General features: G+C 75.0%; 53 protein-coding genes and 2 pseudogenes (1 of these 55 only partly in view). 30 read left to right on the forward strand and 25 right to left on the reverse strand.

Annotated elements, in window-relative coordinates; genetic code table 11:
* Positions 1 to 37 precede the first annotated feature (37 nt).
* Complete coding sequence (locus F1C76_20570) at positions 38 to 712, reverse strand: response regulator (protein QNG38620.1); 675 nt, start codon at positions 710 to 712, stop codon at positions 38 to 40.
* Positions 709 to 3225: a sensor histidine kinase KdpD gene (locus tag F1C76_20575; protein ID QNG38621.1), complete on the reverse strand. Its 2517-nt coding sequence runs from the start codon at positions 3223 to 3225 to the stop codon at positions 709 to 711. Before F1C76_20575 ends, F1C76_20570 begins: the two co-directional genes overlap by 4 nt.
* Positions 3226 to 3829: 604 nt before the next feature.
* On the opposite strand from F1C76_20575, the gene kdpF reads away from it, so the two are divergent.
* The 4 genes from kdpF to kdpC are packed head-to-tail and all read left to right on the forward strand — an operon-like array spanning position 3830 to position 8233.
* Positions 3830 to 3916 carry a K(+)-transporting ATPase subunit F gene (gene kdpF / locus F1C76_20580; protein ID QNG39431.1) on the forward strand — a complete coding sequence of 29 codons (87 nt, stop codon included), beginning with the start codon at positions 3830 to 3832 and terminating at the stop codon, positions 3914 to 3916.
* Positions 3916 to 5577 (forward strand): potassium-transporting ATPase subunit KdpA, encoded by a 1662-nt coding sequence (gene kdpA / locus F1C76_20585; GenBank protein ID QNG38622.1) that lies wholly within the window; start codon positions 3916 to 3918, stop codon positions 5575 to 5577. The genes kdpF and kdpA overlap by 1 nt, the downstream gene beginning before the upstream one ends.
* Positions 5574 to 7631 carry a potassium-transporting ATPase subunit KdpB gene (gene kdpB / locus F1C76_20590; GenBank protein QNG38623.1) on the forward strand — a complete coding sequence of 686 codons (2058 nt, stop codon included), beginning with the start codon at positions 5574 to 5576 and terminating at the stop codon, positions 7629 to 7631. Before kdpA ends, kdpB begins: the two co-directional genes overlap by 4 nt.
* On the forward strand, positions 7631 to 8233 hold the full coding sequence (gene kdpC / locus F1C76_20595) for a potassium-transporting ATPase subunit KdpC (protein QNG38624.1): 603 nt from the start codon (positions 7631 to 7633) through the stop codon (positions 8231 to 8233). The genes kdpB and kdpC overlap by 1 nt, the downstream gene beginning before the upstream one ends.
* Before the next feature lie 87 nt (positions 8234 to 8320).
* Here the strand turns inward: kdpC and F1C76_20600 are convergent, their stop codons facing one another.
* The 6 genes from F1C76_20600 to arsB form a co-directional block, all read right to left on the reverse strand.
* On the reverse strand, positions 8321 to 9208 hold the full coding sequence (locus tag F1C76_20600; protein ID QNG38625.1) for a peptidase: 888 nt from the start codon (positions 9206 to 9208) through the stop codon (positions 8321 to 8323).
* 62 nt (positions 9209 to 9270) lie between these two features.
* Positions 9271 to 9729, reverse strand: coding sequence for a hypothetical protein (locus F1C76_20605; GenBank protein QNG38626.1), 459 nt, complete (start codon positions 9727 to 9729; stop codon positions 9271 to 9273).
* Positions 9730 to 9817: 88 nt separating this feature from the next.
* A complete protein-coding gene (locus tag F1C76_20610) occupies positions 9818 to 10861 on the reverse strand; it encodes a cation transporter (protein ID QNG38627.1) in 1044 nt (347 codons plus the stop codon).
* Positions 10858 to 11253, reverse strand: a complete 396-nt coding sequence (locus tag F1C76_20615; GenBank protein QNG38628.1) for a helix-turn-helix transcriptional regulator — start codon at positions 11251 to 11253, stop codon at positions 10858 to 10860. The genes F1C76_20610 and F1C76_20615 overlap by 4 nt, the downstream gene beginning before the upstream one ends.
* 14 nt (positions 11254 to 11267) lie before the next feature.
* A complete protein-coding gene (locus tag F1C76_20620; protein QNG39432.1) occupies positions 11268 to 11645 on the reverse strand; it encodes a low molecular weight phosphatase family protein in 378 nt (125 codons plus the stop codon).
* Between the two features lie 47 nt (positions 11646 to 11692).
* A complete protein-coding gene (arsB, locus tag F1C76_20625) occupies positions 11693 to 12826 on the reverse strand; it encodes an ACR3 family arsenite efflux transporter (GenBank protein ID QNG38629.1) in 1134 nt (377 codons plus the stop codon).
* Positions 12827 to 13002: 176 nt separating this feature from the next.
* Between arsB and F1C76_20630 the strand changes: the two genes are divergently transcribed.
* Positions 13003 to 13302, forward strand: a complete 300-nt coding sequence (locus F1C76_20630) for a helix-turn-helix transcriptional regulator (GenBank protein ID QNG39433.1) — start codon at positions 13003 to 13005, stop codon at positions 13300 to 13302.
* A 10-nt stretch (positions 13303 to 13312) separates the two neighbouring features.
* Here F1C76_20630 and F1C76_20635 read toward each other — a convergent pair whose 3' ends face one another.
* Together F1C76_20635 and F1C76_20640 are read right to left on the reverse strand one after the other, a co-directional pair.
* On the reverse strand, positions 13313 to 14032 hold the full coding sequence (locus tag F1C76_20635; GenBank protein ID QNG38630.1) for a GAF and ANTAR domain-containing protein: 720 nt from the start codon (positions 14030 to 14032) through the stop codon (positions 13313 to 13315).
* Between the two features lie 49 nt (positions 14033 to 14081).
* Positions 14082 to 15306 (reverse strand): annotated as a pseudogene (locus tag F1C76_20640) (DUF222 domain-containing protein).
* Between the two features lie 241 nt (positions 15307 to 15547).
* On the opposite strand from F1C76_20640, the gene F1C76_20645 reads away from it, so the two are divergent.
* Complete coding sequence (locus F1C76_20645; protein QNG38631.1) at positions 15548 to 15949, forward strand: VOC family protein; 402 nt, start codon at positions 15548 to 15550, stop codon at positions 15947 to 15949.
* A gap of 13 nt (positions 15950 to 15962) precedes the next feature.
* Here F1C76_20645 and F1C76_20650 read toward each other — a convergent pair whose 3' ends face one another.
* On the reverse strand, positions 15963 to 16343 hold the full coding sequence (locus tag F1C76_20650) for a VOC family protein (GenBank protein QNG38632.1): 381 nt from the start codon (positions 16341 to 16343) through the stop codon (positions 15963 to 15965).
* 60 nt (positions 16344 to 16403) lie between these two features.
* Here F1C76_20650 and F1C76_20655 point away from each other — a divergent pair, with 60 nt between their 5' ends.
* Positions 16404 to 16853 (forward strand): MarR family transcriptional regulator, encoded by a 450-nt coding sequence (locus tag F1C76_20655; protein QNG38633.1) that lies wholly within the window; start codon positions 16404 to 16406, stop codon positions 16851 to 16853.
* A 47-nt stretch (positions 16854 to 16900) separates the two neighbouring features.
* Here F1C76_20655 and F1C76_20660 read toward each other — a convergent pair whose 3' ends face one another.
* A complete protein-coding gene (locus tag F1C76_20660; GenBank protein ID QNG38634.1) occupies positions 16901 to 17599 on the reverse strand; it encodes an alpha/beta hydrolase in 699 nt (232 codons plus the stop codon).
* 73 nt (positions 17600 to 17672) lie between these two features.
* Here F1C76_20660 and F1C76_20665 point away from each other — a divergent pair.
* Positions 17673 to 18233 (forward strand): annotated as a pseudogene (locus F1C76_20665) (TetR/AcrR family transcriptional regulator).
* 176 nt (positions 18234 to 18409) lie between these two features.
* Complete coding sequence (locus tag F1C76_20670; protein ID QNG38635.1) at positions 18410 to 20293, forward strand: SpoIIE family protein phosphatase; 1884 nt, start codon at positions 18410 to 18412, stop codon at positions 20291 to 20293.
* Positions 20294 to 20342: 49 nt separating this feature from the next.
* On the opposite strand, the gene F1C76_20675 is transcribed toward F1C76_20670, so the two are convergent.
* The 3 genes from F1C76_20675 to F1C76_20685 form a co-directional block, all read right to left on the reverse strand.
* Entirely contained in the window at positions 20343 to 20732 is a 390-nt protein-coding gene (locus tag F1C76_20675) for a hypothetical protein (protein ID QNG38636.1), read from the reverse strand.
* 73 nt (positions 20733 to 20805) lie between these two features.
* Positions 20806 to 21687 carry a hypothetical protein gene (locus tag F1C76_20680; protein QNG38637.1) on the reverse strand — a complete coding sequence of 294 codons (882 nt, stop codon included), beginning with the start codon at positions 21685 to 21687 and terminating at the stop codon, positions 20806 to 20808.
* 196 nt (positions 21688 to 21883) lie between these two features.
* Positions 21884 to 24289, reverse strand: a complete 2406-nt coding sequence (locus tag F1C76_20685; protein ID QNG38638.1) for a phosphoketolase family protein — start codon at positions 24287 to 24289, stop codon at positions 21884 to 21886.
* Positions 24290 to 24431: 142 nt separating this feature from the next.
* On the opposite strand from F1C76_20685, the gene mgtA reads away from it, so the two are divergent.
* Genes mgtA through F1C76_20700 form a run of 3 tightly spaced genes read left to right on the forward strand, consistent with a single transcriptional unit; the run spans position 24432 to position 30027 of the window.
* Complete coding sequence (mgtA, locus tag F1C76_20690) at positions 24432 to 27044, forward strand: magnesium-translocating P-type ATPase (protein ID QNG38639.1); 2613 nt, start codon at positions 24432 to 24434, stop codon at positions 27042 to 27044.
* The gene (locus tag F1C76_20695) at positions 27041 to 27565 is read left to right on the forward strand and encodes a flavodoxin (GenBank protein QNG38640.1); all 525 of its coding nucleotides are present in this window, start codon (positions 27041 to 27043) and stop codon (positions 27563 to 27565) included. The genes mgtA and F1C76_20695 overlap by 4 nt, the downstream gene beginning before the upstream one ends.
* Complete coding sequence (locus F1C76_20700; GenBank protein ID QNG38641.1) at positions 27238 to 30027, forward strand: HAD-IC family P-type ATPase; 2790 nt, start codon at positions 27238 to 27240, stop codon at positions 30025 to 30027. The genes F1C76_20695 and F1C76_20700 overlap by 328 nt, the downstream gene beginning before the upstream one ends.
* Before the next feature lie 34 nt (positions 30028 to 30061).
* Here the strand turns inward: F1C76_20700 and F1C76_20705 are convergent, their stop codons facing one another.
* Genes F1C76_20705 through F1C76_20720 form a run of 4 tightly spaced genes read right to left on the reverse strand, consistent with a single transcriptional unit; the run spans position 30062 to position 34444 of the window.
* On the reverse strand, positions 30062 to 31750 hold the full coding sequence (locus F1C76_20705) for a SulP family inorganic anion transporter (protein QNG39434.1): 1689 nt from the start codon (positions 31748 to 31750) through the stop codon (positions 30062 to 30064).
* On the reverse strand, positions 31747 to 32673 hold the full coding sequence (locus tag F1C76_20710) for a universal stress protein (GenBank protein QNG38642.1): 927 nt from the start codon (positions 32671 to 32673) through the stop codon (positions 31747 to 31749). The genes F1C76_20705 and F1C76_20710 overlap by 4 nt, the downstream gene beginning before the upstream one ends.
* On the reverse strand, positions 32670 to 33413 hold the full coding sequence (locus F1C76_20715) for a hypothetical protein (GenBank protein ID QNG38643.1): 744 nt from the start codon (positions 33411 to 33413) through the stop codon (positions 32670 to 32672). The genes F1C76_20710 and F1C76_20715 overlap by 4 nt, the downstream gene beginning before the upstream one ends.
* The gene (locus F1C76_20720) at positions 33410 to 34444 is read right to left on the reverse strand and encodes a hypothetical protein (GenBank protein ID QNG38644.1); all 1035 of its coding nucleotides are present in this window, start codon (positions 34442 to 34444) and stop codon (positions 33410 to 33412) included. The genes F1C76_20715 and F1C76_20720 overlap by 4 nt, the downstream gene beginning before the upstream one ends.
* Positions 34445 to 35008: 564 nt before the next feature.
* Between F1C76_20720 and F1C76_20725 the strand changes: the two genes are divergently transcribed.
* The 6 genes from F1C76_20725 to F1C76_20750 all read left to right on the forward strand — a co-directional run bounded on the left by F1C76_20725 (position 35009) and on the right by F1C76_20750 (position 39766).
* Positions 35009 to 35641: a universal stress protein gene (locus tag F1C76_20725; GenBank protein ID QNG39435.1), complete on the forward strand. Its 633-nt coding sequence runs from the start codon at positions 35009 to 35011 to the stop codon at positions 35639 to 35641.
* Between the two features lie 38 nt (positions 35642 to 35679).
* Positions 35680 to 35895 carry a hypothetical protein gene (locus tag F1C76_20730; GenBank protein QNG38645.1) on the forward strand — a complete coding sequence of 72 codons (216 nt, stop codon included), beginning with the start codon at positions 35680 to 35682 and terminating at the stop codon, positions 35893 to 35895.
* A gap of 182 nt (positions 35896 to 36077) precedes the next feature.
* The gene (locus F1C76_20735; protein ID QNG38646.1) at positions 36078 to 36371 is read left to right on the forward strand and encodes a DUF4342 domain-containing protein; all 294 of its coding nucleotides are present in this window, start codon (positions 36078 to 36080) and stop codon (positions 36369 to 36371) included.
* 359 nt (positions 36372 to 36730) lie between these two features.
* Positions 36731 to 37363: a hypothetical protein gene (locus F1C76_20740; protein QNG39436.1), complete on the forward strand. Its 633-nt coding sequence runs from the start codon at positions 36731 to 36733 to the stop codon at positions 37361 to 37363.
* Positions 37364 to 37564: 201 nt separating this feature from the next.
* Positions 37565 to 38002, forward strand: coding sequence for a universal stress protein (locus F1C76_20745; protein ID QNG39437.1), 438 nt, complete (start codon positions 37565 to 37567; stop codon positions 38000 to 38002).
* 72 nt (positions 38003 to 38074) lie between these two features.
* Entirely contained in the window at positions 38075 to 39766 is a 1692-nt protein-coding gene (locus F1C76_20750; protein QNG38647.1) for a GAF domain-containing protein, read from the forward strand.
* Here F1C76_20750 and F1C76_20755 read toward each other — a convergent pair.
* On the reverse strand, positions 39752 to 40426 hold the full coding sequence (locus F1C76_20755; protein QNG38648.1) for a response regulator transcription factor: 675 nt from the start codon (positions 40424 to 40426) through the stop codon (positions 39752 to 39754). The genes F1C76_20750 and F1C76_20755 overlap by 15 nt on opposite strands.
* 168 nt (positions 40427 to 40594) lie before the next feature.
* On the opposite strand from F1C76_20755, the gene F1C76_20760 reads away from it, so the two are divergent.
* Entirely contained in the window at positions 40595 to 41320 is a 726-nt protein-coding gene (locus tag F1C76_20760) for a universal stress protein (protein QNG38649.1), read from the forward strand.
* Between the two features lie 32 nt (positions 41321 to 41352).
* Here F1C76_20760 and F1C76_20765 read toward each other — a convergent pair whose 3' ends face one another.
* Together F1C76_20765 and cadA are read right to left on the reverse strand one after the other, a co-directional pair.
* Positions 41353 to 42504, reverse strand: a complete 1152-nt coding sequence (locus F1C76_20765; protein ID QNG39438.1) for an acyl-CoA dehydrogenase — start codon at positions 42502 to 42504, stop codon at positions 41353 to 41355.
* 51 nt (positions 42505 to 42555) lie between these two features.
* On the reverse strand, positions 42556 to 44499 hold the full coding sequence (gene cadA, locus F1C76_20770; protein QNG38650.1) for a cadmium-translocating P-type ATPase: 1944 nt from the start codon (positions 44497 to 44499) through the stop codon (positions 42556 to 42558).
* A gap of 58 nt (positions 44500 to 44557) precedes the next feature.
* Between cadA and F1C76_20775 the strand changes: the two genes are divergently transcribed.
* The 4 genes from F1C76_20775 to F1C76_20790 all read left to right on the forward strand — a co-directional run bounded on the left by F1C76_20775 (position 44558) and on the right by F1C76_20790 (position 48093).
* Complete coding sequence (locus F1C76_20775; GenBank protein ID QNG38651.1) at positions 44558 to 44896, forward strand: helix-turn-helix transcriptional regulator; 339 nt, start codon at positions 44558 to 44560, stop codon at positions 44894 to 44896.
* Positions 44897 to 45006: 110 nt separating this feature from the next.
* A complete protein-coding gene (locus F1C76_20780; GenBank protein ID QNG38652.1) occupies positions 45007 to 46221 on the forward strand; it encodes an iron-containing alcohol dehydrogenase in 1215 nt (404 codons plus the stop codon).
* On the forward strand, positions 46218 to 47456 hold the full coding sequence (locus tag F1C76_20785) for a sensor histidine kinase (GenBank protein QNG38653.1): 1239 nt from the start codon (positions 46218 to 46220) through the stop codon (positions 47454 to 47456). Before F1C76_20780 ends, F1C76_20785 begins: the two co-directional genes overlap by 4 nt.
* On the forward strand, positions 47449 to 48093 hold the full coding sequence (locus F1C76_20790) for a response regulator transcription factor (GenBank protein QNG38654.1): 645 nt from the start codon (positions 47449 to 47451) through the stop codon (positions 48091 to 48093). The genes F1C76_20785 and F1C76_20790 overlap by 8 nt, the downstream gene beginning before the upstream one ends.
* On the opposite strand, the gene F1C76_20795 is transcribed toward F1C76_20790, so the two are convergent.
* From F1C76_20795 to mdo, 3 genes are all read right to left on the reverse strand, one after another.
* Positions 48086 to 49588, reverse strand: a complete 1503-nt coding sequence (locus F1C76_20795) for a VWA domain-containing protein (GenBank protein ID QNG38655.1) — start codon at positions 49586 to 49588, stop codon at positions 48086 to 48088. The genes F1C76_20790 and F1C76_20795 overlap by 8 nt on opposite strands.
* Entirely contained in the window at positions 49588 to 50814 is a 1227-nt protein-coding gene (locus tag F1C76_20800; GenBank protein ID QNG38656.1) for a MoxR family ATPase, read from the reverse strand. Before F1C76_20800 ends, F1C76_20795 begins: the two co-directional genes overlap by 1 nt.
* A gap of 125 nt (positions 50815 to 50939) precedes the next feature.
* On the reverse strand, positions 50940 to 52232 hold the full coding sequence (mdo, locus tag F1C76_20805) for an NDMA-dependent methanol dehydrogenase (GenBank protein QNG38657.1): 1293 nt from the start codon (positions 52230 to 52232) through the stop codon (positions 50940 to 50942).
* A gap of 264 nt (positions 52233 to 52496) precedes the next feature.
* Between mdo and F1C76_20810 the strand changes: the two genes are divergently transcribed.
* From F1C76_20810 to F1C76_20840, 7 genes are all read left to right on the forward strand, one after another.
* Positions 52497 to 53084, forward strand: coding sequence for a hypothetical protein (locus tag F1C76_20810; protein QNG38658.1), 588 nt, complete (start codon positions 52497 to 52499; stop codon positions 53082 to 53084).
* Positions 53081 to 53998, forward strand: coding sequence for a class A beta-lactamase (gene bla, locus F1C76_20815; GenBank protein QNG38659.1), 918 nt, complete (start codon positions 53081 to 53083; stop codon positions 53996 to 53998). The genes F1C76_20810 and bla overlap by 4 nt, the downstream gene beginning before the upstream one ends.
* Before the next feature lie 24 nt (positions 53999 to 54022).
* Positions 54023 to 54448 (forward strand): hypothetical protein, encoded by a 426-nt coding sequence (locus F1C76_20820; GenBank protein QNG38660.1) that lies wholly within the window; start codon positions 54023 to 54025, stop codon positions 54446 to 54448.
* A 146-nt stretch (positions 54449 to 54594) separates the two neighbouring features.
* Complete coding sequence (locus tag F1C76_20825) at positions 54595 to 55155, forward strand: CDP-alcohol phosphatidyltransferase family protein (GenBank protein QNG39439.1); 561 nt, start codon at positions 54595 to 54597, stop codon at positions 55153 to 55155.
* Between the two features lie 26 nt (positions 55156 to 55181).
* Entirely contained in the window at positions 55182 to 56132 is a 951-nt protein-coding gene (locus F1C76_20830) for a DUF881 domain-containing protein (protein QNG39440.1), read from the forward strand.
* A gap of 5 nt (positions 56133 to 56137) precedes the next feature.
* Positions 56138 to 56470: a DUF1290 domain-containing protein gene (locus F1C76_20835; protein QNG38661.1), complete on the forward strand. Its 333-nt coding sequence runs from the start codon at positions 56138 to 56140 to the stop codon at positions 56468 to 56470.
* Positions 56471 to 56480: 10 nt separating this feature from the next.
* On the forward strand, positions 56481 to 57236 hold the 5' portion of the coding sequence (locus tag F1C76_20840) for a DUF881 domain-containing protein (protein QNG38662.1). It continues 30 nt past the right edge of the window; the window shows 756 of its 786 coding nt (coding positions 1-756); the start codon lies at positions 56481 to 56483; the stop codon falls past the right edge of the window.

A 57236-nucleotide genomic window follows, 5' to 3' on the forward strand; every position in this document is an offset into this window, starting at 1 on the left:
CGTCAAGATGCCGTCAAGATCGGCTGCGGCCCCGGGATCACGGGGTGAACCGGTAGCCGGCCCCCGGTTCGGTGTGTAGGTAGCGGGGGTGGGAGGGGTCGGGCTCCAGCTTGCGGCGCAGCTGGGCCAGGTAGACCCGCAGGTAGTTGGTCTCCCGCTCGTAGGCCGGGCCCCACACCGACTGCAGCAGCTGGCGCTGGGAGACCAGCCGGCCGGTGTTGTGCACGAGCTCGGCCAGCAGCGCCCACTCGGTCGGGGTCAGGCGCACCGGCACGCCGTCGGCGAGGACCTGCCGGGCCGCGAGGTCGACGGTGAAGTGCTCGGTGACCACCACCGGGTCCGACCCCTCGGACACCCGCCGGCGCAGGGCCGCGCGCAGCCGGGCGAGCAGCTCGGCCATGTCGAAGGGCTTGGTGACGTAGTCGTCGGCACCGGCGTCCAGGGCGCCGATCTTGTCGTTGCTGCCGGCCCGGGCCGACAGCACGATCACCGGCCCGGCGAACCAGGGCCGCAGCCCCGCCAGCACCTCGGTGCCGTCCATGTCGGGCAGGCCCAGGTCCAGCACGATCACGTCGGGGTGGGCCGAGGCGGCCTCGCGCAGGGCGGTGGTGCCGTCGGGTGCGGTGACGACCTCGTGGCCGGCTGCGGACAGCGTGATCCGCAGGGCGCGCAGCAGCTGGCGATCGTCGTCGACGACCAGCACCCGGCTCACCGGGCCACCGCCGTCGACACGCGGGGACCGTGCACCGGCGCCACCTGCAGCCCGAGCACCATCGTCAACCCGCCCCCGGGGGTGTCCTCGGCCTCCAACGTCCCGCCCATGGCCTCGGTGAGCCCGCGGGCCACGGCCAGCCCGAGGCCGACGCCCTGCCCGGCGGGGGCGTCCCCGAGTCGTTGGAAGGGGGCGAAGACCCGGGCCCGGTCGGCGGCGGCGACCCCGCGGCCGCGGTCCACGACGCGCAGCTCGACCCGGTCGGCGACCGCGCCGGCGGACACCGTGATCGGCCCGTCGGGGGCGTGCCGGGCGGCGTTGTCGGCCAGGTTGGCCACCACCCGCTCCAGCAGCCCGGGGTCGGCGAGGACGACGGGCAGGTCGTCGGGGGCGGTGACGGTGATGCGGCTGGGGTCGCTGACCCAGGTCAGGGCCCGGTGGACGACGCTCACCAGGTCGGCCGGGGCGGTGACCGGGGTGACCGCACCGGCCTGCAGCCGGCTCATGTCCAGCAGGTTGTCGACCAGTCCGGTGAGCCGGTCGGCGGACTCGTCGACGGTCTCGACCAGCTCGGCCCGGTCGGCCTCGGTGAGGTCCAGGTCGGTCGACCGCAGCGCCGAGGAGGCGATCTTGATGCCGGCGAGCGGGGTGCGCAGGTCGTGGCTCACCGCGGCGAGCAGTGCCGTGCGCATGCTGTTGCCGGCGGCGAGCTCGGCTGCCTCCGCCGCCTGGGCGGTCAACCGGCCCTGCTGCAGGGCCACGGCGGCCTGCTCGGCGAAGGCGACCAGCACCCGCCGGTCGCTGGGGGTCAGCGACCGTCCGCACAGCCGCAGCCGCAGCGTGTCGGTGACGACGACGTCCTCGGTCGGGCCGTGCTCGTGGCCGCAGGAGGCCACGACGGCGGCCGCACCGGTCTCGGAGCCGGCCTCGACCATGCTCACGGCCTGCAACCCGAACGCCTCTCGCACCTGCTCCAGCAGGCTGGGCAGACCGCGGTTGCCGGCCAGCACGGCCCGGGACAGCGACGCCAGCAGCGCGGTCTCGGCGCGGGACCGGGCGGCGGCCGTGGCCCGGCGGGCGGAGCGGTCGACCACGGTGGCCACGGCCACCGCGACCACGAGGTAGCCGACCAGGGCGATGACGTCGTCCAGCTCGGCGATGGTCAGCCGGCCGGTGGGCTGGGTGAAGAACCAGTTCTCGGCCAGTCCGCCGACGACCGCCGCGACCAGCGCCGGGTACAGGCCGCCGACCAGGGCGACGGCGACCACGAAGAGCAGGAAGACCAGCAGGATGCTGGCCAGCGAGATGGCCGACCCCGCCGCCAGGCAGAGCGCGGTGACAGCCGGCACCCCCAGGAGGGCGACGGCCAGGCCGATCCACCGCCGGCGGGCGGTCAGGGACCCGGTGAGCGGGGGCAGGGCGAGGCCCCGGGGGCCGGCGGCGTCGTGGGTGACGATGTGCACGTCGATCTCCCCGGACGCGGCGATCACGTCCCCGCCGATGCCCCCGCGCAGGGCGCGGGCCCAGCGGGACCGGCGGGAGGTGCCCAGCACCAGCTGGGTGGCGTCGACGCTGCGGGCGAACTCCAGCAGGGCTGCGGACGTGTCGTCCCCGACGACCTGGTGGTACGTGCCGCCGAGGGACTCCACCAGCGTCCGCTGGGCGCGCAGCGCGGTGGGGGAGGCCCCGGTCAGGCCGTCGGCCGACAGCACGTGCACGGCCAGCAGCACCCCGTCGCCCTGCCGGCGGGCGACCCGGGCGGCCCGCCGCACGAGCGTCTCGCCCTCGGGGCCGCCGGTGAGGGCGACGACGACCCGCTCGCGGGTCTCCCAGACGTGGTCGATGTCGTGTTCGGCGCGGTAGCGGCGCAGACCCTCGTCCACCCGGTCGGCCAGCCACAGCAGGGCCAGCTCGCGCAGCGCGGTCAGGTTGCCGACCCGGAACCAGTTGCCCATGGCGGCGTCGACCCGCTCGGCCGGGTAGACGTTGCCGTGCGCCAGTCGGCGGCGCAGCGCCTCGGGGCTCATGTCGACCAGCTCGACCTGGTCGGCCCGGCGGACCACCTCGTCGGGCACCGTCTCGCCCTGGGTGATGCCGGTGATCTGGGCGACGACGTCGGTGAGGCTGGCCAGGTGCTGCACGTTGACGGTGCTGATCACGCTGATGCCGGCCGCGACGAGCTCCTCGACGTCCTCCCAGCGGTGGGCGTTGCGGGACCCCGGGGCGTTGGTGTGCGCGAGCTCGTCGACGACCAGCCACTCCGGGTGGCGCTGCAGGGCCCCGTCGACGTCGAACTCCGACAGCGTCACCCCGCGGTGGGTGACCTCGGCACGGGGCAGGACCTCCAGGCCCTCCAGCTGCCCGCGGGTGCGGTCGCGACCGTGCGTCTCGACCAGCCCGACGACGACGTCGGCGCCCCGTTCGGCGCGGCGGTGGGCCTCGCCGAGCGCGGCGAAGGTCTTCCCGACCCCCGGTGCCGCGCCCAGGTAGATCCGCAGGGTCCCTCGTGCCATGCCCCCATGATCACCGCTCCCGTCGTCCTGCACCGGTCCGGCGGCGTCAAGGTCGCGTCAGGATCCCCGGTAGCAGCGGTCCACCAGCACGGACAACAGCCACGCGGTGGCCAGGAACGCCGCGAGCTGCAGCAGGCCGGCGATCACCGGGCCGGCTCGTTCTCGGCGTCGGCGGGGGAGTGGGCTCGGCACCAGCGGCCGATCCCGACGTTGAGGGCGATCGCGGTCAGACCCCACGCGATCACGACCAGGGAGGTGTCCATGCCGCCATCCAGCACCCGTGGGGGGCCCGCCCGCGAGGGTCTTGACGGGCGCTTGACGACCCGCGGGACGACCTTGACGCCGTCGTGACGCCGACCGGCACCACCGGACCGGGCGGCGTCAGCAGAGCGTCAAGGACCGGGGTGGTCGGTGTCAGGAAGACGTCAAGACGGCCCGAGGGAGGGTCCCGGGCTCCTACCGTCCCCGGCTGCAGGTGATCGGCATCGGGCCGGTCACGGCGCGAGAACGAGGATGCAACTGTCGTGACCGACGTGGTCTACGTGCTGCTGACGCTGGTGGTCTTCGGACTGCTGGCACTGGCCGTGCGCGGGGTGGAGAAGCTGTGATCGAGACCTGGATCGGGTTGGCGGTCGCGATCGGACTGGTCGGCTACCTGCTGGCGTCCCTGCTGTTCCCGGACCGGTTCTGATGTCCTCGACGGCAGCCGGGTGGCTGCAGCTGGCGCTGCTGGTCGTCGCCCTGGTGGCGGTGCACAAGCCGCTGGGTGACTGGATGGCGCGGGTCTACACCAGCCCGCGGCACTGGCGGGTGGAGAAGCTGGTCTACCGGGCGGTCGGGGTGGACGCCGAGTCCGACCAGCGCTGGCCCACCTACCTGCGGGCGGTGCTCGCCTTCTCCCTGGTCGGCGTGCTCGTGCTCTACCTGCTCCAGCGCATCCAGGGGCTGCTGCCGCTGGGCAACGGGATGGCTGCGGTCGAGCCGGGGTCGGCCTGGAACACCGCGATCAGCTTCGTGACCAACACGAACTGGCAGGGCTACGCCGGTGAGTCGACGATGGGCCACCTGGTCCAGATGGCCGGCCTCGCGGTGCAGAACTTCCTCTCCGCCGCGGTAGGGCTGGCCGTGCTGGCCGCCGTGGTCCGCGGGTTCGCCCGCCGGGACACCGACCGGCTGGGCAACGCCTGGGTCGACGTCACGCGGTCGATCACCCGCCTGCTCCTGCCGCTGGCGGTCGTGGCCACCGTGGTGATGGTGCTCGGCGGCGTCGTCCAGAACCTGTCCGCCGGCACGGACGTCTCCACGCTGGCCGGGGGGTCGCAGTTCGTCCCCGGCGGGCCGGTGGCCTCGCAGGAGGCGATCAAGGAGCTGGGCACCAACGGCGGCGGGTTCTTCAACGCCAACTCCGCACACCCCTTCGAGGGCCCGACGGCCTGGGTGTCGCTGTTCCAGGTGTTCCTGATCCTGCTGATCCCGTTCTCGCTGCCCCGCACCTTCGGGAAGATGGTCGGCGACCGCCGCCAGGGGCTGGCGATCCTCGGGGTCATGGCCACGCTGGCCACGGTCTCCCTGACCCTGATCACCGTCTTCCAGTCCCGCGCCGGCGGCGCCGCCACGCAGCTGGCCGGGGGAGCCCTCGAGGGTCAGGAGGTGCGCTTCGGCGGACCGCTGTCCTCGCTGTTCGCCGCGTCCACCACCCTCACCTCGACCGGCGCCATCAACGCCCAGCACGACAGCCTCACCCCGCTGGGCGGGATGGTGACGCTGTTCAACATGATGCTGGGCGAGGTCGCGCCCGGCGGTGTCGGCTCGGGCCTCTACGGGATGCTCGTGCTCGCCGTCGTCGCCGTCTTCGTCTCCGGCCTGATGGTCGGGCGGACGCCGGAGTACCTGGGCAAGAAGCTGGGCCGCCGGGAGATGACCCTGGCCAGCCTCTACATCCTCACCACCCCGGCCATCGTGCTCGTCGGTGCCGCCGTCGCGATCGCGGTGCCCGCCGGGCAGGCCGGGATGCTCAACGACGGTCCGCACGGGTTGAGCGAGGTGCTCTACGCCTTCACCTCCGCGGGCAACAACAACGGCTCCGCGTTCGCCGGGCTCAGCGCCAACACGCCGTTCTACAACACGGCCCTGGGGCTGGCGATGGTGTTCGGACGCTTCCTGCCCATCGTCCTGGTCCTCGCCCTGGCCGGCAGCCTCGCCCGGCAGGGCCGCGCCCCGGTCACCGAGGGCACCTTCCCCACCCACCGGCCGCTGTTCGCCGGGCTCCTGACCGCCGTCGTGCTCGTCGTCGTCGGCCTCACCTACTTCCCGGTGCTCGCACTCGGGCCTCTTGCAGAAGGACTGTCATGACCGCCTCACCCGTCACCGAACGGCCCGACGCGCCGACGGAGACACCCGCCGCGCGTCGGCCCACGATCCAGTGGGGCCCGGCCCTGGTCGGCGCCGTCCGCAAGCTGGACCCGCGCGGCCTTGTCCGCCAGCCCGTCGTCTTCACCGTCTGGGTGGGCTCGGTGTTCTCCACCGTGCTGGCCGTCACCGACCCCACGGTCTTCGGCTGGCTGATCGCGGTGTGGCTGTGGCTGACCGTGCTGTTCGCCAACGTCGCCGAGGCCGTCGCCGAGGGCCGCGGCAAGGCCCAGGCCGCGTCACTGCGCAAGGCCCGGACGACGACGGTCGCCCACCGCACCGACGGCACCGAGGTGGCCTCGGCCGACCTGCGCCCCGGCGACGAGGTCGTCGTGGTCGCCGGCCAGTCGATCCCCGGGGACGGCGACGTCGTCGAGGGCATCGCCAGCGTCGACGAGTCCGCGGTGACCGGGGAGTCCGCGCCGGTGATCCGGGAGTCCGGCGGCGACCGCTCGGCGGTCACCGGCGGCACCACGGTGCTGTCGGACCGGATCGTCGTGCGGATCACCAGCAAGCCCGGGGAGACCTTCGTCGACCGGATGATCGCCCTGGTCGAGGGCGCCTCCCGGCAGAAGACCCCCAACGAGACGGCGCTGAACATCCTGCTGTCCTCGCTGACGATCGTCTTCGTCCTCGCCGTGGTGACCCTGCAGCCCTTCGCGGTCTACTCCGGCGCCGAGCAGTCGATCACCGTGCTGATCGCGCTGATCGTCTGCCTGATCCCGACGACCATCGGGGCGCTGCTCTCGGCCATCGGGATCGCCGGGATGGACCGGCTCGTGCAGCGCAACGTGCTGGCGATGAGCGGGCGCGCCGTGGAGGCCGCCGGCGACGTCGGCACCCTGCTGCTGGACAAGACGGGCACGATCACGCTGGGCAACCGGCAGGCGGCGTCCTTCCAGCCGGTCGGCGGGTGCTCGGACGCCGAGGTCGCCGACGCCGCGCAGCTCGCCTCGCTGGCCGACGAGACCCCCGAGGGCCGCTCCATCGTCGTGCTGGCCAAGACCGGCTACGGCCTGCGCGAGCGCAGCGACCTGCCCGGTGCCGAGTTCGTGCCCTTCACCGCGCAGACCCGGATGAGCGGGGTCGACCTGCCCGACGGCCGGCAGCTGCGCAAGGGCGCGGCCGGGGCCGTGCAGGCCTGGGTCCGCTCCCTGGACGGGCCGATCCCCCCGGAGGTCGGGGACGTCGTCGACGGCATCTCCGCTGCCGGTGGCACCCCGTTGCTGCTGGCCGAGTCGGTCGGTGAGCGGGCCCGCGTCCTGGGCGTCATCGAGCTCAAGGACGTCGTCAAGGAGGGCATGCGGGAGCGCTTCGACGAGCTCCGCCGGATGGGCATCCGCACCGTGATGATCACCGGGGACAACGAGCGCACCGCCCGCGCCATCGCCGCCGAGGCCGGCGTCGACGACGTGCTCGCCGAGGCCACGCCGGAGGACAAGCTCGCCCTCATCGCCAAGGAGCAGGAGGGCGGCCGGCTGGTCGCCATGACCGGCGACGGCACCAACGACGCCCCGGCGCTGGCCCAGGCCGACGTCGGCGTGGCGATGAACACCGGCACGTCGGCCGCGAAGGAGGCCGGCAACATGGTCGACCTCGACTCGAACCCGACGAAGCTCATCGAGATCGTGGCCATCGGCAAGCAGCTGCTCATCACCCGCGGCTCGCTGACCACGTTCTCCATCGCCAACGACCTCGCGAAGTACTTCGCGATCCTGCCCGCGATGTTCGCCCCGGTCTTCCCCGGCCTGGACACCCTCAACGTGATGCGGCTGAGCTCGCCGGAGTCGGCGATCCTCTCCGCCGTCGTCTTCAACGCCCTGATCATCGTCGCGCTGGTGCCGCTGGCCCTGCGCGGCGTGAAGTACACCCCCGGCTCGGCCTCGGCGATGCTGCAGCGCAACCTGCTGGTCTACGGACTCGGCGGGGTCGTGCTGCCCTTCATCGGGATCAAGCTCATCGACCTGCTCGTCTCCCTCATCCCCGGGATCGCGTGATGCCTGCACCTCGTCAGGGCCGCCAGCTGCTGGCCGCCGTCCGCGCCGTCGTCCTCGCCACCGTGGCGCTCGGACTCGTCTACCCGCTGCTGATGACCGGGATCGCCCAGGTCATCGCGCCCTCGAAGGCCGACGGGTCGCTGGTCACCAGCGCCGACGGCACCGTCGTCGGGTCCTCCCTCCTCGGGCAGGGGTTCCTCGACGGGTCCGGTGACCCGCTGCCGGAGTACTTCCAGTCCCGGCCCTCGGCCGGCGACTGGGACGGCGCGGCGTCCGGGGGCTCCAACCTCGGGCCGAACTCCACCGAGCTCGCCGACACGATCGCCGAGCGCCGCACCGAGGTGGCCGCCTTCAACGGCGTCCCCGAGGCCGACGTTCCCGCCGACGCCGTGACCGCCTCGGCCTCGGGCCTGGACCCGGGCATCTCCCCGGAGTACGCCGCGATCCAGGTCCAGCGGGTCGCCACCGCGCGGGGTGTGTCCGCCGACGAGGTGGCCGCCCTGGTCGACACGGCGACCACGGGCCGGGACCTGGGCGTCATCGGGGCGCCCTCGGTGGACGTGCTGGAGCTGAACCTGGCCCTGGACGAGCAGCTGGGCTGACCAGCTGGAGCCTTGGCGCCGCCGGCCCCCACAGGGGTCGGCGGCGCTCCCACACCGGCGCCTGCGTCCAGGACCCGTCCCCGGTCGTCAGCCGAGGAGGGTCGAGGCTGCTCCGAGGACGACGCGGCTCGGGACGTGGAGCGCCTGCGCGGCGTCGGTCCCGGCGGCAGCCAGGTGGGCGTCGACGAGGCGGTTGCCCGCCGCGTACCCGGCCCCGGTGGGCAGTCCGACGGGATCCGCGCCGAACCGCCTCGCCGCCTCGTCACCGTGGACCCAGGAGACGAAGTGCTGCATCCCGGTGACCTCGAGCCCCTCGACCACCCGGGCCAGGACCGCGTCGTCCTCGAGGTGGGGCCGGCCGATCGGGGTGTGGCCGAGCCGGTCGCCGTAGAGCTGCCGGGCGAAGGCATCGGCGAGGCCCTCGGACACGACCTGCTCGCCGACGGTGACGGTGGCGGGGTCCCAGACCACCCCGCCCGGGGCGTAGCGCAGGTTGTGGTGCAGCTCGTGGACGGCGGCGGCCTCCAGACGATCGAGGTTCTCCTGCGTGGGCCACACGGTCAGCGACAGGAAGCCGGTCGCGCTGCCGTTCCCGCTGAACCCACGGGCCGGGCCGGTGAAGTAGGCGTCGGTGGGGTCGCCGAGCACCAGCAGGACGGTCAGGTCGGGGACGGTCAGCCCCGGTACCGCCTCCTGCAGGACGGTCACCCCGTGTGCGAGGGCGTCCTCGACGCGCGTCCAGGCGTCGGCGTCCCGCAGCGCGGTGAGCGCCGCTGCGCACTGCTCGTCGCTCCCGGTCAGGGGGAAGCCGAAGCCGGCCCGGTGCACCTGGACGAGGTCGACGGCCCCCGGGAAGTACCGGTACATGCCGGCCATCGGCTCCAGCAGCGAGCGCAGTCGGGCCTCCCGCTCCCGTGGTGGCGCGGCGAGGACCTGGCTGAGGCCCGTGTCGGTGTCCAGGACGGTCGTCGGCATGGACGGGAAGGTAGAGCCTGACGTCGGGTGAGGGTCCAGCCGCAGCGCCGGCACCGGCACCGTCACCGGCGGGGCAGCGCCCGGACCTCGTTGCCGCGGGAGTGGTGGCTCAGTTCCACCAGGCCGAGCGCCTCGAGCAGGGGTGGCAGGTAGGCACCGACGCGTCCGCGGTACCCCGTGCGCAGTCCGTACCAGCCGCCCACGGGGTTCGTCGTGGACCTGCCCCACGCCTCGACGGTCCCGGGGACGGGTGTCTTCCCCTCGTCGGCCGCCCCGAGCGGGACCCACCCCTGCTGATCCAGCAACCAGGCGTGGAGGTCCTCGACGATCCGGGCCCGGTACCGCAGCGTCGTGGAGCCCACCCGGCAGACGAGTTCGGCCGGGTCGGGCTCCACGTCCAGGAACGCCGTGTAGGACGACGTCCCCGCCGCGGTGGCGAGCACCCAGGGGCTCCCCGGTGTCCCGGACCCCTCCGCCGTCGCGCGGGGGAGGGTGTCCTCGGTGCGTGTCTCGTGCTCCATGCCCGGACCTTCCGGGGGGACCGGCCCCGTGCCCAGGGTCGGAGGTCCTGCCCGGTGGGACCGTGTCGAGGCGGGGGAGGCCCGGGTCTCAGCCGGGGTGCCCGGGCGCGTGGTGCGCCAGGCGGTGGTGCGGGTCCCTCTCGTGCCCGGCGGGGCCGACGTGGACCGTCGCGTCGACGAGCTGGGGGACGTCGTGGAGCAGCCGGTGGTGGACCTCGACGGCGATGTCGTGGCCGGCGACGACGCTCAGGGCCGGGTCCACGGTGACGGCGGCCTCGGCGCGCAGGCGGTGCCCGGTCCAGCGCAGCCGCAGCCGTTCGACGTCCAGGACGCCGGGGGTCGCCCGGATGCCGGCCTCGGCGGCGTCGACGGCCTCGGGGTCGACCGCGTCCATCAGCCGACGCCAGACGTCGGTGGCGGCGCCCTTCAGGACGATCAGGATCGCGACGGTGATGGCCAGGCCCACGAGCGGGTCGGCCAGGGGGAACCCGGCGAGGACCCCGAGGGCACCGACGACGACGGCCAGCGAGGTGAGCCCGTCGGTACGGGCGTGCAGGCCGTCGGCGACGAGTGCGGCCGAGCCGATCCTGCGCCCGATCCGGATGCGGTAGACCGCGACCACCTCGTTGCCCACGGCCCCGATGAGGCCGGCGGCGATGACGAGGCCGACGTGGCTGAGCGGCTGGGGGTCCAGGAGCCGTCGGACGGACTCGTACCCGGCCAGCGCTGCGGACAGGGCGATCATCAGGACGATGAACACGCCCGCGAGGTCCTCGGCCCGGTCGTAGCCGTAGGTGTAGCGGCGGGAGGCGGCGCGGCGGCCGAGCAGGAACGCGATCCACAGCGGGACGGCGGTCAGCGCGTCGGAGACGTTGTGCACGGTGTCGGCCAACAACGCGGTCGACCCGCTGGTCCAGACGACCGCCGCCTGGGCGAGCGCGGTGGCCAGCAGCACGAGCAGGCTGACCTTGAGTGCGCGGATGCCTGCGGTGCTGGACTCCAGCGCTGCGTCGATCGAGTCGGCGGAGTCGTGGCTGTGCGGGCGGAGCAGCCCCAGCACGAGCCCCTTCAGGCCGGTCGGGTGGTCGTGCGGGTGCTCGTGGCCGTGGTGGTGCTCGCTCGGCCTGGTCACCGTCCGGTGCTCTCGTCGCGGGCGGTGAGGGGTGTGACGTCGGTGTCGGCGCGGTGGTGGTCGGGGACGGCGGCGGTGGCGTGGTCGGCGTTGTAGACGGCGTCGGTGACCAGCTGGGCGATGTGGTCGTTCTCCAGCCGGTAGAACACCGACGTCCCCTCCCGCCGGGTGTGCACGAGCCGGGTCATCCGCAGCTTGGCCAGGTGCTGGGAGACGGAGGCGGGGGTCTTGCCCACCTGCGCGGCGAGCTCGTTGACCGACAGCTCACGGCCGATGAGGGCCCACAGCAGCTGGATCCGGGTGGCGTCGGACAGCATCCGGAACACCTCGACCGCGAGGTCCACCTGCTCCTCGGGCAGCGGGCCCCGGTCTCTCTGGTTCTCCGCACGCATACGCAGACAGTAGCTCAGCCAGACGTGCGGACACCTAGACGTGCGGCGAGGTCGGCGACCCGGGCGGCGATGTCGTCGCGGACCAGGCGCATCCGGTCCATGCCCTCGATGCCCCGGGCGGACGGTTCGTCGGTCACCCACGTCTCGAACCTGGTGCCGGCCGCGCCCCGGACGAGCACCGGGTCGATCCGGGCCTCACTGCCCAGGGTGACGACGACGTCGGCAGCCGCGAGGAGCTCGGCGGTGACCGGCTTGGGCACGCCCCCGGAGACGTCCACCCCGACCTCGGCGAGCGAGGCGACCGACTGGGCGTTGAGCGTCGTGCCCGGGTCGGTGCCGGCGGACTCCACCGTCACCCCGGGAGCAGCAGCACGCATCAGCCCGGCGGCCATCTGGGACTTGCCGCCGTTGCGGGCGCAGACGAAGAGCACGCTCGGGGTCACGACCGGGTCTCCCCGGTCTGCGCCGACACCGGGGCCGTGGGGTCCCCGGGGAACCAGCGCCGGGCCGCCCACAGCGACACGTAGACCAGCGCGACGAGCACCGGCACCTCGATCAGCGGGCCCACGACCCCGGCCAGCGCCTGTCCGGAGGTGACTCCGAAGGTCCCGATCGCCACCGCGATGGCCAACTCGAAGTTGTTGCCGGCGGCGGTGAAGGCCAGCGTCGCTGTCTTGGCGTAGCCCAGCCGCAGGCGAATGCCCAGCAGGAACGACCCGCCGAACATGAGGGCGAAGTAGGCCAGCAGCGGCAGCGCGATCCGGACGACGTCCCACGGCTGGGAGGTGATCGCGTCACCCTGCAGCGCGAAGAGCATCACGATGGTGAACAGCAGCCCGTAGAGGGCGACCGGCCCGATCCTCGGGAGGAACCGGCCCTCGTACCAGTCGCGGCCCCTGGTGCGCTCCCCGATCGTGCGGGTCAGGAACCCGGCGACCAGGGGGATGCCGAGGAACACCAGCACCGACACGACGATCGCCCCGACGCTGAACTCCGCCGAGGTGGTCGACAGGCCCAGCCAGCTCGGCAGGAGCTGCAGGTAGAACCAGCCCAGCGCCGCGAAGGCGATGATCTGGAACACCGAGTTGATCGCGACCAACACCGCGGCGGCCTCCCGGTCACCGCACGACAGGTCGTTCCAGATGAGCACCATCGCGATGCACCGGGCCAGGCCGACGATGATCAGGCCGGTCCGGTACTCCGGCAGGTCGGGCAGCAGGACCCAGGCCAGGACGAACATCAGCGCCGGCCCGAGGACCCAGTTGAGACCGAGCGAGGCCAGGAGCAGCCTGCGGTCCCCGGTGACCCGGTCCAGCTGGTCGTAGCGCACCTTGGCGAGCACCGGGTACATCATCAGCAGCAGCCCGATGGCGATCGGCAGGCTCACGTCCCCGACCTCCACCGCCCCGAGTGCGGTGTCCAGTCCGGGGACGAACCGGCCCAGCAGCAGGCCCAGGGCCATCGCGGCGACGATCCACACCGGTAGGAACCGGTCCAGCGTGGACAGCCGGGCCAGCACCGGCGTCTCCAGGTCGGTGCCCGGACGGGCGGTCTCTCGGACGGGGTCGCTCATGCGGGGGCCTCTCGACAGGAGGGATCGACGCCTGTCGATCCGACGGCGACTGTGCCCGAGGCATCGACAGACGTCAATCCGTCCGTCACGATGGCGGCGTGGACAGCAACGGGACGAGGCCGGAGCTCCCCCTGCTGGTCGACGGCAGCTGCTCCGCCGGTCCGTTGAGCGGTGGCATGCCCGCCGAGGAGGCCGCCGAGCTGGCCCGGGTGCTCAAGGCCCTGGCCGATCCGGCCCGGTTGCGGCTCCTGTCGCTGGTCGCCGACAGCCCCACCGCGGCGGCCTGCGCCTGCGACCTCACCGAGCCCCTCGGGTTGTCCCAGCCCACCGTGTCCCACCACCTCAAGGTGCTGGTCGAGGCGGGCTTCCTGGACGGGGAGAAGCGCGGGGTGTGGACCTGGTACTCCCTGGTGCCCGACGCCGTCGAGCGTGCGGTGACCGCGCTGCCCGGCCTGGGGCGGCTGGCACGGGCCTAGACCGCCGCCCTCAGTGCCGGTCGGTGGGCAGGGTGCCGGTGGAGGCGAGGTCGTCGGCGATGTCGCGCAGCTTGCGGTTGGTGACCGAGGAGGAGCGCACCAGCAGCCCGAACGCCTCGTCGGCGGTCACCTTGTAGCGCTCCATCAGGATGCCCTTGGCCTGCCCGATCGCGTCGCGGTGGGTCACCCGGCCGTACAGCCCCTCCTCGCGCTGCGCGCCGGCCAGCGCGATCGCGGCGTGACTGGCGAGCATGCGTCCGAACTCCACGGACTCGTCGTCGAAGGCGTGCGACTCCCGGGCGTAGAGGTTCATCGCGCCCAGTTGGTCGCCCTGCACGAACAGCTGCAGGCAGAGCATGCTGCCGACCCCGGCGGCGGCCGCGGCCACGGTGAAGGCCGGCCACCGCGGGTCGCCGGCCACGTCGTCCACCCGGACGACCAGTTCGTCCCAGACCGCGTCCAGGCACGGACCCTGCTGGAGGCGGTTCTGCAGGGCGTCGACCTCTCGGGGGAGCTCGCTGCTCCAGGCGCGGGCCTCGACGGTCGTGCGGCCGATGACGAAGCTGATGCCGCAGTCCTGGACGTGCGGCACCACCGACACCGCCGCGGTGGTGATGGCCTGCAGGGTGGCGTCGGTGTCGCCGTGTTCCTCCTGCAGCTGGCGGGCCACCCGGCTCATCACCGAGCCGAGGTCGTCGTCGCTGGCCGCGCCCTGCTCGTCCGGCGTCATCTGTCGAACGTACGGCCACCCGGTGGACGACGGGTGGTCGTCCGGGGGCTCAGGGGTCGAGCATCGGCCGGTCGAGGACGATCTCGATGCCGTCGGGTCGGTACGTACGCCAGCGCTCACCGGGTGGCGCCCCGTCATCACGGTCGACGCGGAACCCGTGGTGGACCTTGGTGTGGTGGCGTTCGCACAGCAGCGCCGAGTTCTCCAGCGAGGTGTCGCCGTCGTCGCGGAGCCACTCGGCGAGATGGTGGACGTCGCACCAGTGGGGGGGCGTGGCAGCCGGCGAACACGCAGTGCCCGTCCCTGGCTTCGACGGCCTTGCGGATGTGCGGGGGGACGACCCGCTTGGTGCGCCCGACGTCGAGGGGGAGCCCGTCGGGGCCCATGACGATGCGGGTGACTGCGGAGTCGCAGGCGATCCAGCGGGCCCTCGCGGCGGAGATGGTGGCGCCGAAGCCGGTGGCGGCGGTGTCGTGGCCGGTGGCGGGGTCCATGAGGTCTTCGAGGTCGATGGTGACCATCACCTGCGGCTTGACCGTCCGCAGGAACGGCAGGTCACCCGCGGCGAGGGTGTTGTCGGCCCACTGCGCCAGCGCATCGGCCTGCTGCTGGGCCCGGTTCGGCCACCCCCAGGGGCCCGCGGCGAGCTTGCGAGTCGCGGGGAGGGGGTGGTCCTTCTACTTCTCGAACCCCACGGCGTCGAGCTCGAAGCGCCCGGACCCGGAGCCGTTGGCGTTCCGGGTCAGGGTGAACCGGCGCTCCTCGGTTGGGTCGGGCTCCGGGCCGTCAGGGTCCAGGGCGTTGCGGAACGCGTTCACCGCAGTCGCGAGCTTCGCGTGCGGCAGCGTGCGTGCGACCTCGGTCCAGGCCTCGTCAAAGGCACCGAGGTCGACGTCCTGCTCCGCGGCCGCCGCGATGTCACACGGCCGCAGCGCGTCGGCCACGACCCCGACCTGAGCCGCGGTCACCGCTCCCTCGGCGAACGCCGCCTCCAGCCGCGGCAGGTGCTCCAGCACCCGTCCGGCCCTCACCACCGCGGAGGCGGCACCGGCCGACCAGTGGTGGTGTCCGCGCAGCAGCGACTGCATCGTCCTCAGCCCGTCGTGCTCGGCGGCGTCGACCACGTCGGCGTGCCGCACGGTGCGGGTCAGCTCGGCGTTGAGCCGGTTGATCGACTGCACGAGCTCCGCGGTCCGGTCGACCAGCTGACCGTCGACCAGGGCATGCAGGTCGTCGCCGGCGAGGGCGTCCAGAGCAGACCGCAGTTCGCTCACGACACCTCCCGGGCTGTTCGATCAGGTGTTCGAAGTCCATCGCGGGTGAACGGTCCAGGCGAGGGAAATGGCCAGCTCAGAGGGGGTGTGGGTGGGTTGCTGTCGCGTCGTCACCCCTCGTGTCGCTGCGGCGGCACCGGGTCCTCGCTGTCACCGGGCCTGCCCGGTCGGGCAGTTGTGGCCGGGCCCAGGAGGGAGTCCAGTGGGGGCGTCCCGAACACCGTCGTCCGGAGGTCCTCCCGTGCCGTCCTTCCCCCCGATCGCCCACGTCGCGGTGACCGTCACCGACCTGGCCCGCTCCACCGACTGGTACTCCCGGCTCTTCGGCGCGGACGCGGTGCTGGACGAGGACGAGACCACCGGCGGTTTCCACCACACGGTCTTCGCCCTCGACGGCGGCTCGCTGTTCGGCCTGCACACCCACGGTGCCGAGCAGACCACCGACGCCTTCGACGCCCGGCGCACCGGCATGGACCACGTCGCGTTCGCCTGTGCGGACCGGGCCGCCCTCGAGCAGCAGGCCGCCCGGCTGGACGAGCTCGGCATCCCGCACGGCGGCATCGTCGACGCCCACTACGGCTCGGGCGTCTCCTTCACCGACCCCGACGGCATCGCCCTGGAGTTCTTCGCGCCCCCGGCCTGACCCCCGCGGCCGGTCAGGCCGGCGCTGCCTGGTGCACGGTGATCGCGTAGCCGTCGGGGTCGCTGAAGGTGAAGGTGCGGCCGAACGGCGAGTCGAACGGGGCGACCAGGACCGGGACCTGCTGGGCGGCGAGGTGGTCGTGCAGGCCCTGGGCGTCGTCGGCGGCCAGCCAGAGGGCGACCCCGGCCCCGGGTCGGGGGCTGACCGCGTCCAGGTCGAGGCCGGGGAGGGGCTCCCGGACGGCGAAGGCGATCGGGCTGGTGGTGAACACGACCGCCCCGGGAGGGCCGGCCGGGGCCCGTGTCAGGCCGAGGTGGGTCTCGTAGAACTCTGCGGCGCGCTGCACGTCGCGCACCTGGAGTGCGATGAAGTCGGGTCCGGTCACAGTGGGCACGTCGTCTCCTCGGTCGATGTCAGGTTCCTGACACGCATGAGGCTATGTCAGACTCCTGACATGGCGCAAGAGGTGGACCTGGAGAGCTCCGTCGGCTACGCCCTCAAGCAGGCCTCCTCGGCGCTGCGGGGTGCGATGGACACCGCCCTGGACCCCCTGGGGCTGACCGTCTCCCAGTACTCCTGCCTCGAGCTCCTCGGTCAACGACCCGGGTTGTCCGGGTCGGAGCTGGCCCGCGGGGTCTTCGTGACACGGCAGTCGATGCAGACCCTGCTGCAGGGCCTGCAGGACCGGGGCCTGGTGGAGCGCCCGGAGTCCGCACCCCACGGTCGGGCGCTGCCCGCCGGCCTCACCCGGCGGGGGGCGGCGGTGCTCGCCGAGGCCAGCCGGGCCGTCGCCGCCGTCGAGACCCGGATGGTCCAGGCGCTGCCGGACCGCGACCGGAGGCGGCTGCTAGCCGACCTGCGCACCTGCGTCACGGCACTCGCCGGCCCCGTCGAGGGCGACTGATCGACCGCCGGCGGTCGGTCCGCCCGACGTCGTCGCGCGGACGCGGGTCAGTCCCGGCGGTCCAGCAGCAGGTCGGCGACCGCCTGCGGGCGGGACAGGAAGGGGTGGTGCCCGGCGTCCAGCTCGACGACCTCGTCGGCGCGACGGGCGAACTCCCGCTGCGCCGAGGCCGGGGTGCCCCGGTCTCCCGTGCACACCAGGTACGTGGTGGGCACGTCGTGCCAGGCCGCGGCCCGGACCGGCGCGCCCACCACGCCTAGGCTCTGCCGGGCCAACCGCTCCAGGGCGGCGGGGACGACGTCGGGACAGTCCTGCAGGAAGGTGTCGGCCAGGGAGTCCGGTCGGACGCCCAGGGTGCCGGACCCGCCGTCGGGGTCGAGGAAGGGCGCGGGGTCGGGGCCGCCGAACGTCGCGAGGCTCTCCCCGACCTCGGGCAGGTAGCTGGACACCAGCAGCAGTCGGCGTACCGAGGTCACCCCGGCGGCGGCCTCGGCGATCACGATCCCGCCGTAGCTGTGCGCGACCACGACCGTGGGCTCGTCGCTGCTCTGCAGCACCGCCCGGACGGCCGCGACGTCCTCGGCCAGTCCGGGGCCGTCCGGTCCGGCCGCCCGGCCGGTCTCGCCACAGCTGGGCAGGGCGGGCGCGAGGCTGACCACCCCGTGGCGCTGCAGCAGCTCGTCGGTGCGGTGCCACCACCAGGCCCCGTCGCGCACACAGGCGCCGTGCACGAACACGATGCGCATCGGGTCTCCTCCACCGTCGGGCCGTCTCGTGGGGACGCTAGACGTACCGCTCGTTACGTGAAAACGTGCCGGCGTGGGACGACGTAAGCAGCCCGAGATCAGAGAGCGGTTGCTCGAGGCCCTCACCGACCACGTGCTCGACCACGGGGTGCCCGACCGGCTGCAGCCGCTGGCCGACGCCGCGGGCACGTCGCCCCGGATGCTGCTGTACCACTTCGGCACGCAGCAGGAGCTCCTGCGTGCGGTACTGCGGCAGGCGCGGCTGCGCCAGCGGGAGGACTGGGGGAACCTGCTCCGGGCCCGCGCGGGGGAGGACTACCGGACGACGCTGGCCCGCGCCTGAGCCGGGATCACCGGCAGCTCCGGTCAGCGCTACCTGGCCGTGTTCGACCGGCTCCGCGAGGACCCGGCGCAGCAGCTGTGGCCCGGCTTCCGCCGGGAGGCCACCACGGACTGGTTCGCCCCCCTGGAGGAGGGTCTGGCCGCTCTGGGTCGACCTGAGCTCGCCACGCTGGTCCTCGCCGTCATCCGTGGGCTGGTGATGGACCTGACCACCACCGGTGACCGCAGCCGGGTGGACGCCGCGTTCGAGGACTTCCTGGGCTCGCTGCCGACAGGATCGACCGGGGGCTGAGGGCCGGCCGGCCGCGTTCGGCGCCGTGGCCGCTGTCCCGGGTGTGTCGGGTCTGCTCTACTGATCGACAGCGGCTCCAAGAGCGAGGGTCGTGGTCGTGTCCGGACCCGTCGACACGACTGCGCGTGCCCTCGTGAGTCCGTGCACCTCTCGCCCCAGTCAGGCGCGCTGCCCCCTTGTCCGTCCGCACCCCGCCCGCCGCCGCCGCCGTCCCGTCCACGGGCACGCCCGCGGCGCGGTCCGCCGCGTCGGCACCGACCGACGCACCCCCCGATCCCCTCGGCGGGCCCCGTGACCCCGGGCCGACGGCGGAGCGCCACCAGCCCCCTGCGCTGGTGGCGTTCCCTGTCGCCGACCCGTCGGTCCGGGGACACCCCGACCCCATCCGACAGCTCCGCGAGGACGCGGTCGTGGCCACCGACGTCTGCTTCGTCATCACCGACCCGCGCCAGCCCGACAACCCGGTCGTCTGGGTGAACCCGGCGTTCACCCGGGTCACCGGCTGGACCGAGGAGGAGATCCTCGGCCGCAACTGCCGCGTCCTCCAGGCCCCGACCGCCGACCCCGCCGCGGTCGCCGAGCTGCGGGCCGCGGTGGCCGAGCGGCGGCCGACCACCGTCACCGTGCTGAACCGGCGCCGCGACGGCACCGAGTTCTGGAACGAGCTCACCGTGACCCCCGTCTTCGACGTCGACGGCGAGCTGGTCAGCCACGTGGGCGTGCAGGCCGACGTCTCCACCCGGGTCCGCGCGGAGGGCGAGCGGCTGCGGGCGCTGGAGGCCGAGCGGGTGGCCCGACGGCACATCGAGCAGGCGCAGAACCGGCTGCTGCTCATGGCCGAGGGCACCAGCCAGCTGGCGGCCACGCTGGACGGCGACGAGCTACTGCGACGCCTGGTCCGGTTGTGCGTGCCGGGCCTGGCGGACTGGGCCTGGGCCGTCGGGCTCACCGAGTCCGGCACGGTCGGTGGGGTGGCGGCTGCGCACGTCGCCGGACGGGAGGACGAGCTCGAGAGGCTGGGTGCCGGGCTGACGGGACGGCCGGTGGCCCCGGGGTCGGCGGCCGAGGCGGCCGTCGCGACCGGTCGGCCCCGGGTGGACCCCGACGTCACGGCGACCGGTCCGTCCGCGGTCTTCCGCACCGAGCAGGAGGTCGAACTGGCCACCGGGCTGGGGCTGCACTCGGTGTTGACCGTCCCGATGGTGGCCCGGGGGCGCACCCTCGGCGTGCTCACCCTGGTCTCCGCGGACGGCCCGCCCGACAGCGAGGACGTCGGCGTGGCCACCGACCTGGGACGACGGGCAGCGATGGCCATGGACAACGCCCGGCTGTACCAGCAGGAGTTCTCCGTCGCCGAGACGCTGCAGCGGTCGCTGCTGCCCGCACTGCCCGTCGTCCCCGGGGTGACCGCGCACGCCCACTACCAGGCGGCGTCGTCCACCGCGGCCGTCGGTGGGGACTTCTACGACCTCATCGACCTGCCCGACGGTTCCGTGGCCCTGGCCATCGGGGACGTCGCCGGGCACGACATCGACGCCGCAGCGCACATGGGCCAGCTCCGCGGGCTGCTGCGGGCCTGCGCCTTCGAGGCGCCCGACCCCGACCCCGCCGCAGTGCTCAACCGGCTGGACCGCCTGGTCCTCGGCCTCCGGCTGCAGACCCTGGCCACCCTCGCCTACGCCCGGGCGGTCCGGCTGCCCGACGGCGGCGGGTGGCGACTGCAGGTGGCGACGGCCGGTCACCCCCCGCTGGTGGTGTGTGCGCCCGACGGCGCCGTCCGGCAGCTCGACGAGGTCCGCGGGCTGATGCTCGGCGTCACCACCGAACGGACCCGGTCCTCCACCGTGGTCGACGTCCCCCGGGGGACCACGGTGCTGGCCTACACCGACGGGCTGGTCGAGCACCGCGGGGCCGACCTGGACGAGGGCACCGCCGACCTCCTCGCGCTGCTGGCCGCCCTGGGCCCGCGGCCGGACCCCTCGGCCGTCACCCGCGCGGCGATGACGCTGGCCGACAACCGGCTCGACGACGTGGCCTGCATCAGCCTCACGCTGCACTGAGCGGGCGCGCCGGCCCCCGTCCGGACAGCTCGGGTGGGGGAGGGGCGGCTCAAGCGACCAGGCCCTCCAGCAGACAGGTCGAGCCAGCGACGCGGGTGCTGGTCACTGACAGGTGGCTGCGCAGCTCGGCGATCAGGCCGGCGTCCTCGTGGGGGAGCGTGGCCAGCACGCGCTGCCGGGGCGCCAGCGACGCGTGGGTGAAGGCGGTGCGCACGAGCTCCCCGCGGGTGTCGGCGGTCAGGGCGTGGGCCGCGACCCAGAACCGGACGACGACCTGGGGCCCGGCGACCACGTCGGCCTGGGCGACGGTCACCCCGCCGCTGACCACGGACACCTGGTCGGGGCCGGTCATGGAGACGGTGGCGACGGGGAGCGCCCCGTCGGTGGCTCGCGTCCTCGGGTCGGTCCAGCGGTGTCGGTCGTCGTTCTCCGAGGTCATGCCGGTGACCCTGCCCGCAAGGCGCCCCGGTGACGAGGGTCCGACGTCCCGGACCGCCCGCCGTTCGACCCGGTCACCGGCCGACCAGCTCCCGGGCCTCCGCCGTGGATCGGGCCTGCTGCAGGGCGTCGTCCCCGGGCACCACCAGCACCGGGCAGGACGCGCGCAGCAGGAGGGTGGACCCGGTGCTCGAGGTGGGCCGGCCCGCGCCCCGCACGCGCCGGCCGACCACCAGCACCTGCGCCGCCGTGGCGGCCTCCAGCACGAGGGTCGTGGCGTTGGCCGCCCGGGCCTCCACGTGCACCCGCAGGAGAGGGAGGTGGTGCCGGACCCGGTCGACGAGCCGTTCGAGGAGCCGCTGTTCGGCAGTGAGCACCCCGGGGGTCGACAGCCGCGACATCCGGCCGTGCACGACGTGCAGCACGGCGCCGCGCAGGCACGCCTCGTCGGCGGCGACCCGCAGCAGCACCTCGGTGCCGGGCAGGCAGTCCAGGCCGACCACGACGGAGCCGGCCGGGCGGCCGGTCCCGCGGTGCAGCAGCAGCGGCGCGTGCGCGTGCCGGACGAGCTCATCTCCCACAGCGCCCAGGCCCGGGCCGCCGGTGTGCTCGCCCAGCACGACCCGCTCGGCCGTCGCCGACTCGACCGTCAGCTCCTCCGCCGTGCCGCCCCGTCGCACCGCGGCGGTGACCTGCTGGCCGGGGAGCAGGGTGGCCAGCTCGCCGCGCAGCCGGTCCAGCTCCACCCCGGCGTGCTGCAGGGCCACCCCGTTGCCGCGCTCGTCGACCGGGTCCTCGCTGGGCAGCGGCACCACCCGGACCAGCCGCAGCGGCGCACCGAGCTGCTGCGCGGTCCGGGCCGCGGCGTGCGCGGCAGCCAGCGAGGCGGGGGAACCGTCCACCGCGGCCACCACCGGTGCTGTCGTGGCGGCAGCGGGTGCCGCGGGCAGGGTCATGGCCCCAGCGTCCCGACTCCGGGCCGTCGTCCCCAGTGCCGTTGGCCCCCACCGGGTCGCTGTGACGACCCCACCCGCCACCCCCCCCCGGCGTTGATCAGGGTCGACGACCAGAGTGCGTCCTCCTCCACCGACGCCGGTGGAGGAGGACGCACGGTGCTCGTCGGAGCTGATCAACGCCGAGCGAGGGGGGCGGTCAGCCGGACCAGGTCCACTCGCGGATCTCGGGCAGGTCCTGGAAGTGCTCCCGGACGTACGCGTGGTGACGGGCGAGCTGGTCCCGGCAGGTCGCGGCCAGCTCGTCGGCGCCGGTCAGACCCGCCGGGGCGTGGGCGAGGGCGAGCAGCACCAGGTGGTAGCGGCTCATCCGGTTGAGCACGACCATGTCGAAGGGCGTCGTGGTGGTGCCCTGCTCCTCGAAGCCGCGCACGTGGAAGCGGTCGGTGTCCGGTCGCCCGTGCAGGAGCTGGTGCACCGCCCGCGGGTAGCCGTGGAAGGCCACGACCACGTCGACGGTGTCGGTGAACAGCGAGCGGAACACGTCGTCGTCGAAGCCGTGCGGGTGCACCGCACGGGGCAGCAGGGCCATCAGGTCGACCACGTTCACCACCCGCAGCGCCAGGTCGGGCACCCCGTGCCGCAACAGCTCGGCGGCGGCCAGCACCTCCAGCGTGGGGACGTCGCCGGCCGCGGCGAGGACGACGTCGGGGTCGCCGGTCGTGCGTTCGGTGCCGGCCCAGCGCCACACCGACGCCCCGGCCGCGCAGTGGGCCTCGGCCTCGGGCAGGGTCAGGAACTGCAGGTGCTCCTGCTTGTCGGCCACGACCAGGTTGACGTGGTCGGTGCTCTGCAGGCAGTGCCGGGCGATCGACAGCAGGCAGTTGGCGTCCGGCGGCAGCCAGACCCGCACGACCTGGGGGGACAGCGGCAGGACGGTGTCGATCAGCCCCGGGCCCTGGTGGCTGAACCCGTTGTGGTCGTTGCGCCAGCACGTGCTGGTCAGCAGCACGGTCAGGCTGGACACCGGCTCCCGCCAGGACACCGCGGCGGCGTGCTGCAGCCACTTGACGTGCTGCACCACCATCGACGCGCTGACCATCGCGAACGCCTCGTAGGTGGCGAACAGCCCATGCCGGCCCGAGAGCAGGTAGCCCTCCAGCCAGCCCTCGCACAGGTGCTCGCTGAGCACCTCCATCACCCGGCCGTGCGGGGAGAGGTGGTCGTCGGTGGGCAGCACCTCGGCCTGCAGGCACCGGTCGGTCACGTCGAAGACCGACTGCAGGCGGTTGCTGGCGGTCTCGTCCGGGCTGAACAACCGGAAGGTGCCGCCGCCGTCGGGCGTCGTCGTCCGCCGGTAGACCTCGGCGAGCAGCTCGCCGAGGGGGTGCGTGGTCTCCCGGGAGACGGTCCCGGGGCTGGGGACGTCGACGGCGTAGCCGGCCAGGGCGGGCAGGTCCAGGGGACGTCGGAGCCGGCCGCCGTTGGCGTACGGGGTCGAGCCCATCCGCAGGTCGCCCAGCGGGGCCAGCGCGGCCAGCTCGGGGGCCAGCCGGCCGCCGGGGAACTGCTGGTCGGGGTCGTAGCTGCGCAGCCAGTCCTCCAGCAGCGCCAGGTGCGCGTCGTCGGTCTGCACTCCCGTCAGCGGCACCTGGTGGGAGCGCTGGGTGCCCTGCACCTGGATCCCGTCGACCACGTCGGGCCCGGTCCAGCCCTTGGGGGTGCGCAGGACGATCGCCGGCCACCCCGGCCGCAGGTCCTCCCCGCCGCTGCGGGCGTGGGCCTGGATCTCCCCGATCCGGGTGTGTGCGGCGGTCAGCGCCGCCTGCAGGTCGGTGAACACCAGCCGCGGGTCGTCCCCGGAGACCACGACCGGCGCCCAGCCCTGGCTGGCCAGGTAGGCACAGACCTCCTCGTTGGAGGAGCGGCCCCACACGGTCGGGCCGCTGATCTTGTAGCCGTTGAGGTGCAGCACCGGCAGCACGGCGCCGTCCCGGCGGGCGTCGAGGAACGCCGGGACCTTCCACGACCCCGACAGCGGACCGGTCTCGGCCTCGCCGTCCCCGACCACGCAGGCGACCAGCAGGTCGGGGTGGTCGAAGGCGGCGCCGGCGGCGTGCACGAGGGCGTAGCCGAGCTCGCCGCCCTCGTGGATCGACCCCGGGGTGGGGACGCCGACGTGGCTGGGGATGCCGCCGGGGGTGGAGAACTGCCGCACCAGCGCCCGGACGCCGGCCCCGTCGGGGCCGACCGCCGGGTACAGCTCGCTGTAGGTCCCCTCCAGCCAGGTGCAGGCGACCAGGGCCGGCCCGCCGTGACCGGGGCCGGTCACGTAGAGCACCTCCTGCCCGGTCCGGCGGATCAGCCGGTTCAGCTGCACGTACAGCGCGGACAGCCCGGGTGAGGTGCCCCAGTGGCCCAGCAGCCGCGGCTTGACGTCGGTGTGCGTGAGCGGCCGGTCGAGCAGGGCGTTCTCGGTCAGGTGGATCTGACCGACGGTGAGCAGGTTGGCCGCGGCCCACCACCGCAGGTCCAGCTCGAGCTCCTCCACCGGGTACGGGTCGGCGGGGTCGAGCGCGGAGGACACGGGGGAGGCCGACGACATGCCCGCGACGGTGCCGCGCGGCCGGTCGTGGGCGACGGGGTCGCCGGGCCCCGGCCAGGGGGTCGGAGGGCCCTGTCGGCCCGGGCCGCGTCCACGCACCCTGGTGGCCGGTCGTCACCACCGAGACAGGCGAGGAGCACCGATGACCGCCCTCGCCACCCGCCCGCCGACGTCCGCGACCGCCGACGCCGCCACCTGGAGCACCGCCGGCACGCTGCGCGCCCTGGACGTCGACCCGGCCGTCGGGGTGCGCGACGGGGAGCTGGACGCCCGCCGCGCCCGGTCCGGGCCCAACGCCGTCACCTCGCACCGCGCCCGGGCGCTGCCCGCGCTGTGGCACCAGCTGGCCTCACCGCTGCTGGGGCTGCTGCTCGTGGCGGCGCTGGTGTCCGCGGCGGTGGGGGAGCGCGGCGGGGCCGCCACCATCGCGGTCGTCATCGCCCTGTCGGTCGGTCTCGGCTTCGGCAACGAGTACCGGGCCGAGAAGGCCGCCGAGACGTTGCACGACCAGGTCCGGCACACCACCGTGGCACTGCGCCAGGGCCGTCGGCACGAGGTCGACGTGACCGGGCTGGTGCCCGGTGACCTGGTCGACATCGGCCTGGGCGACGTCGTCCCGGCCGACCTGCGGCTGCTCGCGGTGACCGGGCTGGAGTGCGACGAGTCCGTGCTGACCGGCGAGTCGGTGCCCACGGCCAAGGGCGTCGAGCCGGTGCCGACCGGCACGCCACTGGCCGAGCTCACCTGCTGCGCGCTGATGGGCACCGTGGTCGCCGCCGGCAGCGGGCACGGCGTCGTGGTGGCCACCGGGGCCCGCACCGAGTTCGGCAGCGTCACGGCCGGCCTGGACACCCACCCGCTGGACACCCGCTTCCAGGTCGGGCTGCGCGACTTCTCGGTGCTCCTCGCCTGGGTCGCCGGGGTGCTGTCGGCAGTGGTGCTGGTGGTCGACGTGGTGCTCGGCCGCCCGCTCCTGGACGCCGTGCTGTTCTCCCTGGCCATCGCCGTCGGCATCACCCCGCAGCTGCTCCCGGCCGTGGTCTCCAGCAGCCTGGCCGCCGGCTCGCGACGGCTGCGCCGACGGCACGTGCTGGTCAAGCGGCTGGTCTGCATCGAGGACCTCGGGGACGTCGACGTCCTCCTCACCGACAAGACCGGCACCCTCACCACCGGCCGTCCGGTGTTCCTGCGCGCCGTCCCGGCTCGCGGGAACAGCGCTGACGAGGTGCTTCGCTGGGGCCTGCGGGCCGCCGAGACCGTGGACGGCACCGGTGGCAACGCCCTGGACCGGGCGCTCTGGGCGGCGGCCACCCCGGGCGAGGTGAGCGAGCGCCTCGCCCTGGTGCCCTTCGACCACGCCCGGCAGCTCGTCTCCGCGCTGGTCCGCACCGCCGACGGCACCTGCGTGGTGGTCACCAAGGGCGCCCCCGAGGTCGTGCTGGACCGCTGCACCGCCGTCCCCGCAGGGGTGGCGGCCGCCCTGGGCGCGGAGTTCGCGGCCGGCAACCGGGTCGTCGCCGTCGCCACGCGGACGGTGCCGGCCGGGCACCTGCTCACCACCGCCGACGAGCACGGCCTGACCCTGCGGGGGCTGCTCGTGGCGAGCGACCCGCCGAAGGCCGACGCCGCGGCCGCGCTCGCCCGCCTCGCCGCGCTCGGCATCTCCGTCAAGGTCGTCACCGGTGACGCCGCCCCGGTCGCCGCGCACGTCTGCCGGGAGCTCGGGCTCGACGACACGGTGCTCACCGGCGCCGACCTCGCCGGCCTGGACGACGACCAGCTGGCCGCCGCGCTGCCCACGACCACCGTGTTCGCCCGGGTGGGCCCGCAGGACAAGGCCCGGATCGTGGCCGTGCAGCGTCGCACCGGGGGCGGGGTCGCCTTCCTCGGGGACGGCGTGAACGACGCACTGGCCCTGCACGGGGCCGACGTCGGGATCTCGGTGGACAGCGCCACCGACGTCGCGAAGGACGCCGCGGACGTGATCCTGCTCCAGAAGGACCTGGGGGTGCTGGCCGACGGGGTCGCCGAGGGGCGCCGGATCTTCGCCAACACGGTCAAGTACGTGCTGATGGGCACCTCGAGCAACGTCGGCAACATGGCCTCGGCCGCCGGCGCGTCGCTGTTCCTGGGGTTCCTGCCGATGCTGCCCAGCCAGATCCTGCTGAACAACCTGCTCTACGACACCAGCCAGCTGGCCATCCCCACCGACCACGCCGACGACGAGCAGGTGCGCCGGCCCGCGCACTGGGACCTGGCCTTCATCCGGCGGTTCATGCTGGTGTTCGGCCCGCTCAGCTCGCTGTTCGACGCGTTCACGTTCGTCGTCCTGCTGACCGTGCTGCACGCCGGCCCGACGGAGTTCCGCACCGGCTGGTTCGTGGAGTCCCTGGCCACCCAGACGCTGGTGGTGCTCGCCATCCGCACGCGGCGGGTGCCGTTCTGGCGCAGCCGGCCCTCGCTCCCGCTGGTGCTCGCCGCCGTCGGCGTCGTCACGGTGGGGGCGGTGCTGCCGGCGACCCCGCTGGCGCAGGCCCTCGGCTTCACCCCGCTGCCCGGCGTCTACTACGCGGTCCTGGTCGGGTTCGTCGTGGGCTACCTGCTGCTCATCGAGGTCGGCAAGGCCGCCTTCTACGCCACCGCCCGCCGGCCCGGCCCGGCACGACCCCGTGACCCCCGCCGGCACCTGCGGCGGCGGGCGGCCCGGTTCTCCTCCACGCACCGCACGGTCCAGGCACCGCGGAGGGTCCGGTGACCGCAGCGCCCCGGGTGCTCGTCGCGTACTCCAGCCGGCACGAGGCCACCGCCGAGATCGCCCGCTGCCTCGCTGACGCCGTCCGGTCCGGGTCGGGGGACACCGCGGTGGTCGACGTCCGGGACGTCGTCGACGTGCCCGACGTGGCCGGCTGGGACGCGGTCGTCCTGGGCAGCGCCGTCTACGCCGGCCGGTGGACCCGGGAGGCCCGGGACGCCGTCGAACGCTGCGCGGTCGAACTGGGGCGACGCCCGGTCTGGCTGTTCTCCAGCGGCCCGGTCGGCGACCCGCCGCGCCCGGACGCCGACCTGGTCGACGTCGACGAGGAGCTCGCCCTCACCAAGGCCCGGGAGCACCGGGTGTTCACCGGTCTGCTGGACCGCGACCGGCTGAGCGCGGTCGAACGACTGGTCACCCGGCTGTTCCGGGCCGGCACCGGCGACGGCCGGGACTGGCCGGCGATCCGCGCCTGGGGGACGGCGATCGGGGTCGAGCTGACGGCCGGGGCCACGACCCGGTGACCGTCGTGACCGACAGCGGGCTCCGGGCCTGGGAGCGGCCCGGAGCCGACGTCGTCCACGACCTGGGGTCGGACCCCGGGCACGGGCTGACCGCCACCGAGGCGGCCCGCCGACTCGCCCGGGACGGGCCCAACGAGGTGCCGGTGCACCCGGCGCCCCCGCTGTGGCGGTCGGTGCTGGGCCAGCTCACCGACGTGCTGGTGCTCGTGCTGCTCGGTGCGGCGGTGCTCACCGCGGTCACCGGCGACCTCGTCGACACGGCGGCGATCCTGCTGGTGGTCACGGTGAACACGGTGCTGGGTGTGGTGCAGGAGCGGCGCGCGCTGCGCGAGGTGCGTGCCCTGGACGACCTGGTCGCCCCCCGTGCCCGGGTGGTCCGGGACGGCGCCGACCACTGGGTGCCGACCCGCGAGCTGGTCACCGGGGACCTGCTCGGTCTCGCGGCCGGGGACGTGGTGGGCGCGGACGCCCGCCTGCTCACCGCTGTCCAGCTGCAGGTGGACGAGGCGCTGCTGACCGGGGAGTCCCAGCCCAGCGACCGCGATGCCGACGCACTCGCCGCGGCCGACGCCCCGGCCGCCGACCGGGCCGGGATGGTGCACGCCGGTGCCACCGTGCTGCGCGGCTCAGCCCGGGCGGTGGTCGTGGCGGTCGGTGCCGGCACCGCGATCGGCCAGGTCGCCGCGCTGGTGGCCGGCCACCGCTCCCCGCAGACACCGCTGCAGCGCCGGCTCGCCGCGCTGGGCCGCCAGATCTCGCTCGCCGTGGCGGTCGCCTGCCTGCTCTTCGTCGCCTCCGGGCTGCTGCGCGGCCAGCCCTGGGAGACCACCGTCGTCGCCGCGGTGGCCCTGGCGGTCGCCGCCGTCCCCGAGTCGCTGCCCGCCGTGGTGACCCTGGCGCTGTCGGCCGGGGCGGGCCGGATGGGCCGCCGCGGCGCCGTCGTCCGGTCGCTGCCCGCGGTGGAGACCCTGGGCTCGGTGACCCTCCTGGCCACCGACAAGACCGGCACCCTCACCCGCGGCGCGATGGTCGTCGACCGGGTCTGGACGGCCGACGACGGCGACGTCGCGCTGCCGGCCGACAACCCGGCCGTGCGCGCCCTGCTGGCCGCGGCCGCGCTGTGCAACGACGCCGACCCGACCGGGGCCGGACCCGGCGGGGCCCGGGGCACCGCGGACACCGAGACCGCGCTGGTGCGTGCGGCCAGGGACGCCGGCTGGGACGTCGGTGCGCTGCGGGCTGCCCACCCGCGGGAGTCCGAGGTGCCCTTCGACGCGGTGGTGCGCCGGATGACCACGGTGCACCGGGAGCCCGACGGCACCCGGCGCACCCTGGTGAAGGGCGCACCCGACGTGCTCCTGCCCGCAGGCGCCGCCGGCCGGGACGTCGCCGACTCCTGGGCCGACGACGGTGCCCGGGTGCTCGCCGTCACCGAGGACGGCGTCCTCCTCGGACTGGTCTCGATGGCCGACCCGGTGCGCCCGGAGGCCACCGACGCGGTCACGGCCCTGCACCGCGCCGGCATCGACGTCGTCCTGGTCACCGGTGACCACGCCGGCACCGCCGCCGCCGTCGCCCGCCGGGTCGGGGTGCTCCGGGCGGGGGAGGGGCCCGCGGAGCGGGTGCACGCCCGGGTCGAACCGGCCGGAAAGCTGGAGCTGGTCACCGGCTGGCAGGCCGCCGGGCACGTCGTGGCGATGACCGGGGACGGGGTGAACGACGCCCCGGCGCTGCGCGCGGCCGACATCGGGGTGTCGATGGGTCAGCGGGGCACCGAGGTGGCCAAGGAGGCCGCGGACCTGGTGCTGGTCGACGACAGCCTGGCCACGGTGACCGCCGCGGTGGCCGAGGGCCGGCGGGTGTTCGACAACGTGCGCCGCTTCGTCGGCTACGGCCTGGCCGGCGGGCTCGCCGAGGTGCTGGTCATGCTCGCCGGCCCGGCGATCGGCCTGGCCCTGCCGCTGGTGCCGGCCCAGGTGCTCTGGATCAACCTGCTCACCCACGGCCCGGTCGGGGTCGCGATGGGCGGGGAGCCGGCCGCCCCCGACGTCCTGGACCGGGCGCCCCGGGACCCCGCGGTCGGGGTGCTGGACCGGTCGCTGGTCACCCAGCTGGTGGCCAACGGGCTGGCCGTGACCCTGGTGTGCCTGGCCGTGGCCGGGCTCTCCCGGGCCGCGGACGGACCGTGGCAGACCCAGCTGTTCGTCACCCTCGCCGTCGCCCAGCTGGCCCTGGCCCTCGCACTGCGCCCGGCCGGGGCCTGGGCCCGGCCGGACGGCGGGATCCCGTGGCTCCCCGTCGCGGTCGGGGTCAACCTGCTGCTGCTCGTGGCCGCGGTCCTGCTCCCGGGGCTGTCGGACCTGCTGGGCACCGAGCCGCTGGCGCCGGTGGAGACCCTCGCCGCGGTCGGTGCGTCGCTGGTGCCCGCGGCCCTGGTGGTGCTGGCCCGCAGGCTGCGCTGACTCGGGGTCCGACACCGGGACCCGTTGCTCGACGTCACGGAGCGCTGGGCGGCAGGGCCAGCTCGCGGGCGCGGGCGATGGCCGAGGGGGTGTCGGGGAACACGAGGCCGGCCGCCCGGAGATGGGCGCCCACACCCAGGGCGTCGAGCACCGCGTCGTGGGTGGCGGAGATGCCCGAGAGCACCACCGTGATGCTGCGCCGCTCCAACCGCCCGACGGCGTCGCCCAGGACGTGCGCCCCGGTGGCGTCCAGCGTGGTCACCCGGCTCATCCGCAGCACGACCACCCGCACCTCGGCCAGGGTCGGCAGCTCGAGGAGCAGCTGGTGGGCGGCGGCGAAGAAGAGCGGTCCGTCGATCCGGAAGGCCACCACGTGCCGGTCCCGCAGGTCCTGCTCCTCGGCGCTGTGGTCCCCGGCCTCCAGCGGCACCTGCTCGACCCCGGCGGTGCGGGCCACCGACCTCAGCGCCAGCAGGACCGCGACGGCCAGGCCGACCCCCACCGCGGTCACCAGGTCCACGGCCACCGTCACCCCGAAGGTGACCAGCACGATGGCTGCGTCGGCCCGGGTGGAGCGCAGCAGCGCCCGCACCGAGCCCACCTCCACCATCCGCACGCAGGTCGCGAACAGCACGCCGGCCAGTGCGGCCAGCGGGATGCGGGACACCAGGGGTGCGGCGACGAGCACGACCAGCAGCAGCACGAGCGAGTGCGTGACGGCGGCCAGCCGCGACCCGGCACCGGCCCGGACGGCGACGGCGGTGCGGGCGATGGCCCCGGTGGCCGGGATGCCGCCGAACACCGGAGCGGCCAGGTTCGCCAGCCCCTGACCGAAGAGCTCCCGGTCCGGGTCGTGCCGTTCGCCGACGCTCATCCCGTCGGCCACGGTGGCGCAGAGCAGGCTCTCCAGGGCGGCCAGCGCGGCGATGGCCAGCGCGGAGGGCAGCAGCACCCCCACCGCGGAGACGTCCAGGAACGCCAGCGACGGCGCGGGCAGCCCGGAGGGCAGCGTGCCGAGGGTGACCAGGCCCAGGGGGAGGGCCGCGGCCAGCCCGGTCGCCAGCACCACGGCGACCAGCGAGAAGGGCAGGCCCGGGCGCCACCGCGCGCCCAGCAGCATCACCGCCGCCACGGCCAGGGCGGTCAGCGGGGCGGCCGGCTGGAGGTCGGCGGCCGCCCGGACGACGGCGTCGGCGGCGCGGGTGACCACGTGCTCACCGGTGGCGTCGGTGACCCCGAGCGCGGCCGGCACCTGTTGGAGCGCGATCACCACGGCTATCCCGGCGGTGAACCCCTCGACGAGCGACACCGGCAGGAACCGGACCACCCGACCGAGCCGGGCGACCGCGAGCAGCACCAGGACGACCCCGGCCATCGCGCCCACCATGAGCACCCCGGTCGGCCCGAACGCGGCCACCACCGGCACCAGGACGACGGTCATCGCCCCGGTCGGCCCGGTGACCTGCAGGTTCGACCCGCCGAACACGGCGGCGACGATGCCGGCCACCACGGCGGTGGCCAGGCCGGCCTGTGCGCCCAGGCCCGACGCGACCCCGAAGGCCAGCGCCAGGGGCAGGGCCACCACGGCGACGGTCACCCCGGCCACTAGGTCCCGCCGCGGCCGACGGCGCACGGCCGTCAGGTCGGCCGGGCCCGGGAGGAGCGCTCGGAGCCGGGCCGCCGCCGCCCGCACACCCCGCGCGGTCGTGCCCGGAGCGGTCAGGCCTGCACCGGCTCCGGGGCGGCCGCGGCGCGCACGTCGGCCACGGCGGGCAGCGGCACCACCAAGACCGGGCACCCGGCCCGGTGTGCCGCCTGACGGGTGGTCGCCCGGACCTCCTCGTCCGCGGGCACCGCCGGCCGGCCGACGACCAGGAGCTGGGCCGTGTGGGAGGCGTGCACGAGAGCGGGGCCGGCCCGGCCCACGACGACGGTTGCCTCGACGTCCAGGCCCGGGGTGTCGCGCCGCAGCGCCGCCACGAGCCCGTGGACCACGGCCTGCTCGGTCGTGGTGGTGGCGCGGGCGTCGAGGAGCCACTGCACGGGGGTGCCGGCGTCCTCGGTGAGCTGCGGCCAGGTGTGCAGGACGTGCAGCGACGTCTGACGCAGGACGGCCTCGCGGGCGGCGATGGCCAGCACGTGGGCGCTGCCGGGGCCACCGTCGACCCCGGCGACGACCCCGGTGGGCAGCCCGCTGAGGGCCTCCCGGCTCCGGTGGACCAGGACGGGGCACGGGGAGCGGCGGACCAGGGCCGCGGTCACCGATCCCAGCGTGGCGCCGCTGTGCCAGGCCTGACCGTGGGCCCCGACCACCAGCAGTGCGGCGTCGGCGGCCGCAGCCCGCAGCACCGCCACCGGTTCGCCGTCGACCAGCCGGGCCTCGATCTGCCCGGCGGGCAGCCGCTGGGCCAGCTGGGCGACCAGCCACGTGAGCCGGACCTGCGACGAGCCGTGGGCGGCCGACCGTCCGTCGACGTCGACGGGCAGACCGGTGACCCCGGCGGTCGGCCAGTCGAAGGCCCGGACGACGACCAGGTGGGCGCCCGCGGCGGACGCGGCGACGGCGGCGGCGTGCGCGGCCTCGTCGGAGCCGGTGGACCCGTCGACACCGACGACGACGGTGCGGGGCGTGGTGCTGGGTGTCATCTGTGGTCCTCCAGGACGCGGGGCTGCAGGTGGGCGTTCGGGGTGCGTGTGCCGGTGGGGACCAGCTCGACGGGACAGGGCGGGCGGTGCAGCACGAGGCGGACGGCGCCGCGGGCGTGCCGCCGGTGCGTACCGAGCACGAGGAGCTGGGCGGACAGGGCGGTCGCCAGCAGGGTGGGTCCGAGCGGGGCCCGGACGACCGCCTGCCTCAGCGGCACGTCGGGCCAGTCCTCGGCGCAACCGGCCAACACCTCGGCCAGCGTGCGGTGCTCGTCGGGGAGGAGGAGCCCCCAGTCCACCTCGCCCGGGGTGCTGTGGCGGTCGGGTTCCGGGCCGGTGTCCGACCAGGCGTGCACGGCGAGGACACCGGTGCCACGGGCCGTCGCGGCCGCGAGCGCGGTGTGCAGCAGGAGGGTGTCCGCGGCCCGGCTGCCCGGGCGGGCCGACATCCCCACCACGACGTCGCGCCGGGGTCGACCCACCGGATCCGGGCGGGGGACCACCAGGACCGGGCAGAGCGCAGCCCCGGCGACCGCGAGCCCCGTGCAGGCCCGACCCGGGGACGGCGAGCTCGCACCGAGGACGACCAGGGCGGCCGTCGCCGACGCGGTCACCAGGGTCGAGGGGTTCGAGCGGCCCCCACGCACCAGCAGCAGGGGTCGGAGGCGGCGCAGCGACTCGACGGAAGCCGCCTCCAGCGTGGCCGGGTCGTCGGCGCACACCACCACGGGACGCCTCACGGTCGCTCCGACCCGCCGCGCAGCACGTCCTGCCGGGAGCGGCGCGGGGTCGGGACGGTCACGGCGGCACGACCGATGCGCAGGACGCTCTGCGGCCAGCGGTCCCAGGTGAGGGACGACCGCAGCTCCTGCCGGGTCCGGGGGTCCTCCAGCGCCTGGGTGACCGGACCGGCCACGAAGCCGGCCCGGGTGACCTCAAGCAGCACCCGCTGGAGCGCCTCGCCCGCGCGCAGCCAGGCCTCCTCGTCGTCGTCGACGGTGCTGAGCAGGACGACGGTGGGCTCGGCGCCGTCGCCGGTGGAGACGGGCAGCGCCCCGTCACCGCGGGTGTCGAAGTCCCGGACGGGCAGGTCGTCCCGGGCCGAACCGTCCACGTGGGGCACGGCGGCGGGCACGATGCCGTCCCGGGCCTCGGCCGGCCGGTTGGTCCACCGGCGGAGCTCGGCCCGGTAGGCGGGGTCCTGGTGCTGGCGACCGTCGGCGACCTGGGTCAGCCGGGCCAGCAGCCGGTGCTGCTCGGCACCGACCACCGGCAGCAGCTCGGCACCCTCGGTGGCGGCCGCTGCCCGGAACTCGTCCTCCTGGCCCCGGGTCGGCACCCCGGGGGCGAAGGTCCGGCGGTTGGTGTGCCGGCGCCCCACGACGCGGTCGAGCCCGGCGAGCGCGACGTCGGGCGGGCCGTCCTCGAGTTCGACGACGGCGAGCAGGTCGGGGTCCCCGGCATCGGGCAGCCGGCAGGTCCTGGTCGCGAACCCGTGCGCGGCCAGCGCGACCCGGGCGTTGAGGAGCGCGGCGCCGCAGCTCTGCACCAGCTCGCGCCCGGTCGGGTCGATGGCGGTCAGGTGCCGGGTCCGGTCGGCCCGGACGTCCAGCCGTCGTGGTCGGTCGGCCGGGTGCAGCCGGAACGACCACGGTTGGCTGTTGTGCAGCGAGGGGGCGAGCACCGCTCGGTCGACGGCGGCGTCGAGGGCGCGTCGGGCACGGAGGTCGCCGTCGGCGTCGGTCGTCGTCGTGGGGGAGAGCTCGGCCATGGTGGCTCCTGCCGTGGGGAGCCCCCAGCCTCGCCGCGGAGCCGTGGGTCCGACCCGGGTCGGGGGGCCCGACCCGGCTGCCGAAGGTCCCGGGCAGCGGGACGTTCGACGGTGGGGCGACGGCGGCGGGGCGGCCCAGGCTGGGGCGACCTGCCGGACCCGACCGAGGAGCACCCCGTGACCGCCACACCCCGCACCCACCGCCCCGACGCCGCCTCCGGCACCGTTCCGGGCATCCCCCCGCAGGTGCTGGTGGGCGTCGACGGGTCCCCGGGCTCGCGGGCCGCCGTGCGGTGGGCCCTGCACTGGGCGGCCCGGCACGGCGCCGAGGTCCAGGTGGTCGCCGCGTACCCCACCGTGGCGTCGATGGGCTGGCTGGCCGCCGCGGAGGTGACCGACCTCAGCCGGCTGGACGCCGTGCACGACGACACCTGGTCGAGGGCCCGCGAGGTGCTCGACCAGGTGCGGGAGGAGGACCCGACCGTGCTCGGCGTCCCGGTGGCGATGCACATCGAACCCGGGCACCCCGCCGAGCTGCTGGTGCGTCGCTCGTCGGAGGTCGACCTGCTGGTCGTGGGCACGCGGGGCCGCGGCGTGGTCGCCAGCGCGGTGACGGGTTCGGTCGCCCTGCACTGCGTGAGCTCGGCAGCCTGCCCGGTGGTCGTCGTCCCCGAGCCGGGCGGGTGGGCCGATCCCAGCGTGGGCGTCTCCGTGGTCGCCGGGGTCGACGGCTCCGCGCGCTCAGCTGCCGCGGTGGCCTGGGCGGTCGAGGAGGCCGGGCCGCGGGGGAGGGTGACCGCGGTCCGCGCCTACGGGGTGACCGACCTCTGGTACGACCAGTACCGCGCCGTCACGCCCACGACGGCGGAGCGGGACGCCGCCGAGCTCGCAGCCCTGGAGGAGGGGTTGGCGGGCCTGTTCGAGGCCACGATCGGCGAGCACGCCGAGGTCCACCGGCTCTCCGTCGGTGGCGAGGCGGGCCCGGCGCTGGTGGAGCAGGCCGCCGGGGCCGACCTGCTGGTGGTGGCCAGCCGTGGCCGCGGGGAGTTCCGCGGCCTGGTGCTGGGGTCGGTGGCGCTGTACTGCGTGCTGCACGCGCCCTGCCCGGTGCTGGTGGTCCGGCCCACCGACCGGTCCTGGGCCCCTGGCCGCCTGCGGGCCGCTGGGGTCGCCGCGACCGCCGGGGCGTCGGTGTGAGTGGCTGGTGGGGCGGTCACACGGACGGCTGGGGCGGCATGGGCATGGGGAGCACGGTGCTGGCCGGCCTCCTGCTCGGAGGGCTCCTCCTCGCCATCGCCTGGCTCCTCCTGCGCCGCCCCACGACACCACCGCCGCCCGCGCACGGCGCTCGACCCACCGCGCACGAGGTGCTGGCCGAACGCTTCGCCCAGGGCGACATCGACGAGGAGGAGTACCGCTGGCGGCTGGTCGTGCTGGGGGCCCAGCCGTGAGACGGGTGCGCACCCGGCGGCGTCCGGCCACGGCGCGAGCCGCGCCACCGAGCCCCCTGACACCCACCGGGTCCGCTGCAGGGCAGCTGAGGACCCCGCCCGGGTACTCCGGCACTGGTGGTCGGGGAGGCCGCGGGAGCCACTGGTGGTGGCACACCGGACCCACCCGAGGAGCACCAGACATGACGTCCACCGACGACACCGGACGACCGGGAGCGCAGGCCCACGAGACGACCCGGATCCGCGGCGATGCACTCGCCGCGCGGGTGGGAGCCCTCCTGCGCGAGGGCAACGTGCGGCGCATCGTGGTGAGGGACAGCGTCGGCCACACCGTCATCGAGGTCCCGGTCACGGCCGCGGCAGCGCTCGCCGTGCTGGCTCCCGTGGTGACCGGGGTCGCCGCGTTCGCCGCCCTGGCCGCGGACTGGCAAGTCGACGTCCACCGGCAGGCCGTGCCGATCGTGAGCCCGGCGTGACCGCGCCGCCCGTCGGCCCGCCGCCCCGTCCGCGGGTCGTCATCGGGGTCGACGACTCACCCGGCGCCCGTGCTGGGCTGCGCTGGGGCCTGCCCGAGGCGGTCCGCCGCGGGGCACGCGTCCAGGTCGTGGCCGCGTTCACCATCGACCACTACTGGTCGGCGCCCTACATGGCCGGCGCCTTCCCCTACGAGGAGATCCGGGACGACACCGCCCGGCGGGCCCGCCAGGTCGTCGCCGAGGTCACCGCCGAACTGGTCGCGGCCGGGTCAGCTGGCGTGGACGACCTGACGGTGGACGTCGTGACCGAAGCGGGTTCCCCGGCGCTGGAGCTGGTCGAGCGCTCGCGCGGTGCCGCCCTGCTGGTGGTGGGCTCCCGGGGGCGCGGCTCGGTGCGGAGCCTGCTGCTGGGGTCGGTGTCCCTGCACTGCGCCGGGCACGCGCACTCCCCGCTGGTGGTCGTCCCGGCCTCACCCACGGACGCTGTGACCGTGGGCCGCCGGCGGGTGGTCGTCGGCATCGACGGCTCACCGGCTGCGGCCGCGGCGTTGCTGGCCGCGTTCGCGGCGGCCGCACGTGCCGACGCCGTGGTGGACGTGGTCGCCGCCTACGACGACGGCAGCACCTGGACGTCGGCCGCGGTGTCGCCACCGTCGTCGGTCGACCTGCGGCGCGCCGCCGAGTCCGCCGCTGCGCGGACGTTGGTGGAGGTCCGGGCGGCCGCGGCGGACCTGGACCTGCCCGAGGTCCCGGTGCAGCTGCACGTGGTGGTCGGCTCCCCCGGAGAGGCGCTCGTCGCCCGGGCCGTCGGTGCGTGGCTGCTCGTGGTCGGCAGCCACGGCGCAGGTCAGCTGATGGGGATGGTGCTGGGGTCCGTCGCGCTGCACTGTGCGCTGCACGCGCCGTGCCCGGTGCTGCTCCAGCGCGAGGGTGACCGGCCGGGCACCGGTCGTCCGGGACGACGCCACCTCGCCGCGACGGTCGGGCCGTAGCGGCGGGTCGACTCCCGGGGCGAGGGGCCCGGGGGGTCCGGTGAGGCTCCCGTCCCAGGTCGAGCCGGGGTCCCGGGACCTCCGACCCTGGCCCGGGTGGTCGCCGCCCGACAGCGTGGTCAGCACGCTCCACCGCTGGGGTGGACGACCGTGAGGAGAACCGTGAGCGATGTCCGCGAACACGCCGAGGTGCCCGGTGGGATGGTGGTCGGCCACGACGGCTCGCGGTGCGCGCAGGAGGCGCTGGCCTGGGCGCTCACCGTGGCCGCCCGTGGGCACTGGCCCGTGCACGTGGTGCGCGCCTGGTCGATGACCAGCTGCCCCCGGCCGGCGTCGGCGACGCCCGGGTTCGTGCCGCCGCTGGCCGACTGGGAGGCGTCCGTGGCGGCCGAGCTGCGCGGACACGTCGCCGAGGTGCAGGCCGGCCGGGACGTCGAAGTGACCTGCCAGGTGGTCCACGCGGCCCCGGCCCGGGCGATGGTCGAGGCCTCGTCCGCGGCCGACCTCGTGGTGGTGGGGGCCCGCGGCCGGGGTGGGTTCCGGGGCCTGCTCCTGGGCTCGGTGAGCAACCAGGTGGTCGAGCACGCGCACTGCCCGGTGACCGTCGTCCGGTCGGGCACGGCCCGCCCGTCGGGATGACGGGTCCCCGCCACCCGGCGGGACCTGGCAGGCTCGACCGGGTCGGCCGGCCCGGTCGTGAGGAGGTGCGCGGTGGTCCACCTCCCCGTCCGGCACGGTGACCGACCCGGCGCCCTGGAGGACGCCGGCGACCGGATCGACGAACTGGGCCGCGCCCAGCACCGACTGCGCGGGCTCCTCTCGGCGTTCCTGCAGGTGCAGTCCGGGGTGGACCTCGACGACACGCTGCGCCGGATCGTCGAGGTCGCCGTGGAACTGGTCGACGCCCGGTACGGCGCGCTGGGGGTGGTCGGCCGCGACGGGGGGCTCTCCCGGTTCATCCACCAGGGCATCGACGACGCGACCGTGGCCCGCATCGGCAGCCTGCCCCAGGGCCTCGGCGTCCTCGGGCAGCTCGTCACCCGTCCCGAACCGCTGCGGGCCGACGACCTCAGCGCCCACCCGTCCTCCGTCGGGGTGCCACCGGGTCACCCGCCGATGCAGTCGTTCCTCGGGGTGCCCGTCCAGGTCCGCGGCGAGGTCTACGGCAACCTCTACCTCACCGACAAGCGCACCGGGTCCTTCACCGCCGAGGACGAGGAGCTGGTCCTCGCCCTCGCCGGCGCCGCCGGGATCGCCGTCGACAACGCCCGGCGGCTGGCCGACGAGCAGGAGCGACGTCGCTGGGCCGACGCCGTGGCCACCGTCCGCGAGCAGCTGTTGGGCGGCACGGCACCCGGTGACGTGCTGAACCAGATCACCGACGCCGTCCGGCGGCTGACCGGCAGCGACGCGGCTCGGCTGATGGCACCGGTGGGGGAGCCCGGGACCTGGACCTCCCGGGCCCAGAGCGGACCCGGGCTGCCGGACTCCACCGGGGTGCCGCTGACCGCGGCCACCTCCTCGCTGGTCGAGGCGCTCGTCCGCGCCGACGGCGGGACCGTCCTGGACCTGGACTTCAGCGGTGTGCCCTCGGACCGGATGGCAGACCAGGAACGGTGGGGCCCCGTCCTCGGGGCGTCCCTGCGCACCGCGGACGGCAGCGAGGCGGTCCTGGTGGTGGGGCGGCGGCGGGACGCCGATCCCTACGACCCGTCGGTGGCCCCGCTGCTGCAGACGTTCACCGACCAGACCGCGCTGGCCCTGGACATGGCCGCCCGGCAACGACTGGCCCGCAGCCTGGACGTCTACGCCGACCGCGACCGGATCGCCCGGGACCTGCACGACCACGTCATCCAGCGGATCTTCGCCGCCGGTCTCACGCTCCAGGCGGTGCTGCCCCAGCTGCTCGCCGACGGCGTCCCCCGCGACCGGGTGCTCGACGTCGTCGGTCAGCTCGACACGGTGATCCGGGACATCCGCTCCACCGTGTTCGACCTGCACAGCACCGCCGACGACGCCCGCGACCCCAGCCTGCGCCGCCGCGTGCTGGACGCCCTCACCGGGTCCGCGGGCACGTTGGCCACCAGCCTGCGCACCCGGGGACCGGTCGACGCGCTGGTCACCGGGGCGCTGGCGGCCGACGTGGAGGCCGTCGTCCGGGAGGCGGTGAGCAACGTGACCCGGCACGCCGCCGCCCGGTCGGTCACCGTCACGGTCACCGTGGAGGGATCCGAGGCCGTGGTGGTCGAGGTCGTCGACGACGGCGTGGGCATCGTGCCGACCGCACACCGCAGCGGGCTGGACAACCTGGCCACCCGGGCGCACGCCCGCGGTGGGGGCTTCGACGTCGCCGCACGACCCGAGGGCGGGACGTGCCTGCGCTGGAGCTCACCGCTGCGGTGAGTCCGCCCGCAGTTCGGTCGCCAGGATGGCCACCTGGGTGCGGCGTTCCATCCCGAGCTTGGCCAGGAGGTGGGAGACGTAGTTCTTGACCGTCTTCTCCGCCAGGAACATCCGGGCGCCGATCTGCCGGTTGGTCAGTCCCTCCCCGATGAGCTCGAGCACCGTGCGCTCCTGCTCGGACAGCCGGCTCACCGGTCCTGCGGGCAGCTCGCTGCGGCGCATCCGCTCCAGCACCGCCGCCGTCGCCGCGGGGTCCAGCAGGGAGCCCCCGGCGGCCACCGTGCGCACCGCGGCGACCAGGTCCTGGCCGAGGATCTGCTTGAGCAGGTAGCCCGAGGCCCCGGCCAGGATCGCGCTGAAGAGCGCCTCGTCGTCGCTGAAGCTGGTCAGCATCAGCACCCGCAGGTCCGGCATCCTCGACATCAGGTCGCGGCAGACGGTGACGCCGTCCCCGTCGGGCAGCCGGACGTCGAGGACCGCCACGTCCGGTCGCAGTGCCGGGATGCGGACCATCGCCTCGTGCGCGGTGCTGCCCTCCCCGACCACCTCGATCGCCGGGTCGGTGCCCAGCACGGCGGCGATGCCGCGCCGCACCACCTCGTGGTCGTCGAGCAGGAAGACCCGGACGGTGGCCGGGGCACCGTCCTCGACGGTGCTCACCGGTGGAACGGGGTGCCGACGTGGGAGTCCATCCGGTGACCGTAGGTCGTCGGCACGTCTCGCGTCAGGGACCAACGTCCCGTCCGCCGGCACGGCGGGACCTGCGACCCCGCTGGAGGGGACCGGTGACCCCCCGGCCCTGGAGGGTCCCGACCGCAGGGTCGGGGGGTGACGCCAGACCCCGACACGGCGCCCCCGCGACCTGGTCCGGTGGTCTGCGGGGTGGACGGCTCGCCCTCGGCCACCGACGCGGCGTGGGCGGCCGCCCGGGCGGCCGCGTGGCTCGGGGTGGGGTTGCACCTGGTCCGGGCCCTGGAGTGGCCGGCCGCCGGGGTCCCGGGACTGCCGCCGGGCGACGCGGGCCGGGTCGCGGCCCGCCGGTCCGCCCTCACCGAGCTCTCCCGGCTGGCCGACGCGGTGCAGGTCTCCCACCCCGGGGTCCCGGTCACCGGGGGCCTGACGGACGGGACGGCCGTCGACGTCCTCACGTCGGCCGCCGTCGGTGCGTCGCTGCTGGTGGTCGGGGTGCGTGGACACAGCGCGCGGGAGGGCCCCCGTGCCGGGTCCGTCGCGGTGGCCCTGGCCCGCTCGACACCCGGGCCCCTGCTGGTCCACCGGCAGGCCGCTCCCGGCGCCGACGGGGTGGTCGTCGCCGCCGACGGTGCACCCGGCAGCGCCGCGCTGTTGGACACCGCGCTGCGCACCACCCGTCCCGGCCTCCAGGCGTGTCAGCGGGTGTCCCGGGTGCCCTCCGGCGCGCTCCTCCTCGAGCTGTCGGCGACGTCGTCCCTGGCGGTGGTCGGACGCCCGCCGGGAGCCGGGCCGCTGGCAGAGACCACCAGCACGCTGCTGCGCCGGGGGCCGTGCGCGGTGCTCGTCGTGCCCGTGAGCTGACCCCCGTCGCCACCGGTGCCCGCCCGGCGACCTCAGTAGGAGCGCGGGAGCCGGAGGTCGTGCTGGGCCACGAAGTTCAGGATCATCTCCCGGCTCACCGGGGCGATCCGGGAGAACCGGGACGACGTGATCAGCGCGCCGATGCCGGTCTCCTGGCTCAGCCCGGACCCGCCGTGGGTCTGCACCGCGGCGTCCACGGCGTGCACCACGGCCTCGGCGGCGGCGTACTTGGCGCTGTTCGCGGCCGACCCGGCGTCCTGCCCGGTGTCGATCAGCCAGGCGGCCTTGAGCGTCATCAGGCGCGCCAGCTCGACCTCCACCTGCGCGGCGGCCAGCGGGTGCGAGATGCCCTGGTGCGCCCCGATGGGCGTGCCCCAGACCCGGCGCTCCCGGGCGTGGGCGGCGGCCTTGGTCAGGGCCAGCCGGGCGGTGCCCAGCGAGTAGGCCGCGCCCATGACCCGCTCGGGGTTGAGCCCGGCGAACAACTGGGCGATCCCGGCCTCCGGTGCGCCGACCAGGGCGTCCGCGGGCAGCCGGACGTCGTCCAGGAAGAGCTGGAACTGGTGGTCCGGGCTGACCAGTTCCATCGGGATCACCGTGCGGCTCAGACCCGGCGCGTCGGTGGGGACGACGAACAGCGCCGGTCGCAGCGTGCCCGTGCCCGCGTCGGCCAGCTTGGCGACGACGAGGACCGCGTCGGCGACGTCGACCCCGCTGATCCACACCTTCTGGCCGCTGAGCACCCACTCGTCGCCGTCCCGGCGGGCCACCGTGGTGATCGCGTGGCTGTTGGACCCGGCGTCGGGCTCGGTGATGGCGAAGGCCATGGTCAGCTGCCCGTCGGCGATGCCCGGCAGCCAGCGGTCGCGCTGCTCGGGGGTGCCGTACCGGGCGATGACCGTGCCGCAGATGGCCGGGCTGACCACCATCATCAGCAGCGGACAGCCGGCCGCGCCGAGCTCCTCCAGCACGACCGACAGCTCGACCAGGCCGCCGCCCCCGCCGCCGTGCTCCTCGGGCAGCGCGACCCCGAGGAACCCGGCCCTGCCGGCCTCGTCCCACAGCGCCTGGACGGTGCCCCCGGTGCGGGCCTGCTCCAGGTACCAGGCGTGGCCGTACCGGCCGGCCAGGTCCGCCACGGCCGCCCGCAGGTCGCGCAGCTCGTCGCCCTCGTCGAAGTCCAGACCCACCGCGATCTCCGCTCTCCCCGACGCCCCGTCCTCAGGGGCAGCCTCTCAGGCCGCCGGGGCCCAGGCCCGGCGGCGCAGCAGCCGCAGCCCGTTCAGCGCCACCAGGACGGTGGAGCCCTCGTGGCCGGCGACGCCCAGCGGGAGCGGCAGGTGGCCGACCAGGTCCCAGGTCACGAGGGCGACGACCACCAAGCCGGCGATCGTCAGGTTCTGCACCACGAGGCGACGGGCCCGGCGGGACAGCTCGACCAGGGCCGGCAGCGTGGCCAGGTCGTCGCGCACGACGACGACGTCGGCGCTGGAGACCGCCAGGTCCGAGCCGATCCCGCCCATCGCGACCCCGACGTCGGCGGCGGCGAGGGCCGGGGCGTCGTTGACGCCGTCCCCCACGACCATGACCCGGTGCCCCCGGGCCTGGAGCTGGCGGACGGCGGCCACCTTGTCCTCGGGCAGGAGGCCGGCCCGCACGTCGGTGATGCCGACGCCCGCGGCCAGGGACCGAGCGGCCTGCGGGGAGTCGCCGGTGAGCAGCACGGGGGAGTGGCCCAGCGCACCGCGCAGGGCCGCGACGGTGTCGGCCGCGGCGGGGCGGAGCCGGTCGGCCAGCGCGAGATGCCCCGCCGGCGACCCGTCCACCCGCACCTCGACCACGGTGCGGCCCCGGTCCTGCTCCGCCCGGACCGCACCGGACCCGACGGTGTCCTGGGGGGCCGAGACGGTGACCGACCGGCCGGCGACCGTGGCCGAGACACCGCGCCCCACGGCGGCCCGGAAGTCCGCACAGGCCGGGACGGCGAGACCGCGGTCCCGGGCCGCGGTCACCACGGCGCGACCGATCGGGTGCTCGCTGGGGCCCTCGGCGGCCGCGGCCAGCGCGAGGAGCTCGTCGGGGGAGCGGTCCCCGGCCGGGAGCACCGCCACGACCGTCGGCGTGCCGTCGGTGAGCGTGCCGGTCTTGTCCACGACGACCGCGGTGACGGTGCCCAGGCCCTCCATGGCGACGGCCGAGGTGACCAGCACGCCGTGGCGCCCGGCGGTGGCGATGGCCGACAGCAGCGGGGGCATGGTCGCCAGCACCAGGGCACACGGCGAGGCGACGATCATGAACGTCATCGCCCGCAGCAGTGCGCTCTGCAGGTCCGCGCCCAGCAGCAGGGGGACGGCGAACAGCGCCAGCGTGGCCACCACCACGCCGACGGAGTACCGCTGCTCGACGCGCTCGATGAACAGCTGGGTGCCGGCCTTGGTCTCCGAGGCCTGCTCGACCAGCGCGCCGATCCGGGCCACGACGCTGTCGTGGGCGGGGACGTCGACCCGGACGGTGAGGGTGCCCGTGCCGTTCACCGTGCCGGCGAACACCGTGTCCCCGACCCGCGCGTCCGCCGGCATCGGCTCGCCGGTGACCGAGGCCCGGTCGACCTCGGAGGCACCGGCCAGCACCGTGCCGTCGGCGGGCAGCCGGTCCCCGGGGCGCACGAGCACCCGGTCGCCGACGACCAGCTCCAGCGCAGGCAGCACCGTCCCCGTGCCGTCGTCGTCCAGCCGGCAGGCCTGCTCGGGGGCGAGCTCGGTCAGCGACCGGACCGCGTCGCGGGTGCGCCGGGTGGCGAAGGCCTCCAGCGCCCCGGACGTCGCGAACACCACGATCAGCAGCGCCCCGTCGAACACCTGCCCGATGGCCGCGGCTCCGATCGCGGCGACCACCATCAGCAGGTCGACGTCCAGCGTCCGCTCCCGCAGCGCCTGCCACCCGGCGACCGCGGGCTCCCACCCGCCGGCGACGTAGCAGGCCAGGTAGACGGCCCAGAAGAGCAGCGCGGGCGCGCCGGCGAGCTGCAGCAGCGCGCCGAGCAGGAACAGGACCAGCGCGGTGGCGGCCCAGCGGACCTCGGACAGCGTCCAGGCCACCGACAGCCGGGAGGGTGCGGGCTGCGGGTCGGTGGTCCGGGTCAGCGTGGCGGTGGGCACCGGGGCAACGTACCTGCGCATGCGTGAAGGTGCGCAGGTGGTCCGACCCGGTCCTCGACGGCCTCGGTAGTCTCCGGGGGTGCACCAGGGCATCGACGACTTCGACATGCCCGCCCCCGACGACGTGCGTCGGGCGGCGGACGCGCTGCGCATGCTCGCCGACCCCACCCGGCTGAACATCCTGTGGGCCCTGATGCAGGGCGAGACGTCGGTCGCCTGCCTGGCCGAGCTCGCCGGCACCAGCCCCACCGCGGTCAGCCAGCACCTGTCCAAGCTGCGGCTGGCCGGCCTGGTCGCCAACCGCCGCGAGGGCACGTTCGTCTTCTACGCCCTGGCCGACTCGCACATCGGCGAGCTCGTCCGGCAGGCCCTGTCGCACGCCGACCACCGCACCCGGGACGGCGCGCCCGTCGTCTGAGCGGCGGCCGCTGCGCAGCGCACGTTGCGGTGATGTGGCACGGGTCACCGTCGAAGGCCCCGGAACGGCTACGGTCGACGGACTGACCGCTCCCCGGTCCGGAGGTCGCCGTGCCCCTCGTGTCGTCCCTGGTGTCACCCGTCCGGTCCGTCGCTGCCCCCGCCGGGTCGGCCCGCAGCGCGTTCAGCAAGTACCTGGTGCCCGAGGTCGTCTTCGGGTGGGGCGCGCTGTCCGAGGCCGGGTACGCGGCCCGCCGGCTGGGCGCGCGGAGGCCCTTCGTGGTCACCGACGAGGGCGTGGCCCGGGCCGGGTGGGCCCGCGAGCTGGCCCGGCACCTGGCCGACGTCGGGCTGGTGGCCACCAGCTGGCAGGAGATGACGCCCAACCCCAAGGACCACGAGGTGGCTGCCGGGGCGGCGGTCTACCGGGCCAGCGGGTGCGACGTGATCATCGGACTGGGCGGCGGGTCGGTGATCGACGCCGCGAAGGCCATCGCCGTCGTCGCCTCCAACGGCGGCGAGATCCTGGACTACGAGGGCGTGGACCGGGTCACCGCCGCGATCCCGCCGACCGTCATGTGCCCCACCACGGCGGGCACCGGCGCCGACGTCTCCCAGTTCGCGGTGATCACCGACACCGCCCGCCGGGTCAAGGCCACCCTCATCGGCCGGGCCCTGGTGCCCGACATCTCCCTCACCGACCCCCGGCTGCTCACCACCATGCCCGCCGACCTCGCCGCCGCGACCGGCCTGGACGCGCTGACCCACGGGGTGGAGGCCTACGTGTCCCGGGCCGCGGGCCCGCTCACCGACGTGCACGCCCTGCACGCGATCGGGCTGATCGCCGGCTCGCTGCGCCGCACGCTCACCCACCCCGAGGACGTCGACGCCCGGACGGCGATGGCCCAGGCCAGTCTCGAGGCCGGGCTGGCGTTCACCAACGCCATCCTGGGCGCGACGCACGCCATGAGCCACCAGGTCGGCGGGCTGCTGGACCTCCCGCACGGGGTGGTCAACGGCGTGCTGCTGCCGCACGTCATCCGGTTCAACGCCCGCACGGCGCCGGCCCGGTTCGGGGCGGTCGCGCGGGCACTGGGCGTGGACACCACCGGGATGGCCGCCGGCACCGCGGCCGAGGCCGCCGCCGACGCGGTCGCCGCCCTGGCCGCCGACCTGGGCTGCCCGGCCGGGCTCGCCGAGCTCGGGGTGACGGCCGCGGACGTGGAGACGCTGTCGGTGACCACGCTGGCCGACGCCTGCCTGTCCACCAACCCCCGCGACGCCAGCCAGGCCGACGTCGCCGAGCTGTTCCGGACGGCGATGTGACCGTCGGTGTGCCCGGGATCAGCGAGCTCACCGGGCTGCGCTCGTCCAAGCCCACCTGGTACGCCGAGTACCGGCACTCCGCCGACAGCCTGACCCGGGCGCTGGGCTCGCTGGACCGCATCGCGCAGGTGCTGTCGGCCACCGGCCGGGGGGCCGACGCGCTCTGCCGGGCCGTCGTGGACGCCACCGCCGACCACCTGGGCGCGGCCTGGGTGGTGCTCGCGGTGGCCGAGGACGCGTTGCCGCTGGCGGCCCCCCGGCTGGTCGCCCGGGGGCCGTCCGGTCAACCGGTGCGGGACCTGGACGACCTGCCCGGCGGGGTCCGCCGATCGGTCGTGGCCGCACTGGCGACGCCCCGGGGCGAGCCGGGTCAGGACGCGGACGGCGCCGTCGTCGTGCCGCTCGTGGTCGACGGCGAGCAGACCGGCGCGCTGGTCGCCTGGGCCGGGCCCCAGGCCGACGTGACCGCCGCGGACCTGTCGATCCTGCGGATCGTGGCCAACCAGTCGGCGGTGGCGCTGCTCAGCGACTCGCTGCTGGCCCAGTCCGAGGCGCTGCGCCGGCAGATCGACGTCGCGGCCCAGCGCGAGGCCGTCGACGTCGAACGGCACCGGATCGCCCGCGAGCTGCACGACAGCGTCGCCCAGCACGTGCTCTCGGCCGGGATGACGATCGAGTGGTGCCGGCCCGAGGTGGCCCACCACAGCGAGGTGCACGCCCGGCTCGGGCACGCCAAGGCGCTGACCCGGGAGGCGGTGGAACGGCTGCGGGCGGTCATCCACACGCTCTCCAGCGACCACCTGGACGGCGGGTCGCCCGGGCTGCCCGAGCTGCTGGGGCGGTTGCCCGAGCTGCACCCGGTGCCCGGGCTGGAGGTCGCCGTGCGGGTGGAGGGCCGACCGGTGCCCCTGACGGCGGGGTGCGTGGAGGCCCTGGTCAAGATCGCGACCGAGTGCCTGTTCAACGTGGCCCGGCACGCGGTGGCGACCCGGTGCACGGTCCGGTTGGCCTACCGCCCCGGGGAGGTGCGGCTCTCGGTCGCCGACGACGGGAGCGGCGACCCGGAGACCCTGCGCCGGTCCCTGCGCGCCGGGAGCCGGGAGGGGGCGCACCGCGGGCTGCCGAACGCGGTGTCCCGGGCCGCCGAGATCGGGGGCACGCTGCGGTTCGCCCGGGCGCGGATGGGCGGGGTCCGGGTCGAGGTCCGGGTGCCGGTCGAGGTGCCCGGTGGCTGAGGTCATCCGGCTGGTCGTCGTCGACGACCACGCCATCGTCCGGCAGGGGCTGCGCTCGATCCTGGAGCGCGAGGACGACGTGCGGGTGGTCGGCGAGGCGGCCACCGCCGACGAGGCGCTGGACCTGGTCGCCCGGGAGCGTCCGGACATCGTGCTGCTGGACCTCAAGCTGTCCGCCGACTCCGACACCGCCGGGCTGGCGCTGTGCGGGCGGCTCACCGGTCGCGCGCCGGCCCCCGGCGTCCTGGTGGTGACCACCTTCCTGGACCAGCAGCTGGTGCTCAGCGCCATCCAGGCCGGGGCCCGCGGCTACGTGCTCAAGGACGTCGACGCCGTCTCGCTGGTCGCCGCGATCCGGGCCGTCCGGCGGGGCGAGTCGGCCTTCGACAGCCACAGCGCGGCCATGGTCGTGCGTTCCCTGGCCGGTGGCCCGCCGGCGGCCGGACCGGAGCTGACCGCCCGGGAGCAGTCCGTGCTGGCCCTGCTGGCCCGCGGGCTGTCCAACGAGGCGATCGGCCGGGAGCTCTACATCTCGGCGACGACGGCGAAGTTCCACGTGCGCAACCTCATGCGCAAGCTGTCGGTGTCCCGGCGGGCCGAGGCGGTCTACGCGGGGTCCAAGCTCGGGCTCATCTGACCCGGGTGACCACGTCGGTGGCCAGTCCCTCCAGCGCCGAGAGGTCGCGGATCACCTCGACCCGGTCGCAGCTGTCGGCGTAGGCCGGCAGGTCGCAGCCGCCCAACGCCCAGGAGTACCGCGGCTCCGGGGTCAGCCAGATCGTCTCCCGCACCCGGCGGGCCAGGTCGGCGAAGACGTCGACCCGCGGGGAGTTGCCGTTGCCCCGACCGTCGCCGAGCACCATCAGCGTCGTCCGGCGGGTGAACGCCCCGGCGTGCTCGCGGGCCAGCTTCGCGAACACCGTGCCGTAGTCGCTGGTCGCGTCCACGTCGATCACGTCCCCGCCGAACACCAGGCCCAGCGCGTGCTCCAGCGGGTGCTCGTCGAACAGGTCGGTGATCTCCACGACGTCGTCGACGAAGGCGAAGGTGCGCACCTGGGCGAAGAGGTCCTGCAGGGCGTGCACCACGTGCAGGGTGAACCGCGCCGTCGTCCGCACCGAGAGCGACACGTCGGCGACGACGACCAGCCGCGGTTTGTCCTCGGCCAGCCGGGTGGTCACCGGGCGGAACGGGACACCGTCGTACTTCATGTTCGACCGCATCGTGCGGCTGACGTTGATCCGCCCTCGGTTCGAGCGCTGTTTCTTGTGCGTCAGCCCCCCGTGCAGGGAGCTCGCCAGCCGGCGCAGCGACTCCTCGATCCGGGCCCGCTCGGCCTCGGTCACCCGTTGCACCGGGGCGCTGCGCAGCTCGCGTTCCTCGATGGCCAGGTCGGTCATCTCGGCCAGCTTCTGCAGGTGGGCCTGCAGGAGCTCGGGCAGGTCGTCGATCACCCCGGCGAGCTGCCGGCGCAGCGCGTCGGCCAGCTCGGGGTCCAGGTCGTCGACCGGGTCGGCCAGCCAGTCGCGCAGCGCCTGCTGCTGGGCCACCGACAGCTCGACGTCCAGCTGGGTGCCCCCGGCCCGCACCAGGTCACCGGGCAGCCCCGGGTCGTGCAGCCGGCCCACCTCGACCTGCACGTTCTCCTGCCCGTCGGCGTTGCCCACCGGCTCGCTGCTGAGCACGATCTGCTGGGTCAGCGAGGCCAGGTCGACCTTGTTGGCCTCCTGGTGCAGGTTGTACTGCTGGGTGAGGTCCTCGGGCTTGAAGAAGTCCCGGATGTCGACCGGCTTGCCGTGGCTGTGCCCCTGCTCGGGCTCGGCTCCGGGCTCCTGCGACCAGGTCATCTTCGTCAGGTCGCCGTCGTCGACCAGGTCGTCGTGGGCGTGCCCGTACTCCTCGTCGTCCTCGGCCACCCTGGTCAAGCTGAAGAACTTCGCGAACGTGTCGGCGAAGACCTCGGTGTCCCGGCGGTCCTTGAGCAGTGCCGCCCCCAGTGCGGCCTCCAGGGCGGCCCGGTCGCTGACCCGGACCGCGGTCGCCGCGGCGAAGGCGTCCACCGCCTCGGCGGTGGAGATCCGCATGCCGCGCAGCCGCAGCAGCCGGATGAACCGGTGCAGCGCGCCCTCCATCAGACCGGACGGCGGCGGGCGGCGTTCTTCGCACCCCCGCGGTTGGCGAAGGACCGGGCACCCTGGGACGCCGTCACCCCGCGGGTGGTCGGCGGGATCTCCCGGGCGCCGCCGGACGTCTCGTTGCCCGACCCGCTGCTCCTCTGGCCGTAGTACTCCTCGTCGTGCCGGCCGGGCCGGTCCTTGGCGGCGCGGACCTGCCTGCCGGCGTCGTCGGCGGCGTGGTCGTGGGAGTGGCCGCCGTGCGGGTGGTCGTGGTGCCCGTGCTCGTGCTTCTCGGGGACCGTCGCGTTGGGGTCGACCAGGCGGGGGAGGGCGGCGCGGGAGCGTTCGACGTCCCGCTCGTACTTGGCGACGACCGACACGGTGTCGGCCAGGATGCCGGCCTCGAGCTCGGTGACCCCCAGGACGGCCAGCGTGCGGGCCCAGTCGATGGTCTCGGAGATGCTCGGCGACTTGCGCAGGTCCAGCCCGCGCAGTCCGCGGACGACGTCGACCAGCTGGCTGGCCGCGGCGTCGTCCAGGCCGGTCTTCTTGCTGCGCAGGATCTCCAGCTCGCGCTCGGCGTCGGGGTACTCCAGGAACAGGTGCAGGCAGCGGCGCTTGAGCGCCGCGGACAGGTCGCGGGTGTTGTTGCTGGTCAGGATCACGTACGGGGCGTGCTCGGCGACGAACGTGCCGATCTCGGGCACCGACACCTGGTACTCGGCCAGCATCTCCAGCAGCACCGCCTCCAGGGCCTCGTCGGCGCGGTCGACCTCGTCGATGAGCAGCACCACCGGCTCGGGGGAGCGCACGGCCTCCAGCAGGGGACGGGAGGCCAGGAACCGCTCGGAGAAGAAGGCGCTGTCCTGCTCGGCGACCCGGTCCACCGCCTCGGCCATCGACGTGGTGTCGGTGAGCAGCTCGGCGGCCTTGTCGCGCAGGATCTGGGTGTAGAGCAGCTGCTTGCCGTAGTCCCACTCGTAGAGCGCCTTGGTCTCGTCTTGCCCCTCGTAGCACTGCAGCCGCAGCAGCCGCCGGCCCGTGGCCAGGGCGAGGGTCTTGGCCAGCTCGGTCTTGCCGACCCCGGCCGGGCCCTCCAGCAGCAGCGGTTTGCCCAGCCGGCTCATCACGAACGTCGTCGTGGCCAGCCGGCGGTCGGTGACGTACCCGTGCTCGGCGAAGGCCGCGGCGACGGCGTCCACGTCGGCGAAGTCGTCGGGTCGGGTGGGTGCCTCGGTCATGCGGCGCAGCTCCCGGGTGGGGTTGTGCAAAGAGCGCCCTCTTTGCACGGACGGGGCTCGTGCAAAAAGGGCGCTTTTTGCAGGAGGGGGGTGGGGCGGCCGCGGGGGCCGCCCCACCCGACGGCTCAGGAGAGGAGGTCGTCCAGGTCGCCGTTCATGCAGTGGTCGACCACCGGGCGCACGGTCTCGAACGTGCACTCCTTGGGGTTGCCGGGGGTGCAGGCGTCGCCGAGCACGTGCCGGGTGATCCGGTCGACGTCGGCGTCGTCCCCGGTGATGACCTTCGCGTTCTCGTAGAACGCGGTCGGGCCGGTGCCCAGCCGGTTCTTGGAGTAGCTGTCCTTCGTGACGTCGGTGAACCTCTCGGTGATGCCGACGTCGCGCAGCAGCCTGATCGCCGCGGCCAGGGCGGCGTCGGCAGCCTGGACGTCGGTCATCCCGTACGTGTCCACGCCCATCGCGGCGCCCATCTCGGCGAAGCGCTTGTAGTGGGTGGGCATGTTGAACGCCCAGACCCGGGGCAGCGCGATCGCGTTGTTCAGCCCGTGGTGGGTGTCGTAGAAGGCGCTCACCGCGTGGCTGATCGAGTGGATGATCCCGAGCCCACCGGAGTTGAAGGCCTGGGCGGCGATGTACTGGGCGTGCATCATGCCCTCGCGGCCCTTGAGGTCCTGGCCGTTCCAGACCGCCTGGCGCAGGTTCTCCGCGGTCAGCTTGATGGCGTAGAGGGCGTTGCCCAGTGACGGCGGGAAGTCCAGCCGGCTGACGTAGGGCTCCGAGGCGTGCGCTAGGACGTCGAAGCCGCACTGCGCGGTGTAGTCGACCGGGCAGTCGTAGTAGAGGACCGGGTCGTCGATGGCCAGCGTGGTCACCGAGGTGTCGTCGAAGGCGACGTACTTGTGCGGGTTGTCCGGGTCGGTCGTGGTGTCGGTGATGACGTAGGCCCAGGAGGTCTCCGAGCCGGTGCCGGCGGTGGTGGAGACGGCGATGTGCGGCGGGTTCTTGGGGTTCTCGCTCTGGTTGAACCCCTCGAACTCGTTGACGCTGCGGCCGTCGTGGGCGACCGAGATGCGGGCGCCCTTGCAGGCGTCGTGCGAGGAGCCGCCACCGATGGAGACGAAGCTGTCGCAGTCGTTCTCCTGGTACAGCTTCACGGCGTCCATGACGTTGTAGTCCTTGGGGTTGGACTCCACCTGGTCGTAGACGACGACGTCGAGGCCGTGCCACTTCATCGACTCGGAGATCTTCTCCACGATGGTCGTGCCGCGCAGGCCCGAGGTCATGACCAGGGTCTTCTTGAACCCCAGCTTGAGCGCCTCGGGGCCGATCAGCTCGTGCGCGCCCGGGCCGAGCATGGCCCGGGGGAACGGGTGGAACTCCTTGATCGGGAACGGCTTGAGCAGTTCTTCGACCTGCATGGGTGGGTCCTTCCTCGTCGGGCGGCGGTGCCTGAGTCGGGGCCGAACGTAGGGCGGGGGTCACACCCCGGACAGGGTCCCGGCGCAGGTGCGACCGACCGGGGCGGCAGGTCGGCCCGGTCGGGCAGGGCGACCTGTCCGGTCGGGCAGGGCCCCCTCCCGGGGGTGGACACGGTGTCCGCCCCGGGGTGGATGTGCCCAGCTCGGGCCCTGGGTGACGATCACGGGGTGCTCCTGGAGACCAGTCCCACCGACCGCCCTCCCGTGGCCCGGCTCGCGACCTGGCCGGCCGCGGTGCTCGTGGGCACCGCCGTCGGGGCGCTGACCTCACCGGCCCAGACCCTGCTGGGCGACACGGTGCTGTCCGGTCTGACCAACGCGGTCGGGCCCTGGCTGCTGGCCCCCTTCGCCCTCGGCGCCCGCGCCCGGTCGACGCGGGCCGCCGTGCTGGTGGGCGTGCTGTCCTGCGTCGCCCAGGTCGCCGGCTACTACGCCGTGTCGGCCGCCCGCGGGTTCGCCGTGTACGCCCCCACCGTGGCCGAGTGGGTCGTGGCCGGGGTCGTCGGCGGTGCCGTCCTGGGCGTCGCGGGCCGCTCGTGGCGGACCACCACCGGACGGTGGCGAGGCCTGGGCGCCGCGCTGCTGGTCGCGGCCTGGCTGGCCGAGGGGATCGGGGTGTTCGGTCTGCTGCTCGGCTACGCGGGGTCGGCGGTGGTGTCCTGCGTCGTCGGGGTCGCCCTCGCCGTCGGACTGGGGCGGCACGGGCGTCAGCACCGTGCGCTGCTGGGCTGGCTGCTGCCGGCCCTCGCCGCCGGTGCCCTGGGCTTCGGCGTCCTCCTGGCCGTGCTGTGAGCCGGCTGCGACCGCTCGTCCTCGCCGCCGGGGTCCTGCTCGCGGCCGGGTGCGGCGGTACCGGTCCGGCACCGGACCCGACCGCCTCGGCCTCGACCTCCTCGACGGCTCCGTCGGCCCCGGCGCCGGCCGCGCTCGCCGGCGTGGCCGACCTGGAGGTGGCCCACGGCGCCCGGGTCGGCGCGTGGGTGCTGGACACCGGCACCGGGCAGGTGCTCGAGCACCGCGCCGACGAGCGGTTCGCGCACGCCTCGGTGCTCAAGCTGCTGCTCGTGGGGCTGGTGCTCGACCGGGTCACCGACGCCGAGCTGGACGCCGTCGTCCCGATCGAGGCCGACGACGTCCTGGAGTACGCGCCGGTGACCTCTGAGCACGTGGGCACCGGTCTGCCGCTCCGGGAGGTCATGGAGGCCGCCATCGTGGTCAGTGACAACACCGCCGCCAACCTGCTGATCGAGCGGCTCGGCGGCCCGGCCGCGGTGCAGGCCGCCGTCGGGGAGCTGGGCAACGAGGTCACGGACGTCGACCGCACCGAACCCGACCTCAACGAGGCCACCCCGGGCGACCCGCGGGACACCAGCACCCCGGCGGCCCTGGGTGCCTCGATCGAGCAGCTGGTGCTCGGTGACGTGCTCCCCGCCGACCGCCGGGCCCTCCTCGGGCAGTGGCTGCGGGACAACACCACCGGCGACGCGGCGATCCGGGCCGGGGTGCCGGCCGGCTGGGCGGTGGGGGACAAGACGGGCAGCGGCGGGTACGGCACGCGCAACGACGCCGGGGTCGTCTGGCCCGCCGACGGAGGAGCACCGCTGGTCGTCGTCCTGCTCACCGACCGGGGCACGGCCGGGGCCACCTCCGACGACGGTCTGCTGGCCGACGTCACGCGCCTGGTGGTGGCGCAGTCGGGGAGGTGAGCCGGCCCTGGCACAGTCACGGGGGTGAGCGACGTCGTCCGCCCCGGACCGCTCCGGTGGCTCTGGTACGCCCTGGGCGGTGGGCTGCCCGCACGGCACCGGACGTGGGTCCTGCACGACACGACCACCCGCACCTGGGCGGTGCGGCACGTGGTCCGCGCCCTGGTGCAGATGGCGGTGCCCGTCCTGGTGCTGCTCCTCCTGGTCCCCGGCCCGTTCTGGATCCGCGGCATGGCCGCCCTGGGCGGCGTCGTCCTCGGGTTGATCTTCTCGCTGGCCTACATGCCGGAGACCACCGAGCACCGGCTGGTCAAGGCCGGCTACCCCGGGGGGACCGGGGTGCGGGCCCACGAGGTGGCCCAGCGGGAACGCCAGGAAGCCGAGTCGGTCCGCCGTCGGAGCGCAGCGGCGAAGCGCGCCCGGCGGTACCGCGAGCGCCACGGGGGCTGACCCGCGCGCACGCGGCGTCGCTATCGGACCCGCGCACTAGGTTGGGCGCCGTGGCAGGGGGTGGGGACGACGTGACGCGCACCGACGGCCGGCCCGGGGGTGCCCCGGCACCGTCCCGGGACGAGCTCGGCGACGCGGTCTGGACCATCCCCAACGCGCTGTCGGCGCTGCGGCTGCTCGGCGTCCCGCTGTTCCTGTGGCTCCTGCTGGGCCCGCAGGCCGACGGCTGGGCCGTCGTCGTCCTCATGGTCTCCGGCGCCACCGACTGGTTGGACGGCAAGCTCGCCCGCGCCCTGGGCCAGTCGAGCAAGCTCGGGGCGCTGCTGGACCCCGCGGCCGACCGGCTCTACATCGTGGCCACCCTGGTCGCCTTCGTGATCCGCGACGTCGTGCCGTTCTGGGTGGTCGCGCTGCTGGTGGGCCGCGAGGTGGTGCTGGCCGTCGTCCTGCTGGTGCTGCGCGCGTACGGCTGGCCGCCCCTGCAGGTGCACTACCTGGGCAAGGCCGCCACCTTCCTCCTGCTGTACGCCTTCCCCCTGCTGCTGCTGGCCGACGGGGTGGGGCCGCTCGCCGCGGTGGTGGCGCCGGTCGGGTACGCCCTGACCGTCTGGGGGACGGCGCTCTACCTGCTCGCTGCCGTGCTCTACGTCGTGCAGGCCGCCGGCCTGGTGCGGCAGAGCCGGGCCGAGGCCCGGGTGCAGCGGTGAGCGCGCCGCCCCGCCAGCCCCGCTCGATCCCGCGGTCGCTGGGCGCCTCGCTGCTGGACCAGGTGCTCGCCGAGACCGTCGACCCGGCCTACGCCCAGGCCGCCCAGGCGAAGCAGGCGCGCCGGAAGGCGGCGCTGGCCGCGCACGCCAGCCGGGTCCGGGTCGCCGAGGCGCAGGGCGAGCCGGTGCCGGCCCGGCCCCGGGAACCAGGACGCCGCCGCGGACAGGTGCTGGTGGCGGTGACCATGGTGCTGGCCGGTCTGCTCGCCGCGCTCACGTACACCGAGGCCTCCACCGGCGCCGAGGGCCGCGAGCAGATCCGAGAACGGCTCGTCGCCGACATCGACACCGAGTCCCAGGCCACCGACGACCTGGTCGAGCAGCTGGGCGCCCTGCAGACCAGTGTCGCCGCGGCCCGGGACGAGACCCTGGCCGCCTCCACGGTGGGCCAGCTCGCGCTCGAGGAGCTCCAGGTCGCCGAGACCGGCGCCGCGGCGCTCCCGGTGCGCGGCCCCGGTCTGGTGGTCACCCTCGGCAACCCGCTGCCCTCGGCCGACGACGACCCGGTCGGCGGCACCGCCACCACCGACCCGGTCGCCCAGGTGCTCGACCGGGACCTGCAGCAGCTGGTGAACGCCCTGTGGGCGGCCGGTGCCGAGGCGGTCTCGATCAACGGCCAGCGGCTGGGCCCGACCACCGCGATCCGGCAGGCCGGTGGGGCGATCCTGGTCGACTTCCGCCCGGTCACCAGCCCCTACGAGGTCTCCGCGATCGGCGACCCCGACCAGCTCAACAACGGGTTCCTCTCCTCCCCGGAGGCGGCCGCCCTGGCCCAGCTCGAGGTCACCTACGACCTGGTCTTCACGTTCAACCGCTCCGACGACCTCGAGCTGCCCGCCGCCAGCAGCGCCGAGCTGCGCGCCGCCACCCCGCTCGACCCCGCCGACCCGCCCCCGACCAGCGACGACGGAGACTGACCCCCGTGATCCCGATCCTCGGCCTCGCGGTCGGCGTGGTGCTCGGCCTGCTGCTGGACCCCAGCGTCCCGGTGTGGCTGCAGCCCTACCTGCCGATCGCCGTCGTCGCCGCGCTGGACGCGGTGTTCGGTGGCATCCGGGCCCGTTTCGACGGCATCTTCGACGCCAAGGTGTTCGTGGTGTCCTTCGTGTCCAACGTCGTGGTCGCCGCGCTCATCGTCTTCCTCGGCGACCAGCTCGGGGTCGGCGCCCAGCTGTCCACGGCCGTCGTCGTCGTCCTGGGCATCCGGATCTTCGGCAACGCGGCCGCCATCCGCCGGCACCTGTTCCGGGCGTGAGGAGGCTGCGATGACCGACCGACCCGTCGACGACGAGGCCCTCGAGGAGCCCCCGACCGGGGACCCGCTCGTCGAGGACGACCGCTCGACCTGGCAACGGCTGCGCGAGGGACGACGCGACCGGCTCGCCGCGGCGCTCATCGGCGTCCTCACCCTGCTGCTGGGCTTCGCCTTCGCCGTCCAGGTGCGCAGCACCGGCACCCCGGAGGCACTGGCCGGCGCCCGGGAGGAGGACCTGGTCAGCATCCTGGACGACGTCAACGCCCGCGAGGAACGGCTGCGCGAGCAGATCTCCGAGCAGCGCACCGCTCTGGAGCAGCTCACCGACTCCGACAGCCAGGGCGCCACGGCGCTGGCCGAGGCGCAGCAGCGGGCCACCGCGCTGGGCATCCTGAACGGCACCATCGCCGCCGAGGGCCCCGGGATCACCCTCACCGTGCTCGACCCCGACGGCACCGTCCCCCCGTCGGCGCTGCTCAACGCCATCCAGGAACTGCGCGGCGCCGGAGCCGAGACCATGCAGGTCGACGACGTGCGCATCGGGGTCAGCAGCGCCGTCACCGGCACCGCCGGCGACCTGCGCATCGACGGGCAGGCGGTCCAGGCGCCCTACACCGTCGTCGCCATCGGGTCGGCCCAGGACCTCGCCACCGCGATGGGCATCCCCGGCGGGGTGAGCGCCCTGGTGCGCCGCGAGGGCGGAGAGGTGAGGATCGAGCAGTCCGACGAGGTCGTGGTCGACGCCCTCCGGGTGCTCGACGAGCCC

Source organism: Geodermatophilaceae bacterium NBWT11 (assembly GCA_014218215.1).
Taxonomy (GTDB): Bacteria; Actinomycetota; Actinomycetes; order Mycobacteriales; family Geodermatophilaceae; genus Klenkia.

Excerpts from the sequence above, each read along its gene's own strand:
- F1C76_20630 (QNG39433.1), top strand. The coding sequence starts at position 13,003 with ATGCCCGCCGAGGAGGCCGCCGAGCTGGCCCGGGTGCTCAAGGCCCTG.
- F1C76_20680 (QNG38637.1), bottom strand. The coding sequence starts at position 21,687 with ATGACCCTGCCCGCGGCACCCGCTGCCGCCACGACAGCACCGGTGGTG.
- arsB (QNG38629.1), bottom strand. The coding sequence starts at position 12,826 with ATGAGCGACCCCGTCCGAGAGACCGCCCGTCCGGGCACCGACCTGGAG.
- F1C76_20710 (QNG38642.1), bottom strand. The coding sequence starts at position 32,673 with ATGACACCCAGCACCACGCCCCGCACCGTCGTCGTCGGTGTCGACGGG.
- F1C76_20795 (QNG38655.1), bottom strand. The coding sequence starts at position 49,588 with ATGGAGGGCGCGCTGCACCGGTTCATCCGGCTGCTGCGGCTGCGCGGC.
- F1C76_20675 (QNG38636.1), bottom strand. The coding sequence starts at position 20,732 with ATGACCTCGGAGAACGACGACCGACACCGCTGGACCGACCCGAGGACG.
- kdpB (QNG38623.1), top strand. The coding sequence starts at position 5,574 with ATGACCGCCTCACCCGTCACCGAACGGCCCGACGCGCCGACGGAGACA.
- F1C76_20720 (QNG38644.1), bottom strand. The coding sequence starts at position 34,444 with ATGGCCGAGCTCTCCCCCACGACGACGACCGACGCCGACGGCGACCTC.
- F1C76_20745 (QNG39437.1), top strand. The coding sequence starts at position 37,565 with ATGGTGGTCGGCCACGACGGCTCGCGGTGCGCGCAGGAGGCGCTGGCC.
- F1C76_20735 (QNG38646.1), top strand. The coding sequence starts at position 36,078 with ATGACGTCCACCGACGACACCGGACGACCGGGAGCGCAGGCCCACGAG.
- F1C76_20575 (QNG38621.1), bottom strand. The coding sequence starts at position 3,225 with ATGGCACGAGGGACCCTGCGGATCTACCTGGGCGCGGCACCGGGGGTC.
- F1C76_20615 (QNG38628.1), bottom strand. The coding sequence starts at position 11,253 with ATGCGTGCGGAGAACCAGAGAGACCGGGGCCCGCTGCCCGAGGAGCAG.
- mdo (QNG38657.1), bottom strand. The coding sequence starts at position 52,232 with ATGCAGGTCGAAGAACTGCTCAAGCCGTTCCCGATCAAGGAGTTCCAC.
- F1C76_20800 (QNG38656.1), bottom strand. The coding sequence starts at position 50,814 with ATGACCGAGGCACCCACCCGACCCGACGACTTCGCCGACGTGGACGCC.
- kdpC (QNG38624.1), top strand. The coding sequence starts at position 7,631 with ATGCCTGCACCTCGTCAGGGCCGCCAGCTGCTGGCCGCCGTCCGCGCC.
- F1C76_20730 (QNG38645.1), top strand. The coding sequence starts at position 35,680 with ATGGGCATGGGGAGCACGGTGCTGGCCGGCCTCCTGCTCGGAGGGCTC.
- F1C76_20635 (QNG38630.1), bottom strand. The coding sequence starts at position 14,032 with ATGACGCCGGACGAGCAGGGCGCGGCCAGCGACGACGACCTCGGCTCG.
- F1C76_20600 (QNG38625.1), bottom strand. The coding sequence starts at position 9,208 with ATGCCGACGACCGTCCTGGACACCGACACGGGCCTCAGCCAGGTCCTC.
- F1C76_20605 (QNG38626.1), bottom strand. The coding sequence starts at position 9,729 with ATGGAGCACGAGACACGCACCGAGGACACCCTCCCCCGCGCGACGGCG.
- F1C76_20685 (QNG38638.1), bottom strand. The coding sequence starts at position 24,289 with ATGTCGTCGGCCTCCCCCGTGTCCTCCGCGCTCGACCCCGCCGACCCG.
- mgtA (QNG38639.1), top strand. The coding sequence starts at position 24,432 with ATGACCGCCCTCGCCACCCGCCCGCCGACGTCCGCGACCGCCGACGCC.
- F1C76_20660 (QNG38634.1), bottom strand. The coding sequence starts at position 17,599 with ATGCGCATCGTGTTCGTGCACGGCGCCTGTGTGCGCGACGGGGCCTGG.
- F1C76_20620 (QNG39432.1), bottom strand. The coding sequence starts at position 11,645 with ATGGCCGCCGGGCTGATGCGTGCTGCTGCTCCCGGGGTGACGGTGGAG.
- F1C76_20655 (QNG38633.1), top strand. The coding sequence starts at position 16,404 with ATGGCGCAAGAGGTGGACCTGGAGAGCTCCGTCGGCTACGCCCTCAAG.
- kdpA (QNG38622.1), top strand. The coding sequence starts at position 3,916 with ATGTCCTCGACGGCAGCCGGGTGGCTGCAGCTGGCGCTGCTGGTCGTC.
- cadA (QNG38650.1), bottom strand. The coding sequence starts at position 44,499 with ATGCGCAGGTACGTTGCCCCGGTGCCCACCGCCACGCTGACCCGGACC.